Source organism: Pseudomonas sp. DrBHI1 (genome assembly GCF_002205115.1).
In the GTDB taxonomy this organism is placed as follows: domain Bacteria; phylum Pseudomonadota; class Gammaproteobacteria; order Pseudomonadales; family Pseudomonadaceae; genus Aquipseudomonas; species Aquipseudomonas mosselii.
This window is the reverse complement of record NZ_NIBE01000142.1, coordinates 1-43503: the sequence shown is the minus strand read 5'-3', so window position 1 is coordinate 43503 and position 43503 is coordinate 1. Positions and strand designations below refer to the sequence as shown.

The 43503-nt window shown below is 62.2% G+C and carries 59 protein-coding genes and 1 tRNA gene; 18 read left to right on the top strand and 42 right to left on the bottom strand.

The genetic code is table 11. The annotated features are described in order from the left end of the window. The 29 genes from CC207_RS25440 to CC207_RS25315 form a co-directional block, all read right to left on the bottom strand. Positions 1-757: DNA circularization protein (locus CC207_RS25440; protein ID WP_178080997.1), on the bottom strand; the 757-nt coding region annotated here is incomplete at its 3' end. Next, positions 754-2958 (bottom strand): phage tail tape measure protein, encoded by a 2205-nt coding sequence (locus tag CC207_RS25435; protein ID WP_088853007.1) that lies wholly within the window; start codon positions 2956-2958, stop codon positions 754-756. The genes CC207_RS25440 and CC207_RS25435, both read right to left, overlap by 4 nt. 129 nt (positions 2959-3087) lie before the next feature. Next, the gene (locus tag CC207_RS25430) at positions 3088-3387 is read right to left on the bottom strand and encodes a phage tail assembly protein (RefSeq protein ID WP_088852986.1); all 300 of its coding nucleotides are present in this window, start codon (positions 3385-3387) and stop codon (positions 3088-3090) included. Further along, on the bottom strand, positions 3387-3734 hold the full coding sequence (locus CC207_RS25425; protein ID WP_088852985.1) for a phage tail tube protein: 348 nt from the start codon (positions 3732-3734) through the stop codon (positions 3387-3389). Before CC207_RS25425 ends, CC207_RS25430 begins: the two co-directional genes overlap by 1 nt. 57 nt (positions 3735-3791) lie before the next feature. Continuing rightward, positions 3792-5288, bottom strand: a complete 1497-nt coding sequence (locus CC207_RS25420; RefSeq protein WP_088852984.1) for a phage tail sheath subtilisin-like domain-containing protein — start codon at positions 5286-5288, stop codon at positions 3792-3794. Continuing rightward, positions 5285-5464 carry a DUF2635 domain-containing protein gene (locus CC207_RS25415; RefSeq protein WP_088852983.1) on the bottom strand — a complete coding sequence of 60 codons (180 nt, stop codon included), beginning with the start codon at positions 5462-5464 and terminating at the stop codon, positions 5285-5287. Before CC207_RS25415 ends, CC207_RS25420 begins: the two co-directional genes overlap by 4 nt. Beyond that, on the bottom strand, positions 5461-6060 hold the full coding sequence (locus CC207_RS25410; RefSeq protein WP_088852982.1) for a hypothetical protein: 600 nt from the start codon (positions 6058-6060) through the stop codon (positions 5461-5463). Before CC207_RS25410 ends, CC207_RS25415 begins: the two co-directional genes overlap by 4 nt. Positions 6061-6069: 9 nt before the next feature. Continuing rightward, positions 6070-6504 carry a hypothetical protein gene (locus CC207_RS25405; RefSeq protein ID WP_178080996.1) on the bottom strand — a complete coding sequence of 145 codons (435 nt, stop codon included), beginning with the start codon at positions 6502-6504 and terminating at the stop codon, positions 6070-6072. Next, positions 6482-6853, bottom strand: coding sequence for a head-tail adaptor protein (locus tag CC207_RS25400; RefSeq protein ID WP_158216155.1), 372 nt, complete (start codon positions 6851-6853; stop codon positions 6482-6484). Before CC207_RS25400 ends, CC207_RS25405 begins: the two co-directional genes overlap by 23 nt. Then, the gene (locus CC207_RS25395) at positions 6850-7233 is read right to left on the bottom strand and encodes a head-tail connector protein (protein WP_088852979.1); all 384 of its coding nucleotides are present in this window, start codon (positions 7231-7233) and stop codon (positions 6850-6852) included. The genes CC207_RS25400 and CC207_RS25395 overlap by 4 nt, the downstream gene beginning before the upstream one ends. Positions 7234-7247: 14 nt before the next feature. After that, entirely contained in the window at positions 7248-8471 is a 1224-nt protein-coding gene (locus CC207_RS25390; protein ID WP_088852978.1) for a phage major capsid protein, read from the bottom strand. Between the two features lie 15 nt (positions 8472-8486). Beyond that, positions 8487-9104, bottom strand: coding sequence for an HK97 family phage prohead protease (locus CC207_RS25385; protein WP_088852977.1), 618 nt, complete (start codon positions 9102-9104; stop codon positions 8487-8489). A 3-nt stretch (positions 9105-9107) separates the two neighbouring features. Continuing rightward, the gene (locus CC207_RS25380; RefSeq protein ID WP_088852976.1) at positions 9108-10334 is read right to left on the bottom strand and encodes a phage portal protein; all 1227 of its coding nucleotides are present in this window, start codon (positions 10332-10334) and stop codon (positions 9108-9110) included. Next, entirely contained in the window at positions 10331-10474 is a 144-nt protein-coding gene (locus CC207_RS27200) for a hypothetical protein (RefSeq protein WP_052896001.1), read from the bottom strand. The genes CC207_RS25380 and CC207_RS27200 overlap by 4 nt, the downstream gene beginning before the upstream one ends. Positions 10475-10483: 9 nt before the next feature. Beyond that, positions 10484-12220, bottom strand: coding sequence for a terminase large subunit (locus CC207_RS25375; RefSeq protein ID WP_088852975.1), 1737 nt, complete (start codon positions 12218-12220; stop codon positions 10484-10486). Positions 12221-12228: 8 nt separating this feature from the next. Then, a complete protein-coding gene (locus CC207_RS25370; protein WP_088852974.1) occupies positions 12229-12705 on the bottom strand; it encodes a phage terminase small subunit P27 family in 477 nt (158 codons plus the stop codon). 115 nt (positions 12706-12820) lie between these two features. After that, positions 12821-13210 (bottom strand): hypothetical protein, encoded by a 390-nt coding sequence (locus CC207_RS27085; RefSeq protein WP_178080995.1) that lies wholly within the window; start codon positions 13208-13210, stop codon positions 12821-12823. Next, positions 13110-13454 carry an HNH endonuclease gene (locus tag CC207_RS28460; protein WP_088853006.1) on the bottom strand — a complete coding sequence of 115 codons (345 nt, stop codon included), beginning with the start codon at positions 13452-13454 and terminating at the stop codon, positions 13110-13112. The genes CC207_RS27085 and CC207_RS28460 overlap by 101 nt, the downstream gene beginning before the upstream one ends. Before the next feature lie 35 nt (positions 13455-13489). Then, the gene (locus CC207_RS25360) at positions 13490-13804 is read right to left on the bottom strand and encodes a phage holin, lambda family (RefSeq protein WP_371916515.1); all 315 of its coding nucleotides are present in this window, start codon (positions 13802-13804) and stop codon (positions 13490-13492) included. 96 nt (positions 13805-13900) lie between these two features. Next, on the bottom strand, positions 13901-14317 hold the full coding sequence (locus CC207_RS26910) for a hypothetical protein (RefSeq protein WP_143496178.1): 417 nt from the start codon (positions 14315-14317) through the stop codon (positions 13901-13903). 49 nt (positions 14318-14366) lie between these two features. Then, positions 14367-15197, bottom strand: coding sequence for a lipid II-degrading bacteriocin (locus CC207_RS25355; RefSeq protein ID WP_088852972.1), 831 nt, complete (start codon positions 15195-15197; stop codon positions 14367-14369). A 307-nt stretch (positions 15198-15504) separates the two neighbouring features. Beyond that, a complete protein-coding gene (locus CC207_RS25350; RefSeq protein ID WP_088852971.1) occupies positions 15505-15888 on the bottom strand; it encodes an antiterminator Q family protein in 384 nt (127 codons plus the stop codon). Positions 15889-15891: 3 nt separating this feature from the next. After that, positions 15892-16173 (bottom strand): hypothetical protein, encoded by a 282-nt coding sequence (locus CC207_RS25345; protein ID WP_256582356.1) that lies wholly within the window; start codon positions 16171-16173, stop codon positions 15892-15894. A gap of 35 nt (positions 16174-16208) precedes the next feature. After that, positions 16209-17507 carry a site-specific integrase gene (locus CC207_RS25340; RefSeq protein WP_088852969.1) on the bottom strand — a complete coding sequence of 433 codons (1299 nt, stop codon included), beginning with the start codon at positions 17505-17507 and terminating at the stop codon, positions 16209-16211. Next, positions 17504-17800: a DUF1364 domain-containing protein gene (locus CC207_RS25335; protein ID WP_088852968.1), complete on the bottom strand. Its 297-nt coding sequence runs from the start codon at positions 17798-17800 to the stop codon at positions 17504-17506. Before CC207_RS25335 ends, CC207_RS25340 begins: the two co-directional genes overlap by 4 nt. Next, positions 17782-17994 carry a hypothetical protein gene (locus tag CC207_RS25330; protein WP_088852967.1) on the bottom strand — a complete coding sequence of 71 codons (213 nt, stop codon included), beginning with the start codon at positions 17992-17994 and terminating at the stop codon, positions 17782-17784. The genes CC207_RS25335 and CC207_RS25330 overlap by 19 nt, the downstream gene beginning before the upstream one ends. Further along, entirely contained in the window at positions 17991-18674 is a 684-nt protein-coding gene (locus CC207_RS25325) for a replication protein P (protein ID WP_088852966.1), read from the bottom strand. Before CC207_RS25325 ends, CC207_RS25330 begins: the two co-directional genes overlap by 4 nt. Then, the gene (locus CC207_RS25320; RefSeq protein ID WP_371916514.1) at positions 18671-19414 is read right to left on the bottom strand and encodes a helix-turn-helix domain-containing protein; all 744 of its coding nucleotides are present in this window, start codon (positions 19412-19414) and stop codon (positions 18671-18673) included. Before CC207_RS25320 ends, CC207_RS25325 begins: the two co-directional genes overlap by 4 nt. Before the next feature lie 147 nt (positions 19415-19561). Next, positions 19562-19840, bottom strand: coding sequence for a helix-turn-helix transcriptional regulator (locus tag CC207_RS25315; protein ID WP_082337787.1), 279 nt, complete (start codon positions 19838-19840; stop codon positions 19562-19564). A gap of 103 nt (positions 19841-19943) precedes the next feature. On the opposite strand from CC207_RS25315, the gene CC207_RS25310 reads away from it, so the two are divergent. The 5 genes from CC207_RS25310 to CC207_RS25290 all read left to right on the top strand — a co-directional run bounded on the left by CC207_RS25310 (position 19944) and on the right by CC207_RS25290 (position 22667). Next, positions 19944-20672: a helix-turn-helix transcriptional regulator gene (locus CC207_RS25310; RefSeq protein WP_088853005.1), complete on the top strand. Its 729-nt coding sequence runs from the start codon at positions 19944-19946 to the stop codon at positions 20670-20672. 310 nt (positions 20673-20982) lie between these two features. Continuing rightward, positions 20983-21300, top strand: a complete 318-nt coding sequence (locus CC207_RS25305) for a hypothetical protein (RefSeq protein WP_088852964.1) — start codon at positions 20983-20985, stop codon at positions 21298-21300. Between the two features lie 155 nt (positions 21301-21455). Continuing rightward, positions 21456-21839, top strand: a complete 384-nt coding sequence (locus CC207_RS25300) for a helix-turn-helix transcriptional regulator (protein ID WP_050706333.1) — start codon at positions 21456-21458, stop codon at positions 21837-21839. A 21-nt stretch (positions 21840-21860) separates the two neighbouring features. After that, positions 21861-22133 (top strand): hypothetical protein, encoded by a 273-nt coding sequence (locus CC207_RS25295; RefSeq protein WP_088852963.1) that lies wholly within the window; start codon positions 21861-21863, stop codon positions 22131-22133. Between the two features lie 12 nt (positions 22134-22145). Further along, positions 22146-22667 (top strand): hypothetical protein, encoded by a 522-nt coding sequence (locus CC207_RS25290; protein ID WP_088852962.1) that lies wholly within the window; start codon positions 22146-22148, stop codon positions 22665-22667. Here CC207_RS25290 and CC207_RS25285 read toward each other — a convergent pair. The 4 genes from CC207_RS25285 to CC207_RS25270 all read right to left on the bottom strand — a co-directional run bounded on the left by CC207_RS25285 (position 22662) and on the right by CC207_RS25270 (position 24849). After that, complete coding sequence (locus tag CC207_RS25285) at positions 22662-23267, bottom strand: hypothetical protein (protein WP_088852961.1); 606 nt, start codon at positions 23265-23267, stop codon at positions 22662-22664. The genes CC207_RS25290 and CC207_RS25285 overlap by 6 nt on opposite strands. Positions 23268-23373: 106 nt before the next feature. Then, on the bottom strand, positions 23374-23745 hold the full coding sequence (locus tag CC207_RS25280; protein WP_088852960.1) for a hypothetical protein: 372 nt from the start codon (positions 23743-23745) through the stop codon (positions 23374-23376). A gap of 84 nt (positions 23746-23829) precedes the next feature. Further along, complete coding sequence (locus CC207_RS25275) at positions 23830-24126, bottom strand: hypothetical protein (RefSeq protein ID WP_088853004.1); 297 nt, start codon at positions 24124-24126, stop codon at positions 23830-23832. 438 nt (positions 24127-24564) lie between these two features. Then, on the bottom strand, positions 24565-24849 hold the full coding sequence (locus tag CC207_RS25270) for a hypothetical protein (RefSeq protein WP_028692333.1): 285 nt from the start codon (positions 24847-24849) through the stop codon (positions 24565-24567). A gap of 62 nt (positions 24850-24911) precedes the next feature. On the opposite strand from CC207_RS25270, the gene CC207_RS25265 reads away from it, so the two are divergent. Both CC207_RS25265 and CC207_RS25260 read left to right on the top strand, forming a co-directional pair. Beyond that, on the top strand, positions 24912-25835 hold the full coding sequence (locus CC207_RS25265; RefSeq protein WP_088852959.1) for a DNA cytosine methyltransferase: 924 nt from the start codon (positions 24912-24914) through the stop codon (positions 25833-25835). Between the two features lie 305 nt (positions 25836-26140). Further along, positions 26141-26599: a hypothetical protein gene (locus CC207_RS25260; protein WP_143496177.1), complete on the top strand. Its 459-nt coding sequence runs from the start codon at positions 26141-26143 to the stop codon at positions 26597-26599. A 69-nt stretch (positions 26600-26668) separates the two neighbouring features. On the opposite strand, the gene CC207_RS28095 is transcribed toward CC207_RS25260, so the two are convergent. Both CC207_RS28095 and CC207_RS27080 read right to left on the bottom strand, forming a co-directional pair. Beyond that, complete coding sequence (locus CC207_RS28095) at positions 26669-26950, bottom strand: hypothetical protein (protein WP_088852957.1); 282 nt, start codon at positions 26948-26950, stop codon at positions 26669-26671. A 274-nt stretch (positions 26951-27224) separates the two neighbouring features. Then, positions 27225-27398, bottom strand: a complete 174-nt coding sequence (locus CC207_RS27080; protein WP_158216153.1) for a hypothetical protein — start codon at positions 27396-27398, stop codon at positions 27225-27227. 222 nt (positions 27399-27620) lie between these two features. Here CC207_RS27080 and CC207_RS25245 point away from each other — a divergent pair, with 222 nt between their 5' ends. From CC207_RS25245 to CC207_RS25235, 3 genes are read left to right on the top strand one after another with little or no spacing between them, the layout of a single operon-like run. Beyond that, a complete protein-coding gene (locus CC207_RS25245) occupies positions 27621-27998 on the top strand; it encodes a hypothetical protein (RefSeq protein WP_088852955.1) in 378 nt (125 codons plus the stop codon). Positions 27999-28035: 37 nt separating this feature from the next. Continuing rightward, the gene (locus CC207_RS25240; RefSeq protein ID WP_088852954.1) at positions 28036-28278 is read left to right on the top strand and encodes a DUF4224 domain-containing protein; all 243 of its coding nucleotides are present in this window, start codon (positions 28036-28038) and stop codon (positions 28276-28278) included. Between the two features lies 1 nt (position 28279). Then, positions 28280-29341 (top strand): tyrosine-type recombinase/integrase, encoded by a 1062-nt coding sequence (locus CC207_RS25235; protein WP_088852953.1) that lies wholly within the window; start codon positions 28280-28282, stop codon positions 29339-29341. Between the two features lie 111 nt (positions 29342-29452). Here CC207_RS25235 and CC207_RS25230 read toward each other — a convergent pair. Beyond that, a tRNA-Ser gene (locus CC207_RS25230) sits at positions 29453-29540 on the bottom strand. A 147-nt stretch (positions 29541-29687) separates the two neighbouring features. On the opposite strand from CC207_RS25230, the gene CC207_RS25225 reads away from it, so the two are divergent. From CC207_RS25225 to CC207_RS25190, 8 genes are all read left to right on the top strand, one after another. Continuing rightward, the gene (locus CC207_RS25225; protein ID WP_028692373.1) at positions 29688-30359 is read left to right on the top strand and encodes a Bax inhibitor-1/YccA family protein; all 672 of its coding nucleotides are present in this window, start codon (positions 29688-29690) and stop codon (positions 30357-30359) included. 213 nt (positions 30360-30572) lie between these two features. Further along, positions 30573-31952, top strand: a complete 1380-nt coding sequence (locus CC207_RS25220) for a nucleobase:cation symporter-2 family protein (RefSeq protein WP_062573555.1) — start codon at positions 30573-30575, stop codon at positions 31950-31952. A gap of 85 nt (positions 31953-32037) precedes the next feature. Next, positions 32038-32430, top strand: a complete 393-nt coding sequence (gene tusD, locus CC207_RS25215; protein WP_088852952.1) for a sulfurtransferase complex subunit TusD — start codon at positions 32038-32040, stop codon at positions 32428-32430. A gap of 1 nt (position 32431) precedes the next feature. Beyond that, a complete protein-coding gene (gene tusC, locus CC207_RS25210) occupies positions 32432-32791 on the top strand; it encodes a sulfurtransferase complex subunit TusC (protein WP_088852951.1) in 360 nt (119 codons plus the stop codon). Then, positions 32791-33087 (top strand): sulfurtransferase complex subunit TusB, encoded by a 297-nt coding sequence (gene tusB, locus CC207_RS25205; protein WP_088852950.1) that lies wholly within the window; start codon positions 32791-32793, stop codon positions 33085-33087. Before tusC ends, tusB begins: the two co-directional genes overlap by 1 nt. Continuing rightward, positions 33084-33419 carry a TusE/DsrC/DsvC family sulfur relay protein gene (locus CC207_RS25200; protein WP_028692378.1) on the top strand — a complete coding sequence of 112 codons (336 nt, stop codon included), beginning with the start codon at positions 33084-33086 and terminating at the stop codon, positions 33417-33419. Before tusB ends, CC207_RS25200 begins: the two co-directional genes overlap by 4 nt. Positions 33420-33448: 29 nt before the next feature. Next, positions 33449-34432, top strand: a complete 984-nt coding sequence (locus tag CC207_RS25195; protein ID WP_175406192.1) for a glycosyl transferase family protein — start codon at positions 33449-33451, stop codon at positions 34430-34432. A gap of 97 nt (positions 34433-34529) precedes the next feature. After that, positions 34530-35492: a glutathione S-transferase family protein gene (locus CC207_RS25190; RefSeq protein ID WP_088852949.1), complete on the top strand. Its 963-nt coding sequence runs from the start codon at positions 34530-34532 to the stop codon at positions 35490-35492. 113 nt (positions 35493-35605) lie between these two features. Here the strand turns inward: CC207_RS25190 and cysG are convergent, their stop codons facing one another. The 6 genes from cysG to ftsK all read right to left on the bottom strand — a co-directional run bounded on the left by cysG (position 35606) and on the right by ftsK (position 43124). After that, complete coding sequence (gene cysG, locus CC207_RS25185; RefSeq protein ID WP_069017328.1) at positions 35606-36997, bottom strand: siroheme synthase CysG; 1392 nt, start codon at positions 36995-36997, stop codon at positions 35606-35608. Beyond that, positions 36998-38278, bottom strand: coding sequence for a serine--tRNA ligase (gene serS, locus CC207_RS25180; RefSeq protein ID WP_028692382.1), 1281 nt, complete (start codon positions 38276-38278; stop codon positions 36998-37000). It lies immediately after the preceding gene. A 30-nt stretch (positions 38279-38308) separates the two neighbouring features. Beyond that, positions 38309-38683: a fluoride efflux transporter CrcB gene (gene crcB, locus CC207_RS25175; protein WP_028692383.1), complete on the bottom strand. Its 375-nt coding sequence runs from the start codon at positions 38681-38683 to the stop codon at positions 38309-38311. Then, positions 38680-40005 (bottom strand): replication-associated recombination protein A, encoded by a 1326-nt coding sequence (locus CC207_RS25170; protein WP_028692384.1) that lies wholly within the window; start codon positions 40003-40005, stop codon positions 38680-38682. The genes crcB and CC207_RS25170 overlap by 4 nt, the downstream gene beginning before the upstream one ends. Positions 40006-40017: 12 nt before the next feature. After that, positions 40018-40641: an outer membrane lipoprotein chaperone LolA gene (gene lolA, locus CC207_RS25165; RefSeq protein WP_028692385.1), complete on the bottom strand. Its 624-nt coding sequence runs from the start codon at positions 40639-40641 to the stop codon at positions 40018-40020. 62 nt (positions 40642-40703) lie between these two features. Next, on the bottom strand, positions 40704-43124 hold the full coding sequence (gene ftsK / locus CC207_RS25160; protein ID WP_082750394.1) for a DNA translocase FtsK: 2421 nt from the start codon (positions 43122-43124) through the stop codon (positions 40704-40706). Positions 43125-43503 lie beyond the last annotated feature (379 nt).

Here is a 43503-nt window from a genome sequence, read left to right as displayed (position 1 = left end):
GCGCCGCGACGGTGCGGGCAAACTCCGGATCGGCTTCCAGGCCGGCCGAGTCGCCGCCGCTGGACGGCCCCCAGCGATAGCCCGACGACCGTGAACTGTCGCCGACACTGGCGAACTGGCCCCGGATCATCGCCGCGAAGTTGCCCGGGGCGTTAATCAGCATGTCGGCCAGCGCCTCCACCGAGCTGACCAGGCCCGTCAGTTGGCGAAGCTCCGAGGCAATGGCTATCTGCACCCCGGCCACACCGTTCTGCAGCGCGACCACGGCCAGGCGCGCCCGGTTGACCACCGCCATGGCGGCCTTGTACCGGGCAATCGCCGACTCAAGCAGGCTTTCCGATGAGTCCTCCAGCTGCCGCGCCGTGTTCGGCACGCCGGCAGGAAAGCCCTTCTCGCCGTCCTCCACAAACACCAGGTCAAAGCGGACCATGCCGCCTTCACGGCGCTCATGGCTGACGCTACAGACCGTCGCGGTGGCCGTCAGCCGGCCATACCAGGGGTGGACCAGCTCGCCCGCCCCGGGCTTGTCCAGGGCGTTGAGCAGGTTGTCACGTTGGAAATAGCAGTCCTCCCCGATTACGAAGGCGGCCAGCTTGATTTCCCGCGTGACGCGGCCCAGGTCTTCCACCAGCGGCTTGTCCCGCTGCGGATACTCATGCGTCTGTGTGCGCCGTCCCGCCGGCATGCTGTCGTTGTCGACGTGGAACGGCACGCCTCGGAATGAGGCCGGGTGCAGCTGATCCCGCCAGGTACTCATGACGCCCTCCCCAAGGATCGGTAGCCCACTTGTGGGCTGACCTGCAGCCCGGGTTGGTTGGTGTCGGCCTGCTCCACCCGCATGCCCGGCGGTGCGTTGTCGAAGCGCACGACCATTTGCCCTTCCAGCTGGGCTTTGCTGGCCTGGGCCGCCTGCTGCACCAGGGAACCCCGCGACGCGGCCAGGGCACCGGGTGCCGGCGCCGACAGACTGGTTTGCCCAGGACGCGACAGCAGGCCCATTTCAGCGCGTTTCGCCGCCTCCTGCGGGGTCAGCCCTTTGGCCAGGCTTTCCTGTGCATGCTCGGCCATCTGCGAGGCCGATAGCGGCATCGCCGCCCACGGTCCCGGCTGATTCGGCGCACGCATCAGGCTGGCCACGCTGGTGGCTTCGGGCATCAGTTGCACGGGCTGCGCCATCGGCTTGACCAGCGCCCCCGGTACCGGCTCGCCGGCAGCGTTGCGCGCCTTCTGCTGCTCGGCCCAGTCGTTGACCTTGGCCGTCGCCGCGCTGATCACGCCGTCGCCGCTCGACTCGCTGTCGAAGCCCAGGAATTTCATCATGGGCTCAATGATGGGTCGCAGCTTGTCCCAGATCCCCTTGAAAAAGCCGGTGATGGGTTCCCAGTGCTTGATGATCAAGCCCAGCGGTGACCAGTCAAAGACCGCCTTGAGGAAGTCGAAGAACGGCACCGATAAGGCTTTGACCAGTTCCCACAGCGCGCCGAAGAACGCCGTCAGCGGCTCCCAGTTGGCGACGATCTGGCCCAGCGGTGACCAGGCGAAAGCGGTTTTCATCCACTCCCACACGGCCATCGCCGGGGCCTTGATCTTGTCCCAGACAGCTTGGAAGTAAGGCGCCACGGTCGACCAGTTACCGATCAGGATGCCGGCCGCGATGGCGATGCCCCGGACGATCATGCCCACCGGACTCATGCTCGCCACAGCGTTGACCAACGTAAGCTTGGCCGCCGCCCCTGCAGCAGCCAAGCGCAGTACGGTGAAGCCCACCGCCGCACCCAGCAGCCCTTTGATCAGCCAGGGATGCGCCCCGGCCAAGCTGGTCACGCCGCTGATGATCGGCCCCACCGTCGCCATGAAGTCGTTGAGCGGGGGCAGCAGCATGCTACCGACCGTGATACCCAGGCGGGTTACCCGGTTCTGCAGCAGCTGCATGGCGTTGGCCGTTGTTTCCGACCGCGACTTGTACTCGGCTTCCATCGAGCCGGCATAGGCCGTAGCGTCGCCCACCTTCGTCAGGTTGCCACTCAGCAACTGCAGGTTGGTCACCAGTGGCGTAATGGCCGCCACCGACTCGCTGCCAAAAAGATTGGTCAGCAGCGCCGGACGCTTGGCCGCGTCCACCTGGGAAATCCGCTTGAGCAGGTCCAACATGGTCGCCTGGGAGTCTTTCTGCATCGCGTCCGCGACATGCTTGGAATCCAGGCGCAGCGACTTGAAGGCCTCGGCCTGCGCCTTAGTGGCCGCCGAGCCCTTGGTCATCGCCAACATGAAGTTCTTGATGCCGGTCGCCGCCACGTCCTGCTTGACGCCGACGCCGGCCATGGTCGCGCCGATGGCCGCCACCTGCGCCGATGACAGGCCCGCCACCTCGCCCAACGCGCCCACTTCGGTGATGATCGCGGAAATCTGCTTGGTGTTTGCCGGCCCGGTGTTGCCCAGGTAGTTGATCCGATCGGCCAGCGCGACCACTTCGGTCTGGTTCATGCGGAACGCCGTCCGCCACTTCGCCATCATTTCCCCGGACTCAGAGGCCGTCTGATCGAAGGCGACGCCCATTTTCACGGCGTCTTCGGCGAACTGGTTCAGCTCTTCCCGGGCAATGCCGGACTGGCCGCCGGCGGCGACAATCTGCGCGATGCCCTCGGCCGCCATGGGCAGCCGCTCAGACAGGTTCAGCACGTCGTCGCTCATGGCCTTGAACTGCGCCGGCGACTCGAAGTTGACCACCTTCTTGACGTCGGCCATGGCGCTTTCAAAGCCAATGGCCGCCTTCACACCCATCACGAACGGGGCCGCAATCGCACCGCCCTGCAGGGCCTCACCGAAGGTGATCTTGCCAAGGCCCGAGCTGTTCAACTGCTTGCGCAGCACCGCGGCGTTTTTGCGAACACCGTTAAGCACCGGTGACAGCTTGTCGACGCCGGTAATCAGCGCCTTGAGTTGGAATTTATCCGCCACCGCCTCCCCCATTCAGCGCGTTGATGCGCCACGCGTTTTCCTCACTCTCGAACAGCGTGTCGAGGGTCCAGTCCAGCACCTCGCCCGGGGTGGCTTTCCACCACCAGGCAAGGTCGTAGGCCAGCTCGGTCAGGCCGCCGACCGCTTCGAATCTTGGGGCATGAAAAAACCCACGATCAGCCAGCCGATGGTGTTCAGGTCAGCCAGGTCCAGCTGGTTCACCGAACTGGCCGGGATGGCAGCGCAGATCGCGATGTACTTACCGACCGCTTCGACCTCCATGATCGGGTGGCCGCTCTCACCAACGACGTAGGGCAACGCCTTGATTGCGCGGCACTCCTGTACGGTCGGGCGGCGCAAGGTCAGTTCGGTGAACTCTTCACCATGGGCCTGGATTGGGGTAGCGAGGGTGTGAGTTACAGTGGTCATTACTGCCAGTCTCCTTGGATGCCTTCGAATTTGAGCGAGACCTTGGCGTCATCGCCGGTCACTTTGGTTTCGTCCACCAGGTACGCACCGCTCAGCACGTATACCGAGCCGTCGGCCAGCTCGGCGGTGATGGTCATGCTGATTCCGTTGGCCAGCTTGGCCCGAGGGAAGTTGGGGGTTTTCACCGCGTCGACCACCACATAGGGGATCAGGTCTTCTTCCTTGAAGTAGCCCCGCGTGATGGTTTCGCGCTTTGTGTCCGACAGCGGGCATTCCACGCCGCCGGTGATCACCAGCTGATCGCCGTCGACCTTGATAAAACAGGTGCCCGCGACTTTCTGACCCATAAAGGGCACTCCCATAAAAAAGCCCGCACAGGGCGGGCTGGGGTTGAACGATGAGGGTTACGCCGCGTCCGGGTACTGCAGGCGGAATTGGTACAGCAGCGCGAACACACGCAGCTGGTTCACCAGGTCCGGCGGGAACAGCACACTCAGGCGGTTCGGGTTCTTCGGGTCGCGCTCAACAATCAGGTACTGATTGAACGCCTCGGCGTTCTCAACAATGCCCTCACGCTCCAGCGCGCCATAGGCCGCGACCAGCTCGCCGCGAATCTCTTTCGGCGTGACGATGGCCTGGCCGGGGCCGAAGCGCGTGCCGTCGTTGGCCAGCTTGTGACGGCCGTACTTGCTGGTGATGATGCTGCGCAGGTAGCGAATCACGTAGGCCGACTGGTGCAGCGTCTCGCTGTCCAGGTAGGAGTCATCCGGCTGGCCATAGGCGTTACGCTGGTAGGTCGTAACGGCACGCTCGATGCGGTAGCTGCCGCCGTTGTAGACGGCGGTGGCCACCCCGCTGGTCAGCAGCGATTGCCGCTCGGTCAGGGTAAAACGGTCACTCGCCTGCGCCGGGTCGATGCCCGTCAAAGCGCCGGTCTGCGTCGGTCGCGCCGGGTCGGCGCTGATGAACACGGCGGTGCGCGCCGCCCAGGCCGCCGCCACCTCCCATGCCGGCTGCGGCACACCGCGCTCGAAGCCATGCACGGAGACGTGCGGGTCGTTGCGTAGGCGCCCAGCGGCGACCAGCTGGCCCAACGTGCCGCGCTGCGCGCTGTACACATGGCCATAGAGCTGCTGCGCCCAGGACCAGCGGCCGGCGCTGTCGTCCATGGCGGTTTTCCAGGCGCCCAACGTGTCGGCATCGGTCCAGGGCTGGGCGATGAACTCGAATTCTTCGTCGCCCAGCGCGGCCAGGGCGGCCGACACCGCCGGGGTGCCGACGCCGTTGGTCATGGCCGTGGTCACCACCGTCAGGCCGGCCGGCGTAGTCTCGCCATTGGCGCGCCCCAGGCGGTTCAGCTGGACTTGGATATCGTTGCCCAACTCGCCCTTGAACTTGGCCTGCAGGGTGACCACGCCGGCGGCGGCCGTGGCCGTCACCGGCAGGTCAATGGCGGCATTGATGGCCGCCGCCAAGCTGGCCGCCACGGCCTCGGCCGAGGCCCCGACGACGGCATCGGCGCGCACACGCTGGCCAGCCACGTACAGATTGACCAGGCCGGCAGTGGCGACGCTGCCCGTTACGGTAACGGTGGCGGTCGCGGCCGCGCCGGTGGCCACCTTGAGCGGCAGACACCAGACCTCGCCGGCCACGTCGATGGCCCGCCAGCGTGCATGCATAGCGGCCAGCATCGAGCCGGTGCCGCCGATGTCCTTGGCGTCGCTGGTCTTCGACACCAGCACCAGGCGGCCGATTTCATCGCTGTCGGCGTCGTCATTGACCTGGCCGACGATCAGCCGGCGCAGGCTGGACCCGCCGCTGTTGGCCATGGAGTTGTCGACTTCGGCATAGAACAGCGGCACGCGAATGTCGCTGGGGATGTTGCTGAAACCGATGCTCATCGCGCTTTGCTCCCCCGGGTGGTGGTCTTCTGTTCCAGGGCGTCGCCGTCAAGTAGGCGGCGCTCCCAGTAGGCGTCTCGGGGCACGACGGCCCCCTCGGCGGGCAGGTACTTGCCCGGCTGATCCGGCAGCGGGCAATCGCGCCCCGGTGCCGGCTTGAGGTGAATCGTGGTCATGGGTTCAAGTCCTCACGGATGGTGAACTCGACCCGCCCGTCTGGCCCGGGGGCGTCGACGTTGGGGTCTTTCAGGGGGTTGAGGAAGTCCAAACGGGTGTCGATGCCTTCCAGGGCTGGCAGGCCGGCCAGCTGCCATTCCTGCCAGGTCTGCGGCTTGCCTTCGCCGGTCTGCTCCCAACGGCCGAGCTGGAAGTCGGCATAGAAGCGATAGCGGTAGACCATGCGGTCGCGGTCGAGTAGCAGCAGTTGACCGCCGTCGTACAGCAGCGGCCCCGATTCGTCGTCCGGCTCGAAGCCCACCAGGGCACGCCACAGCTGGGCGCGCACGTCGTGCAGCACGTCGGCTACCGACTGGCCGCGCTCATCATCGGTCGGCAGCACGACACACACGTCGATGACGTCGCGCACGGCCTGGGTATAAACGTTCTGCGCTTGCGGCTCGTCGGCCGAGTCGCCAACGGCGATCACATAGGCCGCCGGCGGGGGCATCTTGGCGCTGTCGGCGGTCGGGTCCCAATCCAGACCGCCGGCCACGCGCCCTTCGAAGCCAGGCGCATAGGCGCGCAGCTGCTCGATCACAGGCGTGATTTTCATGTCAGGTGCTCAGTTGAGCAGCGCGGCGGCAAAGGCCTGCTGCAGGATGCGCCGCACCTCGTCTCGGCTGTCGGCAAGGGCGTCGGTCATGTAGTTGTCGCGGGGTTTGATCCGCCACCCGTCCCCACTCTTGCGGCGCACGCCGTAGTGCAGGTAAGCGGGATAGAAGGCCCTCATGCTCGCGGTCTTGCTGGGTGCGACACGCACCAGAAAGCCCGAGCGCGACACCTTGTAGCCGATGGAGTCGGTGGTGGCCCCGCTACGGTTTACGGGGTAGCCGTCCTGGCCACCGCCGAGCGCTAGATTCATCTGTGCCCGGCCTGTGATCAGCTGGCCAACCTTGCGCATGCCAGCGCGGATCTTTCGCTTGTTGAAGGCCTCTTGGTCGAACTTGTCGAAGCCCTCGACATGCAGATAGCCGTCAATCGAAACGGAGTTGGCCACGGCCACCTCCCGCCGGCGCATTCGCCGCCTGCAGCTCCTCGACCTCGATCACCGACCACACCTGCCGCCCGCGCATACCGGTAGCCCGCTTGACGCGGAACACCCGGCCGCCGGCGACCAGTTCATGCCGCGTGTCCAGGTCCCGCACGAATCGACAGTAGATGCGATGCGTAATGGTCGTCCCGGTCTGCACCGACCCGGTGTAGGTGGCCGTGCCTAACGGCTCGATCTTGCACCACCGCTTGGCCACTACCTCGAAATGCGAGTCCAGGCCGGAACCGCTGGGCGTGTCGTTGCGGATGCGCACCACCGCCCGGGTGCGCAGTTCGCCCGCTTCCGGCTCCCTCACAGCGTAAACCAGCGGTAAGGCTGCACCAGGGCGTCATAGGCCAGCGGCAGCGCCTTGGTGCCGTTGCTGGTCGACTCGGTGACCGGCTCGCGGTTGCGATGCCAGTGGGCGACCAACAGCAGCATGGCCAGCGCCACGTCATCCGTTACGGGTAACGCGTTCTCCGGCGCATCGATCGGCAGCAGCCCACGCAGGTAGGCTTCATCGCCGGTCGCGTCTGCCGGCGCGTCGGCCGGCAGCGTGACCCAGTACAACCGCCGGCCGCTGTCCTTCTCGACCTGGCGACGCGCTGCGCGGGCGTAGGCCTGCAGCAGCGTGTCTTCCTCGGTTTCGTCCAGCTCCAGCTTGCAATGGCTCTTGATCTGCTCAAGCGTCAGCATGGGCAACCCTCCTGTCAGGCGGTCTTGCCCACCAGGTGCTTGATAGCGGCCGTGTCCTGCAGCACCAGGCCGAAGCGCACGAACGCCAGGAAGCCGACCTGGCCGTACTCGGCGTAACGCTCCACCAGACGCTTGAGGGTCAGGCTACGGACCGCGCGCAGCACCAGTTCGTTGAAGTCGCCGGCATACATGAATTTCTTGCCGGCGCCGATATCGGCGATGGCCTGATCGATCACGTACTGATGCTTGAGGATGGTGGCCGGACGGTCGCTGTCGATGCCGGGCAGCCACAGCGGACGATTGTTGGCGTCCACCATTTCTTCCATCGCCTGCAGCGTCTTGTCGTTGAACGCCAAGCGGAACTTGGCGGCCGCACGATACGCCGGGTCAACGGAGTGAATCAGGCTGTTGACCTCCTGCCAGGTAAAGGCGGTCGCCTTGGCGGTCATGGCACCTTGAGGGGTCGAGTATTCCAGGCCCTTCGGCTGCGCCGGCGCATCGGCGGTTTCGCCGGTACCGGTGCCCTGGACGATCAGCCGGTTACGGGTACGCGACACGCGCTTACCGATACGGCCGGCCAGGTAGCCTTCCATGTCAATGCCCGAGTCCTGCAGCAGCTGTTCAGAGACGCGGATGATCTTCGAGCTGATGGTGTGCGACCCCATGGTGCCCATCCCGAACTCGACATCCTTTTCGCCGGCGGGCTTGTTCTCGCCGATCAGCTCGCCTTCTTCCTCGCCGCCGTTGCTGGTGGCCCAGGCGATGGGCGCGCCGTTGTCGGTCTGCAGCAGTTGGCACACCGAAGCAATACCGCCATAGGTCACCAGCGATTCGATCACCTTGGCCTGCAGGGTGGTCGGCACGGTGAAACCACCCGCCTCGTTCGGATTGGTGCCTTGAGCACGCATTTCCAGAACCACGGAACGCTGCTCGGGGGTCAGATACTCCAGGCCGCGACGCACCCAGTTATCCCAGGCGCTGCGCTGCTCGGCCTCCGCCTCGTTCTCCGGGGCGCCGGCCGGACGCTCACGGTCCAGACCTTCGACAAAGCTCTGATCCTGGGCGCGCAGTTCTTCTTCACGCTCGATCTTCTCGCGCAGCCCCTTGAGGTCGGCTTTCATGCCTTCCCACTTGGCGCGGACTTCGCCGGTCCAACCGTCGTCCGGGGTGGTGTCATGCAGCGAGCGCATTTCGGCCGACAGCTTGTTATAGGCTTCTTTCATTTGTTGCAGGGTCATAGCTCCCCCTTGGGATCACAGTTCAGTTAGGTCAAGCAGGCGCTCGCGGGCCTCGCGCTCAAAATGTGCGCGGGCTTCGTCGCCTTCGGTTTGCGCCTGCTTCCAGGCAGTCAGGGAGCGCTGGGCAGCGCTGGAGTCGGGGTAAGCCGGGAACGCCACCGGCCCTACGTCGCGCAGCTCGGCAATCTTGAAGATCGTGCGCACGATCAGGCCGTCTTTCTCCTCGTGCCAGGTATCGCCGCCCTTGGCCACGCGCATGGCGAAGCTGCTGCCGCTCATGTCGCCACGGCGCAGCGGCTCGACCACCAGGTCGCGGATGGTCTGCGTATTGGGCGTATCGATTTCGTAGGCCAGGCCGCGCTCATCCACGGTCAGGCGCAACGTGCCGCTGGCCGTGCGGCCCAGCAGGTAGGTCGGGTCGTGGTTGAACAGCGCTCGGGTGTCCTGGTTCAGCACGTCATCGAACGCGCCCGGGGCGATGATTTCCACGAAGGTGCCGCCCAGCAGGTCGCTACGCTGGTTGAAGACAGCGGCATAGCCGGCGATCTTCGGCGCGCTGCCCTGCTCATCCGGCTGGACAGCACGAAGCTCGCAATGCTGCAGGCGCAGCATGCGTTGTTCGAATTCACTCATGGGTTATTCCTGCTTCGTTACGGGTAACGGCTTGCCGTCTGCGCCGAGCAACTGCGTGTTGACGTTGAGCAACATCGAGTCGAGGCCTTCCAGCTGGTTGAGGTCTTCCAGCACGCGCACTTCGTTGCGGCTCATCCAACCGTCTTGAATGGCGATGCGGTAGAACTCGGCGCGCTCTTTTGGGGTGCCGCGCAACAGGCCGGCCAGGTTGAACTTGACGTAGTAGCCGGCCATGCGCTCGGCGCGGGTGAAGACGCGGCGGTTTACTTCTTCCTCCCAGTTCTTCACCCACGGCATGACCGTATGGCGCACGAACTGGATGGCCTGTTCGCTGATGTTCGAGAACGTGGCCTTTTCCAGGTCGTTGATCATGTGCGCCGGCACGTTGAAGATGCTGGCAATCTCGCTGCGGGTCAGCTTGCGAGTCTCGAGAAATTGCGCATCCTCGGGCGCGATGGTCAGCGCCTTGTAATCGAGGTCGGCGGGCAACAGCAGCGTCTTGTTGTCCGAACGCTTGAGCCGTTCCACGGCGGCGCGCCAAACCGTTTTCAGGCGCTCCCAGCTGGTGTTATCCAGCTTCCCGTCCCTGACGGTGACCAGCCCAGTCGGCCGGCCGCCACCTTCGAAAAACTCCTTGCCATAGCGCACCGTGGCCATGCCCAGGCCAATGGTGTCGGCGTTCTGCCGGATGGGGCTGATCCCCATGCGCCGGTGCGAGCCGATGGCGCGCAGGTGAATCATGTCCTCGGGTGACACCGCCAGCGGCGCGCCGTCTTCATCCTGGGTCGAGTACACCCAGCGATTACCGTTCTTCACCAGCTCGGTGTGTTGCGGCTCATGCATTTCCAGCGACAGCAATTCACCGCGACGACTGCGCACTGCTCGGGTGTAGCCGTTGCCCCAGCCGAGCACATGGGCCTGCTTGGTTTCCCGCCAGCGGTAAGAGGTCTGCCAGGTGTTCGGCTCATCGTGAAGCAGGTAATGGGCCGGGTGGTCGGTGGCCACCTCGATCCGCCCGTTGACCTTGCGCAACACGCTCAGCGGCAACTGGGCCATGGAGCTGGACAGCACGTAGATGCAGGCATACACCGCCGTCAGACGCATGGCCGAAGCCGGGCTGACGCTGATGCCCTGCCCTTCGAACAGGTATTCGGTCAGCTCCTTGCTGTTCATCGGCGTGCTGGGCACTTCCAAGCTGCTGCGCTGCTCGAACATCGCGCCCAGGATCATCGCCACACCGCCTTGGCGGCGCCGGCCACCAGCAGGCCGCCACCGACCATCAGGGCCACACCCGCCCCAAACTGGACGTAGAGGCCCGCGACGAACAGGCAAAAGCCTGCCGTCCCGATAGATTCAGGAAGCCATTTCATCGTAGGGGCTCACATAGCTAATAGGTCGTCTTCGGTCAGGCTGGCCAACAGCCCTTCCGGCTCAAATTCGCTGACCATGGCGCGGTTCATCGCCATCAGCGCGGCGACAATGCCGTCGATTTTGCGCATGTCGGTCTTGCCTTCGTCGGCCTTCATCGGCGTGATGCAGCCCTTGAACGGACGCACCACGACGTTTCCGGCCTGCCAGGCCAATACCGGGTCGCTGGAGTGGCGCACGCGACCGGACAGCAGCGCCGCTTCCAGCTCGCGCATGGGCAGGTTCATGCTGGCCACGCCGCCGCCCATTTCGACTACCTCGGCGCCGTCCTTCTGCAACTGGTGGGCCAGCTGGGTGGCGCGCCATTTGTCGTAGGCCACTTCCTGCACATCGAACATGCCAGCGAATTCGCCCACCATGTCGCGCACCAGGTCGAAGTCCATTTCCTCGCCGTCGCACACCTCCAGCAAACCAGCGTTGGCCCAGGCCTCGTAAGCGGCCTTGTTGGGGCCGCCCCGCTCTATCGCGCCTTCGGGCAAGAACGACTTGCAGAAGATGGTCCAGCGGTTGACCCACTTGCCGCTCCCCGGGACCAGCTCCACCTTGTCCAGGAACACCAGCGACACCGCGCAGATATCCGACTTGCTGGCCAGGTCAATGCCGATCCAGCAGCGCCGGCCCAGGAACTGATCCAGGGTCAGCGTGGGGTCGCCGCACGCCTCCCAGTCGGCCATGTTCAGCCAGGCTTCCTTAGCGCTTACCCAGATGTTGAGGTGCTTGGTCTTGAACGCGTTTTGCCGTGACGGGTAACGCGTCGCATCAGCCTGGCGTTTCAGCAGGTACTCAGCCCCGACCGAGACGCCATAGTTGGGGTTGGCCTTGCGCAGGACCGCCGGGTCTTTCCAGTCGTCGTCCTCGTCAATCGTGTAGATGATCCCGAACAACTCATCGTTCGGCACCGTCCCTTCCAGCTTGTCGATCACCTGGGCGCGCTGCAGATAGCACGGCCCGGCGATGTTGTAGCCCGCCGTGGTGATGGCGAACATCATCGGCTGATCACGGGCGCCCATGCCGGTCAGCATGGTTTCATAGAGCGCGGCCGAGGTGTGTTCATGGAACTCGTCCACGATGGCACAGCTCGGTGACTGGCCGTCGCCGGGGTCGCCGATCAGGGGTTCGAACTTGCTTTCGTCGCCGATCACCGACAGGTTCTTTGCCGCAACCTGGATGCCGAAGGCCTCGACCAGTTCGGGGGTCCGTCGCACCATCTGCCGCGCCGGCTTGAACACCTCCCAGGCCTGCCGCTCGGTGGTCGCACCGCAGTACACCTCGGCGCCGAACTCCCCGTCCATGACCAGCATGTACAGGCCGACGCCGGCGGCCAGTACGCTCTTGCCGTTCTTGCGCGGCACCTCGATGTACACCTCGCGGTACCGCCGGCGGCGGGTCTTCTTGTCGACCCAACCGAAGATGCTGCAGAAAATGAACAGCTGCCACGGCTCAAGCTTGATCAGCTCGCGCAGCGCCGCCCATTTGCCCTTGGCGTGCGGCAGCAGCTGGATGAACACCGCCACCTGCTCGGCGGTGTCGCGGTCGAAGGTCCAGCGAAAATTGCGCTTCTTCGACTTGGCCAGGTCATCCAGGTGGAGCTGACAGGCCCGACGCACGTACTTGCATGCTGCGATCTTGCCGGCCACCACGTCGCGGGCGTACTTGTTCGCCGCGTTTACGTTCGGGTAGCTGGCCATGTCCTAACTCACTTCGAGGCCCGCCCTCCTTTGAGCACGATGAACGGGTTTTCTGGTTTTTCCGGCCCGCCGCTGCCCATCAGGCGCGCACGGCTGGCCGGGTCCAGCCCGAGGGCTGCCCCGAAGCTGGCCAGCTGACGCAGCGCCTCATTGATCACGGTGCAGGCGGGGTTCTTCTTGAGCACGCCTTTGGCGTCCACGACGGTGATGCCCTTGCTGGCCACTTCTTCCTCAGCCAGCCGCCACCGCTCATAGGCAGCGCAGAAGACCGCCAGGTTGTGCGTGTCGGTGCGGGTCATGATCCCGGTCTGGGTCAACCACGGCGCAATGGTGTCCCACATTTCAATGGCCCATTCCCCCAGCCACTCCGGGGCGTCAGGGGTTTCCGCCAGCGGCGCCGGCGCGGGGCCGTCCTTCTTGAGTTTTCGCTTGCCGGGGTTGCCCTGCAGCAGCTTGAGGGCGGTAGGTTTCGTGGGTCGCCCCATCGTTCAGGCCTCCCGATTTTCTGGAATGCGATTTTTTTTAATTTCGCGGGTGTGTGAAAAAGGCTGGGCGATCGGTGGAGAGAGACGAAAGCTGTAGAGATTTTGCCCCGCCCCCTTACTTGGCCGAATTTCGAGCACTTTTCGCTAATTTTGTCCGCAGATTTTCGCCATCGATCAAGGCAGCCAGATGTATGAACGGACGCTCTGGAACTCCGTCCGCGGCATGCATGTATGCGTCAATTGCTGCCACTAACTCATGCTGAACACGCGAAATCAGCTCTGGAATTCCAAGCTTATGAACGTTTTTCCAAGAGTACAGCGCTCGATCCAGATGCCAATCACCATGGCGGATTAACTCGGCACTTCGATTGCGCTTGATCGCTCGTGCGCGCAAACGCATAGCCTCACGCGCCAGGCGGACGGCCTGACCGCGCCCGTGCCGACTCTGCCGCCGTTTTGACTTTGTGGCAGTTTTCATTGATGGCAAACAGGTTAGATGGGTCATTCGTTCCCCCTTCAAACTTCGGTATGCGATGATCAACCTCTGTTGCCGGCAGTCGGCGACCATTGCAGTCATGGCACTGGCACAGATAGCGATCTCGTTTGAGTACTGCCTTGGCAAGCTTGCGCCATGCCCAGTCATAGCCACGCTGCTCAGCAGTGCCACGGCGCGGGTTGTTCCAACCGATCGCGAGCGAGGCATGAGCGCTGCAGTAGCCGTGGCTGTCACTGGTCTTGGCGGGGCACATAGGTACACGACAGGGGCGCTTGGCCTTGGGCGGCATTAGCCCTCCACCTTCTTTCCCATGAAACGGTCGGAGTACTCTCGTAGCTTATCCACCCCCATAAAACCAACCATGCAACCGGCGAAGACCGAAAGGTTTGCAGGTAGGGCGAAGTACTCCAGCACTGGCAGTAGACTCACAGCGATCAAGCCGCAGATCGCGCCTTCTAAAAGGACCTTGCGACCTCGACCACCGCCATAGATCACTCGGAACATGGCCACGGCAGCGGCGATGCCGCCGGTCGAAAGTTGCGGCTGGTGCGCTACCATCCAAGCCAGTGCAGCGGCCCAAAGGCCGGGATCTTTCTCAGGCATATGGACCATCTCGGTTCCTCCCATTGCGGGGAGTTCAAATAAAAAAGCCCCGGCAAATGCCAGGGCTCATAGTATCTCTGGTGTGTAAAACGTTAATTAGCTCTGCGGAGCCACAGCCCTTCCAAGGAAAAATTCAGCCCAGACAAACAGTGCTAGCGCCAAGAAATATAAAACTGCAGGAATGAGTGCCCAAAGCAAGCCATTAAATGCAACAGAAAAGCTTAACAGTCCAGCGATCAGCGAAAGCAGTGCAGATGGAAGCAACAGTAAAAAAGAAATCAATCTAACTGTGACACGATCTCCGAAGAGCGAACGCAAGCCAGCCGAGGCAAAGCAAAAAGCCGCCACAAATATACTAAAATAAAACGCATACATCACAAAATAGTGATAAACGGTTGAGCGCTGATCACCCTCAGGGCTCCCTCCCCCGCTGGCCAACAGCAGCCAGAGTAAAAGGTTCGATACAACCAGTACAGCCAGAGGAGACAGCCGCAGCAAAAACTTATTACTCACATTACACTCCTGTAATGCACCCTAGTTACCCAGGGTGCATCTTTACAAGCTACTTTTTAATCTCGATTGGGTAGGAACCCTTAATCGCGATTGGATATGGTTGAGCCTTGAGGTACTCTTGAATCTTCGAAAGCACATCAGTAGCACTCTCACCAAACGCACTGCGCCATGAGCCTGGATTCGCATCATAGGTGTCGTGATACGCCCTCGCCTCACCTTGGAAGGTAACGCTACCGTCGGCTGACTTGGTAATTGTACCTTCGATCTTCAAGGTAATGTTACCCAGCCACAGACCGGTCATCCAAGAGTCATTCGCAGTATTGTATGGGACCTTGTCGAGAGATACTACAGTGGACCCTTCCGGGGCGCTACTAATAGCATTGTCCAGCATCGGAATCGAGGCGGAATTGAGTTTAAGACCGAGCGAATTAATGTTTGTGCTAGCCTCAGTTCCTTTGCCGTACATGAAGTGACCCAAAGCGGCAACAGGCGTGAGGGAGCTTCCCGAAAACTCAACAGGTTGAGACGCCTCCGGCGGGGACAGCGGATCCTTAGATCCTACGTGCCAAAGCGCCTGCGCTAGCGTAGAGCCGGGGTTATGGGACAAATAGGTATCTGCCCACCGCAGACCAAAGCAATCCCTGGTGAACGAGGGGTGGATGCCCCCTGGGAATGTGCCGTTTCTCATGTTGGCTGCCTGCTCTTGGCAGAGCTTCATTATCATTTCGCGCCACATACCCTGCGCGTAATACCCATGGCGCTGGAGCATCTGATTACGGAGCATCACACCAGGATTTGGACCCGGGAAAGGAAGACCGCCGGAGGAGCTGTAGCCTGGAGCAGTTGCGCCGACGTAGATAGGAGGGAGTTCAATAGCCATTTTATGTCCTTTAAGTCGATTTAGTTCCGACCTAGCGGGCTGGTGTTGCTCAATGGCGATGGCTCGAGACTCACGGTCTTCACATGATCAAACGTTCCACAGAAGGGAAAAATTAATCGAGAGCTCAATAAGCCCGCCCGTTCGGGCGAGAAGTGCACCTGAGAATCAAAAGCCCCGAAGGTTGAGGTAGGGCTCTTGTTCGTGCTAGTCAACCGAGGCAATTGCCAGGGCCGCTTGTGTCGCGCTGTTTGCAAGCTGGACACGCTGCTATGAAAACAGAGTTATTCCATATGGACAACTACTTTTTTCATGCAGCGCCTCGAACCCCATCAAGTACACAGTCAATCCACGCGCCCCCCGCTTTAATCAACTCACGAGCCTTCATTTCGCTGACACCATAGTGGCGCCCCACTCGTACCGCCGGCCACTTGGCACCATAGTAAAGCCATATCATGTCGCCCATCTGTTGATCACGGCGACACAATCTAGCGACCGCGCCATCGACCATCATGGCTAGCTCATCCAGGATGGCGTAAGACTTTGTAATCGATGGCATGTGATCGCGCATTAGTGCAAAGGCTGGCGAGGTGTAGCCAGGCAATCCCATGCCATCCATACGCCACCACCCCCACTGCTCAAGCAAATACTCGGTATCGCCCAATGGCCGGTGTAGCGGCTTCCTAGTATTCATCGTTCAATCTCCTGTGTAGTTCGTGCCGCCGGCGCCGAGCCGGTTGCCTTCTTGGTAGTACGCCTCCGGCCCAGCGGGCCGGTTGCTTTTCAACTGTTCGATTTTGTTCAGTGCCGCTCGCAGATTCATGCCCAGTTGTACCGCCAACTCTTGCAGCGGAAGTGGCTGGCTCAGCCAGCGATCAATCCAACCAGAAGCGTTGCAAGCTTCGCAGCCGAGCTCATAGAAAACTCCCTGCACCACCCCGCGACCTTGGCAAGCGGGGCACTCGGCCAGCTTGATCATGTGTCTTTTCAAAGACGGCCCATGGCTCTTCCTTGTCATTTCGAATCCTCGCTAATTACAAATTCGGTAAGGTTGCTCGAAGCCACGGCAGTCGTGGCCTGTGGCGAATTCTGCGAAATTTCAAATAAGGCCTCGGTAAGGCCGTGGATGGCACCAAAGCCGATGCCATCTAACCAGGCGTGCCACTTCTCCAGGGCTGCACGGCGCTGCTGCATGGCTTGGGTGTGGATGTATGTGCTGGCGATCTTGCCCAGCGTGTGGTTCAGCAGCATCTCGCCGATGTGGCCGTCGATGCCGAGATCGGTCCAGGTGCTGCGCGACACCTTGCGCAGGTCGTGGCTGGTCCAGGCGCCCTGCCCCAACCGGGTGAACACCATGCTGGCCTGGGTCTCGCTCATCGACAGGCCGCGACGGTTCGGGAACAGGTACACACCCTCATAGCCTTGGGACTGCTGAATGGCCCGGTAGCGGACCAGCAGCGCCTTGAGCTGGGCGGTCAGTGGCAGGCGATGCTCGGTGCGGGTCTTGGTGTTCGCCGCCGGGATGAACCATTCGGCCGCCGCTAGGGAGATATCCGCCCAGCGCGCCATGCGGGTCTCGCCAATCCGCGTGCCGTGAGCCAGCATCATCACCGCCAACATGGCGTCACCCGGGGTCGCCTTGAAGGCCTGGGCCAGCTGCTGCACCAGCTCGGGCAACTGCACGTCACGCAAGCGCGCTGCCTTGGGCAGGATCTTGGCCTTGGTGAAGTCGTTGAAGCGCATCCCGGCCATGGGGTTATGGTCGATCAGGCCGAGCTGCCGGGCCTGGCGGAAGGCGGTCAGCAGCAGCACGAACATCTGCCGCAGATAGGACAGCGACACCTCGGCCTGGCATGGCCACATCAGCTGCTTGTCCACGGTGTCAGCGCTCACTTCGACCAGGGGCAGGTCATCCAGTCGTGGCTTTAGGTGCTGGGCGATGGCCGACCGGGCGCCGGCCTTGCGCTTGGCCGACAGCGAGCGGTCGCGAGCCATGCGGTCGCCGTACCAGTCGAGCAGTTGGCCCACGGTGACCATCCCCGAAGCAATCGGCGCAGTGGCCGGACTGCGCAGCAGGCGTCGACGTAGCGCAGGTAGCTCGGCCAGCACCGCCGACACGCCCAGTTCTGGCCAGCGTGCAAGGGGCATCCACTGCTTGCCGCGCACCAGATGCCATGTGCCCCGCTCGCGATTGCTCCAGAATCGCAGGTAAAGGCCAGGATGTCGTGGATCACGTAGATCGCGTACCGACTTGTCGGCGGCCTGGCGGCGCACCTCGGCTTCGCTGAACTTCACTTCCCGGGTCGCACTCATTGGAAGGGTACGCTTTCGCTCAGTATCACAGCCTGAGTACGCATGACGCCCTCAGCGTGATACCTGCGAACCGTATCGCGATCGAGCTCCCGGCTTCGTCCATCACAAACGTCATGGCAAGCGCTGCATGCCCAGGCGCCTTGCAGGTCGTGCGGCTTCTTGCCAACGCCGCAGGTGCCGGCCAGGCGGTAGTGGGCAAGCACAGTGGTTTCGGGACTGCCGTTGCAGATGCCCGGGATGCGCACCTGGCACTCCCGGCCGCGTGCAGCCTTGGTCAGTTTCGATTGCCGCATGGGCTGTCGTCTCCATGAAGGTCAATGACGGTGTAAGCGCTCGGCCACATGAGTTGGCCATGAGCGATGGCCGCGGCTTCGTCGCGGTAGAGCGCAATGGGTGGATGCGAGGTACTGGAGAGCCCGAACAGGTCGGAGCGGCAGTACAGCGCGTATCGGTATTCGGTGAGGTCAGGTGCGGGAAGCTCGATCATCGGCCGAGCATCCTGGACCGGATCGCCGCCAGAGCTTCATTTCCAACTTTCGGCGTGCGCTGGCCTGGCACCTCTGCAGGGAGTGCCAGCGGCATCTTCTGCAGCGGTTCACCTGCGACCAGGCGCCGAACGGCAATCGTGTAGTTGCGTTCGAACAGCTTGGCGCTCACATCGGCAGCCAGCTTGTTCAGGTTCTCGAAACCACTTTCCTTGGCCGCGTGCCAGACCGCGTCATGGGTCCACTTGCCCTTCCCTGCCATGGCGGGATGCGCATTACGGCAAGCCTCACGGAAGGCAGCAGCCAGCGGGGGAAGGCCCAGCATTTCCGGCGAAGGCTGGCACCACTCGATAAACTTCCCGGGCGCCGGGATGAACTCACGGCCGGATTGCCGGCAGCGCATCAAACCGAACTGCAGTTGCTCCGGCGTGTTGATGCCAGCCTCAAGAAACGCGGTTAGCCACTGCTGCTTGGCCGCCTTATACGTCGCTTCATCCGGCCATGCCTGCTTCCAGGCGCTGCAGATCGTGCGCAGATCGCGGAACAGATCGTTGATAACCCCAGCAGTTTTGCGATTGAGCTCGGCCTTCACGTCGGCAGGCAGCGAGTAATCCGAGGGCACGTATTGGCCAGCCTGGACCTTTGCCCACAAGCCATGGGCCACGGTTGCAACCTGATTCACTGGCTGCCCCCTTCCACGATCCACGACGTGTCATCGTCATCAAAACTGGAGCGCTGCGATGCGCCGGTGCGAACAATAGGCGAGCGGGCAGCACGGGCGAGATCGGATTTGACCCAGCTGACCAGAGCGGCCAACCACTGCTTTTCGGTTTGGGCCACGCCCTTTGCATCGTGGTGGAGCACGAAGCCGGATATGGCAACCGCGTTGAACTGATCCAGGGTCAGACCTGCACGACGGGCATAGGCTTTCAGCAGTTCCGGATTCGGTTCCCAGTCGAGGGACATTGCGAATGGCTCGCGCTGAGAGAGAGTAGATTGGTTCAATGACGGATTGGGTGCAGCTCCTGCACCCCGTTCGGTCGTGAGCTGCACCCCGTTCTGCTGTGAGCTGCACCCCGTGCGGTTTCCTGCACCCCGTTCAGGACGAGGTGCAGCAGATGCACCCCGCTTAAGCAGCAGGTCGTAAACGACGGGGCGACGGTCGCGGCGATCGATATGGGCGGCAGCAATTGCCTGGTTACCCTCAGCGATCCAACCGGCCTGGGCGAGCTCATCCAGCTTCAACCGCACGGTTCGCTCAGAAAGGCCAGTGTCGTCGGAGAGAGTCGCAGCAGAAGGGAATGCCCCTCTTCCATCGCTGCCTGCGTAGTTGGCCAGGCAGAGCAGGACATGGCGGGCTGCAGGATTCTCAAGTGCAGCTTTGGGAATGGCGAGTGCCCAGGTCATAGCTTGTACGCTCACGCTTGCCACCATTGCGATAGACATGGAGCGACAGGCGCAGCATTGCGCGCAGCATTGGAGAAATGCATAATTGATCCCGATTCAGAAGTTGAGAAAGCCGGGCTGCCACCCGGTTTTTTTATGCCCGCGATTTGGGTACTGGATGAATTAGCAGGTGTTTTGGCCATCTACTCGCACAAGGCTGGCTAGATCAGAATCTGCACCACTTGGCGTCAGACCTCCGGCTGAAACAGGGAAAACATCATCCAGGGCGCAAGTCGCTCCAAGTTGATTTAGGGCCGAGACGATCTGTCTTGCCTCTTCCAGCCCTGGGGCCCTCCGCCCCGCCTCATAATTGGCGAGCCGTGATTGGTTCCAATCGAGCTTTCGCCGGAGACTGGCCTGACTGATTCCCGCCCCCTTTCGGATCTGTCGAACGTGGTTCATAGGGGTTCCTCTTGACTGGACCCCAGGATAAACACGTAACGTGTTATTTTCAATCACGAAGAGTGAAAGCGAGGTATTTCGTAACGTGATTACAATCACGGCTATGAAAGAGACCCTCGGACAACGCATCAAACGCCACCGCAAGGCCGCCGGGCTCTCCCAGGCCGCGCTGGCGACTGCCTGCGGCTGGAAATCCCAATCACGGGTGGGCAACTACGAAACTGATACGCGGGAGCCATCTCTCGCGGATCTGCGCCTAATCGCACATGCGATTGGTGTGGATGAGTCGGAAATCATCTTGGATTACAAACCGAGCGCCCCGGAAGCGGGCACTGAGGCTGTCGAATCAAACGCGACGATGATTGGCCCATTTGATGTGTGGGATGACGAAACGCCATTGGATGGAGATGAGGTATACGTGCCCTACCTGAAAGAGGTCGAGCTTTCAGCAGGCCGAGGCCGCACGGTTGTTGAGCAATCACATACGCGCAAATTGCGGTTCGGCAAAATCACCCTTCGCCGACAGAACGTGCAACCAAGCGAAGCAGTTTGTGTGACCGTTGGCGGCAATAGCATGGAGCCCGTGCTACCCGATGGAAGTACAGTCGGCGTTGATCAGGGCGCCACTACCGTAATCGATGGCAAGATGTACGCAATCAACCATGGCGGGCAGCTGCGGGTGAAAACCCTATACCGCTTGCCTGGTGGTGGAATCAGGATGCGCAGCTTCAACCGTGATGAGCATCCTGACGAGGAATACAGCGCAGAAGAGATGGTCGCTAAAGAGATCGTCATTCTAGGGAAAGTCTTCTGGTCCTCGGTCCTCTGGTAGCGCTCCTTTCGCCAACCAAGCCCGGCTAAATGCCGGGCTTTTTGTTGCTCACCTGAAAAATAATCACGTTTCGTGTTGACACCAAATATCACAATACGTGATATTTGCCTTCGCCGGATCGACACCGGCCAGCAACGAAGGCAGCGATGGACAGGCCTCAACTGTTCAGAGGGGTGGCAACTGCCCTGGGCGTGCAGCGTAAAGCGCCAATGCAGTTTTCCAGCGGGTAAGCACCGCGGCTGGAGAGAAGATTTCACTGGCTGGTCTTCGAGTCTGAGGGCCAGACGGGAAATCAACCGGAGCAGTGTCGATGAACAAAGAACAGATCTATGACAGCCAAGTCAGCCCGCTGATGCAGCAGGTGATTCAGATTGCCAGGGATAACGGCATCGCCATGATCGCTAGCTTTGCGATTGGTCACGAAGACGGCGGGCCGAATGGCGAAGATGCGACCGAGCTTACCGTGACAACCCACCTGCCAGATGGTGACGAGAAGTTTGATGAACGTTTTCGCAGGTCTGCGAACACCATCCGCAATGGCACTACTTCCCTTGGAGGCGTTGCCGCAGTCATGCAAATGACAACGATCAAGCCTGATGGCAGCAAGACTCTGACAGCAATCATTTAGATCGCTAGCCCCCCCGTCAGCCTGACGTTAACTGCCCGATTACCTGGTCTACCCCAGCACCAGGCTGAATCGGAGAGCCCTTCCCGACCCTACATCAGCATGTTCAGGGAGACAGGCGGGATTGGCTCTCCAATGCAGCCCACCAAGGACCACTCATGGAAACGATCACCTGCGGCACATGGACAGGCCACCTTGGCAAAGGGCTGGCTCCCCGTGAGCTTGAGGCGCTGCTCGGCGTCGCCCAGGGCATGACCGCCAAACAGATTGCTCAGCAGATGCAAATCACACCAGGCACGGTGGCCAACCGCATCGAGAACGCCATGTTCAAACTCGGCGTAGCCCGTCGTGCCGCTGCGGTGGCAGAAGCCATGCGCCGGCAGATCATCAGCCCGCTGTGCATCGCCCTCGCCGGCCTGATCGCGATGCACGCGGTCATCGACGACAGCGACCCACTGCGTCGCGACCGCAGAGCGCCCGAGCGGCGCACTGCCCAGATTCGAATCGTTCGCAAGGCCGAGGCCTTCGAGCACCACGCCTGAATCCCAACAGAGGATCATCCCATGCACCACTCCATGCAACAGCGCGTGGACGGCCTGGCCGCCCTGCGTGCACGCTCCCTCATGGCGACTACCGAGTTCTACGAACTGATTGGCCGACTTCCTCCTGCCCCTGGCCCTCTATTCCAGGCAGTCGCCAAGGGCAAGGCTTGGCACATAATCGAGATTGCCACCGGCAAGACCAAGAGATTCTGCTTTAGCCACCGTGCGGCCATGCGTTTTATTGAAGCAATGGAAGCAGGCAAGCGAACCAGCATTTCTTGTCCCACTGATTAAAGGAGGCGCCGTATGGCGATGGACCAGGCAGAGCGCGACCGACGCCGGCGCAAGAAGGCCGAGCGGCTGCAGCAAGAAGACCTGCGTTTGAAGGTTCGACCAGGGACTAAGCAGGCCCTACTGGAACTGATGGAGTGGGCCGGGATCGAGGAACAGGGCGAGGCGATGACACTCATGATTCATCACATCGAAGCGCTCGGGCATCATGCCCTGTTCAGGATCGCGCGCCACGAAATCGAAGCTCACCGGCCTGTGGTGCGGACTGAGCTGCTGCGACTGTCAGCCCGGAAGCGAACCGGGCAACACCTGCGTGCAATCTGCGGATGGGCTGACGCCACTTACAGCCAGATGATCGAGGCTTTGATACACGGCATCCACGCCCTTGACAGGCTGCACGCGGCGAAGTTTCTCACCCCGCCGCGGCACAAGGTTAGCATATCGCCGCGCCTGGCTCTGGCCTTCGACCGCAAAAGCATGCTAATGATTCAGCAGGATCCAGGGGATGAGGTTATAGGACCAGCAGTCACCCTATGACCTAAGCGCTACAACGCTGAAGCGGCTGATTGCTTTCATGTCCAAACGGCCAATATCAAAACGCCCCCAGTATCGATTAGCAGCTCGATAGAGCTCATAAACGTATTTGTGGTAATTGGCGTAGAAGTCAGAGAGATCTATCTCGCCAGAAGTCCGCTCTGTAATTGCGTGAGCAGTGCTATTTCGGACCTCTCGGAAGACTTTGCCGAAATCAGTCGGAATTTCAACATCGTAGTAAGAGACATCGTTCTCCCAGCCTTCTCCGAACCCTGCGTTCAACCGAGAAGCTATACCTCGGAAGACTAGAGATACTTCCGCTTGAAAGAGACCGTCTTTCTTCAGTGCTCCAGCTCGACCAGAAAAGCCTTTATCACTGCCCTGCTCTCTCATGAAACAAGCGACGAAAAATTCGTAGAGGTGGTGCAGGAAAGAGCTGTAGCTGCTGAATAGCTGAACCTGCTCCGTAGGCGTAAGAGTTGAGAGAATCTGCTTTTCGCCTAACCGGATAAACTCATCATGACTCGCCTTCATCAAAAAACATTCGTGGTGGATGGTTGCAATTAACGCGCTATCCAATTCGCGGTCTGAGTAATCTTGCATTCATTACCCCTTGATCGGCCCCATGTAAGCAACCCGTAATACCCCATCCCAAACCAAATTGCCACCATGCCGTCCATCATTTATCGCTGTGTCAGTCAACGAGTCTTCAGCGCACGTTGAAAGGGATGTCGCCGTATCCCCAGATCAACGTGCCGATGACTGTCAGCGTAAAAATCAGCCATTCCGGCGCGTTGAATTTCGGTATGAACTCGTCCCGCAGTTCTTGCAGACCTACCCAACCGAAACCAGCGGGAGTAATGGATAATTTCGCTCGAATCAATACTCCTTCGGCCAAAATGGCAAAAACCGTAGTCAGTGCACCGCTCCTAGAAAACCAACCAGCGCGGTCTAGTCCGGCTGCTTGAGGGAACGGAAGTATCAAAGCCAGTAGGGGAATCGCAATTGCCAAAAAAATTAGCAACCACGACAACGACAAACTGTGCCAAAGGTCTCGATCAGTCGGTTCTTTAAGAGCCATGCCTGAAAGCCTCATGCCTTTTTAGGGCGCTACCAATAACTCACCTCAGCGAATCACGCCACCACGGCGCTGCCCGCCAGCGCCTCAGGAGTCTTCGCTTTTCACTTGGCAAACCCCATTGGCCCGCTTTTTCCCGGTATAGGAAACGCTCGGAGAGCCATCCGGATTGATTGACAGCGAGATAGTCACGTCGCCGCCCTTGGCTTCGAAGTAGTTGTCGTTGAACTTCTTCAGCTTTGCTTCCTTGCCATTGATGTAGATCGGGCCGCCCTTGTCGGCGTGAACCTCGATGTTTCCTGGGCATGTGGCGTTCACCAGCGGAATACCGGCCTGGGCCGCGCCAGACACCACCAACAATGTCCCCAACACTAATCTCTTCATCTCACACTCCTTGGTGGATTGATCGAAAGGGAAGAAATAGCCCATCTCGGCGCCGCCCGCCAGCGCCTCAAGCCTGGTCTGAAGACTCAGGCCTATGGCAGTACTTCTCATGCTCCTGCTGAGAATGGCAGCCCTGGTCACAGTTCAGATAGTTATCCCAGCTCGATCCCCAAATTCTGACTCCGGCAACCCCAGTAAGCATAAAGCCCCAAGCCCAGGGCTTAGGGATCCACGCGGCCATAACCAAGCTTGCAGCGGCAATGGCGATACCACCCCACCATCGCTGCCTCTTCGAGAATTTCGAAACCACTGCCCGCTCTCCATGCAAGTAAGCGGCGAAGCATACCACTCGCTTAACTGAGCCACATACGGCGCTGCCCGCCAGCGCCTTCCCCTATTGAAAGATAACCCCTCAAAAGCGGGCGAGCGTTTTTTTCGTTATTGATACTGCTGGTTAGAAGACATCCGCCAGTAAAGCTCCCACAGTCTCTTAAGGCAACGAGAAGCCATTTGCGGATTTTTTTTGCCCGTACTCAAAGATTGTGCGCTATCGAGAATATCGACAAATAAATTTCCATCATTCATTTCAGGGAAATCGGCTTGAGTCAAAGGCATCAATTGCTCATAGATTCCCTGGAAACGGTATTTCTGTTCTACCTCAGTTGCTGCCAACTCAAGCGCGTCGGTTATCCGCTTCACAGTTCCATTTGGATCCTTCGACATCAGCACTCTCCTTAAAAACGTTTTTGTCTTCCAAGCTGCCAATATAGCCGCGAGGTATTTTCATGACTACAGCAATCGACCTGTTCGCCGGCCTCGGCGGATGGAGCACCGGCGCGCGCGCCGCAGGCGTCCAGGTTCTCTGGGCGGCAAACCACTGGCCTGAGGCCGTGAAATGGCATGCAGCCAATCACCAAGAAACCAACCACGTTTGCCAGGACCTGCACCAGGCCAACTGGGCAGCAGTTCCGCGCACTGATATCGGCATTGCCTCCCCATGCTGCCAGGGTCATGCAAAGGCCCGCGGCAAGAAGAGCGGAAACCCGGAACATGATGCGTCGAGATCCACAGCCTGGGCTGTGCCTTCAGCGGCCGAGGTGCTCCAGCAGGACGCATGGGTGATCGAGAACGTGCCCGAGTTCGTGAACTGGGTGCTCTACCCCAGCTGGGTGGATGCGATGCAGCGCCTTGGCTATCAGGTCGCGCCGCACATTGTCGATTGCGCCGATCTCGGCGTGCCGCAGCACCGGGTGCGCCTGTTCCTGATCTGCACAAAGAGCAAGGCGCCGATCCAGCTGCAGTTGCAGCAATGCGAGCACGTGCCGGCCAGCAGCTTCCTCGACTTCGACGCCGGGCGCTGGTCGCAGATCGAGAAACCGGGCCGAGCCCAGGCCACGCTCGACCGAGTGCGCAATGGCCGCCAGCGCTTCGGTGATCGGTTCATCATGCCCTACTACGGCAAAGGCTCCGGCACCACCGGCCGCGACATCAACCGGCCGATCGGCACCATCACTACCCTGGACCGCTGGGCACTGGTCGACGGCGACCGCATGCGAATGCTCAGCGCCAGCGAGGCCCTGGCCGCGATGTCGTTCCCGGCCGACACCCTGCGGCCAGATAACCACAGGCTGACCATGCACATGGCGGGCAACGCAGTGCCTCCGCTGGCGGGCCAGCGTGTTATAGAGGCGCTGATGAAGGCCGCGTAGGCAGTCAGACCGCTTTCACCGTTCGCCCGTCTGCGAATGAAATCAGGTCCTCGTTGCTAACCGAGACTATTGCTCCCACCGCAATGCTGGCGGCGGCATGAGCATCAGAAAGACTGGTATGAGCCGGCTCTCGAATCACTGCATATCGGGCAGGGGCGCCCCCTCTTTGAAGCCCAACAGTAGCGAAGTACCCCCCTTCTAGCTGGGCACCACCTGACCATACCACCACCCCATCAACTTGTTTTTCAGCTGCCATGACAACCACTCCTTTTTTGGTGGCTACAGAGTAGCCGCGAGGTATCCCCATGCCCACAGAAAACCGATCCAGCAACACAAAGATGATCAGCTTGCCGCGCGACATCATCGAATTCGCCGTAGGCTTCAAGACCCACGGCTACAAGAACCTGACCGAGCAACACACCGACCAGCGACATGCGCAGGACAAACTGCGCGCCATCCTGGCTCAGCCAACCCAGCAGCACCAGGAAGAGCCGGGTGTATCGATACCGCACGGCTACTGCCTAATGCCCAGGCGTCTCACAGCCGAGAACGGCGCCAAAGCCCTGTTGCTTGGTGAGTTCAAGCTGGAAGTGACCCGCGAATGTCCCGAATGCCTCGAGCTGGACGAGCCAGCAGAAGGCTGCGAGATCTGCGATGGCCAAGGCGAATATGCGCAACACCACACCATCCCTTGGGACCAGATCAAATTCATCTACAGCGAGGCCGTGAAGGGGCTCGCTCTGCAGCTGAATACCGCCAGGTAGCGGAACTCCGCCTGGAGCACATTTGTACTCCACAGACTAGAGGGCCGACACTAGCCGGCCCTTTGAGCTCTATGCAACCGCGGATGAGCCCTTCGAAGCGATACGCCTAGCTCTCTCTACGCCCCAGGCAAGAGCGCGAGTAATGCTCTCTCCCGGACGCTTGGCATAGGCCTCTTCTTTTATTGCGTTGCCTGAGGCGTCGTAGACGCCGATGAACATCTGGGTGGCTCCGCATCTCGATAGCCGGGCTTGGATATCAAGGATGGTGCCATCAGACAGCACCTCCTCATGCGTTCTGCAGTGAAGTTGGGCGTCTGCCCACTCCCAGTATTTCGGTCCTCTAGTTCGCATAGCCGTCTCCATATCAGCCCACAAGTAGCATATGGACCTATAGAAAGCCCCGCTGAACGGCCAGTCTGACCAGCGGGTCAAAAGCTATACAACAATGGCGATATCCAGCCGGCTGTACAGGTTTTGCGGATATCGAATCCTGATGTAACGCCTCTCCCCTCTATTTCGAGGCAACGAGGCCTTCAGCAAGAGCAGTCCAGCGGCACACTAGAGGTGATGTAATACATCACCTAAGTTATCGATATTTCCAAGTGACGACTTGCCCCAGCATGGCTTAAACCTCGCTTTGGTCTTTGTGATCACCGGATGGCTGAGCACTGCAGGCCAGGATCTCAAACGTGGCCAGCGTCTTCGCATAATCCGCCCACTCGTCAAACGCCTTCTGCTGGACCCGTAAGGCCTCTCCCCACAGGGGACCGCCGATCTGGCCGTAGGCAACTTGATTCATGATTGAAGACGTTGCGGTGTCCAGCTGTCGGAGCAGTTGGTACGCCCGGTATTTCTGATCTGAATTAGGCATTTTTAGCCCCTAAACGCGTAACGCAAAAAGTGACCACCCCATCAAGGATGAGTGGCACTACGCCATGTTGACAACGAAGCATCACGCTTTTCTCCCTCCCCCTCAACAATTCAAGCCTGCCGATATGCGCGGGCATGGAGAGCTATTGCCATGACGAAACACAAGCACACCCCAGGCCCCTGGGAAGCCCTGAACGAGACCGAGGTTTTCACCGGCCTGGGTGCCGACAGCGGCGACGGCGTGAAAGCACTCCCAACTGACGGCTGGATGATTGCCGACTGTGGCGATGCAATGACATTCACCGAGGTTGGGCTTGTTGAGCTCGCCTTGGATGTGCGCAGAGCGAATGCCCGGCTGATCGCCCAGGCACCGAACCTCCTGGCCGACTTGGTTGAGGCGGCCGCCCAGCTGCGCAAGTACGAAACCCTGCACCGCGCCAAGGCCACCACCGACAGCCTGGCCAAGGCCGAGGTAAACGCCGAACTGGCATCGCGCTTCGAGCAGACCATCGCCCAGGCTACGGCCTGACACAACCTGCCGCCACCGGCGGCGTGGAGACCATCACATGCAAACCGAGATTCTTTCGGACGAAGAGCTAGCCGAGCTGACTGGCTATAAGGCCAGGGGATATCAGCGTCGCTGGCTAGAGGAACGTGGCTGGGTATTCGTTGAAACCCGCAGCGGGCGCCCACTGGTTGGCCGCCATTATGTTCGTATGAAACTGGGCATGAGCCTTGGAGTAATGCCAACGGCGTCACCTCCACCTGTAGTCCCTGCGTGGACACCTGACATTTCGAAGGTGAGGTGAAATGCGTCCTAGGAAGAGCGAAAACAGGGACTTGCCTCCGGGTGTGTACCGACGGAAGCGGACCAGTAAGAGCAAGAAAAAACCCGACAAGGAATGGATTAGCTACTACTACCGGGACAAGTCGGGCAAAGAGGTAGCGCTGGGCACCGACTTGAGCCTTGCCAGACTGAAGTGGGCAGAACTTGAAGCGAAGGAGAAGCCCAAGGATCTGGTCACCATGGGCGCCATCTTCGACCGCTACGAGCGCGATATCATTCCGAAGAAGGCGCCGCGCACACAGAAGGACAACCTGGCCGAGATACGCCAGTTGCGAAACTACTTCGAGAACGCCCCAATCGACGGCATCACCCCTGCGCATGTGGCGAAGTATCGCGATGCCAGAACCGCCCCAGTCAGGGCGAATCGCGAGATCGCCACCCTATCGCACATCTTCAACATAGCCCGGGAGTGGGGGCTCACAACCAACGAGAATCCGTGCCAGGGCGTGCGCAAGAACAAGGAGGTGCCGCGAGACTTCTACGCTAACGATGCGATCTGGAACGCGGTTTACGCGAAAGCGGTGGGCGAACTGAAGGATGCCATGGACTTGGCGTATTTGACGGGCCAGCGTCCGGCGGACGTGCTGGTGATGAGGAGGGACGACATTGAGGGCAAGGCCCTCGGGGTAAAGCAGAAGAAGACCCAAAAGAAGCTGCGGATCATGCTTGAGGTGGACGGTGTAGAGAGCAGCTTGGGCGTGCTGATCAGAAAGATCCAGGAGCGCAACGCTCCGCACGGCTCGCCATACCTACTGCTGACTGATAACGGCAAACGTGTCACGGCACCGATGTTGCGCCATCGATGGGACGATGCTCGGGAGGAAGCTGTGAAGGAAGCAGCTGCCGCTGGTGACCAGGTGCTGGCCGGCCGTATCAGCCAATTCCAGTTCCGTGACATTCGCCCGAAAGCAGCCTCGGAAATCACCGACGTTGATCACGCCAGTCTGCTGCTCGGCCATACCAAGGGCGACATCACAGAGCGGGTGTATCGCCGAGTTGGAGCCCTGACGAAACCCACCAAATAGGAAAAGTTTCGGAAGCGCTTCCACAACAAACCATTCCCAAGGGTGTTCCCATGGGTGGTTTTGCTATGCCCCAAAAACGCAAAAAGCCCTGAAAAATCAGGGCTTTGAATGTGGCGGAAGCGTAGAGATTCGAACTCTAGGATAGTTGCCCATCGACGGTTTTCAAGACCGTTGCCTTAAACCACTCGGCCACGCTTCCAGCTTGTTTTGCGGCGGCAATCATACCGTAATGTAACAAGCTGTCAAACTCTCTGTGTCGCGCCCTGCGACAGCTCTGATATGCTCTGCCTCATACGTTCCACTACCGTCGGTCCCGGACCGCGGTCTCACCCCAAAGGAGTGCGCCATGCGCGAACAGGATTACGCCGTCCAACACGGCCAGCAGGTCGAGCAGCAGGAGGTCAGCAAGGTCCTGCGCAACACGTACAGCCTGCTGGCCCTTACCCTCGCCTTCAGCGGCATCATGGCCTTCGTCGCACAGCAGATGCGTGTCGGCTACCCGAACATCTTCGTGGTGCTGATCGGCTTCTACGGCCTGTTCTTCCTCACCAACAAACTGCGTGACTCGGCCTGGGGCCTGGTGTCTACATTCGCCCTCACCGGCTTCATGGGCTTCATCCTCGGCCCGATCCTCAACCGCTACCTGGGCATGGCCGGTGGCGCCGAAGTGGTCAGCTCGGCCTTCGCCATGACCGCCCTGGTGTTCGGCGGCCTGTCGGCCTACGTGCTGATCACCCGCAAGGACATGAGCTTCCTCAGCGGCTTCATCACCGCCGGCTTCTTCGTCCTGCTGGGTGCCGTGGTGGCCAGCTTCTTCTTCCAGATCAGCGGCCTGCAACTGGCGATCAGCGCTGGCTTCGTACTGTTCTCGTCGGTCTGCATCCTGTTCCAGACCAGCGCCATCATCCATGGCGGCGAGCGCAACTACATCATGGCCACCATCAGCCTGTATGTGTCGATCTACAACCTGTTCGTCAGCCTGCTGCAGCTGTTCGGCATCATGGGCCGCGACGACTGATCGAATCGGTTGACAGCGCCTCACAAAAAGCCCGCTTCGGCGGGCTTTTTCGTGCCTGCTGAACAGCGGTAGCAAAGCCAGCGAAGATTGACTTAAAAGTCAGCTTATTGCCCCATTCCCCTTCGATTGTGCGGCCATCGTGCTTGCCTCTACCCCTATGGGCTTTCTGCCCGTAGAATGCGCTCCTTTTTTCTTCCGGGGCGGCATTTTCCCATGAGTTCACACGAACACGGCCCAGGCGCGGCGGCGCCTGCCAATGAACTGGTCCTTGGCCTCGAGGACAAGCCTCGCCTACTGATCGGCCTGCTGGCGGCCTTGCAGCACCTGCTGGCGATCATCGTGCCGATCGTTACGCCGGGCCTGCTGATCTGCCAGGCGCTGGGCGTGTCGGCGCGTGACACCAACCTGATCGTGTCGATGTCGCTGGTGATCTCGGGTATTGCCACCTTCGTCCAGTGCAAGCGCTTCGGGCCGTTCGGCGCCGGGCTGCTGATCGTCCAGGGCACCAGCTTCAACTTCGTCGGCCCGCTGATTGCCGGCGGTGCGCTGATGGTCAAGCAGGGCACGCCGGTAGAAAGCGTGATGGCGGCGATCTTCGGCGTGGTCATCGCCGGCTCGTTCGTGGAAATGGGCGTGTCGCGCATCCTGCCCTTCGTCAAGCGCCTGATCACCCCGCTGGTGACCGGCATCGTCGTGCTGATGATCGGCCTGACCCTGATCAAGGTCGGCCTGATCAGCATGGGCGGCGGCTTCGGCGCCATGGCCAATGGCACCTTCGCCGATGGCGAGAACCTGCTGCTGTCGGGCGTGGTACTGGCGATCATCGTCATCCTCAACCGTATTCCGGTGGTGTGGATGCGCAGCTGCGCCATCGTCATCGCCCTGGCCGTGGGCTATGCCCTGGCCGGCTACCTGGGCCGCCTGGACTTCACCGGCATGCACCAGGCCGCGCTGTTCCAGGTGCCGACGCCGCTGCACTTCGGCCTGGGCTTTTCCTGGTCGCTGTTCATCCCGATGCTGGTGATCTACCTAGTCACCTCGCTGGAAGCCATCGGTGACGTGACCGCCACCAGCAAGGTCTCGCGCCAGCCGGTGGAAGGCCCGGTGTGGATGCAACGGATCAAGGGCGGAGTGCTGGTCAACGGCGCCAACTCGCTGCTGGCCGGGCTGTTCAACACCTTTCCCAGCTCGATCTTCGCCCAGAACAACGGCGTGATTCAGCTGACCGGCATCGCCAGCCGCCATATCGGTATCTGGATCGCCGCCATGCTGATCCTGCTGGGCCTGTTCCCCAGCGTCGCCGGGGTAATCCAGGCAGTGCCGGAGCCGGTGCTCGGTGGCGCGGCCATGGTGATGTTCGGCGCCGTGGCGGCCTCGGGCATCAACATTCTTGCCAGCACCCGTCTCGACCGCCGCGCCCTGCTGATTATCGCCGTGTCGCTGTCGCTGGGCCTGGGCGTGGCCCAGGTGCCGGAGTTCCTCGCGCACATGCCGGCGGCGCTGCGCAACGTGCTGGAGTCGGGCGTCGCCACCGGCGGCATCTGTGCCCTGCTGCTCAACTGGTTCCTGCCCGAGGGCAAGGAGCAGGCCTGAGCCGTGCCCGCCTGAGCAAAAGCCCGCGCCCACCAGCGCGGGCTTTTTGCTTTATCATGGCCGCATTCATTTGCACGAGCCTTCCATGAAATTCGCCATCGCGGTCTTTTCCCCGGCCCATGCGCCCTCCTCGCGCCGCGCCTTGCGCTTTGCCGAGGCGGTGCTGGCCGGCGGGCATGAAATAGCCCGATTGTTCTTCTACCAGGATGGGGTGCACAGCGCCTCGGCCAATATCGTCACGCCCCAGGACGAGCTGGACGTGGCTGCGCAGTGGCGCGCCTTCGTCAGCGACCACCGCCTGGACGCCGTGGTGTGCATCGCCGCAGCCCTGCGCCGGGGCGTACTCGATGACACCGAGGCCAGTCGCTACCAGCGCCCGGCGGTGAACCTGCCGATGCCGTGGGAGCTGTCCGGCCTGGGCCAACTGCACGAAGCCGCGCAACTGGCCGACCGTCTGGTCTGCTTCGGAGGTGATTGAGATGGCCAAGTCCTTGTTGATCATTAGCCGCCAGGCGCCGTGGAGCGGCCCGTCCGCCCGCGAGGCGCTGGACATCGCCCTGGCCGGTGGCGCCTTCGACCTGCCGCTGGGCATGCTGTTCCTCGACGACGGCGTGTTCCAGCTCGCCGCCGCGCAGCAACCCGACGCCCTGCAGCAGAAGAACCTGACCGCCAACCTCCAGGCCCTGCCGATGTTCGGGGTCGAGGAGCTGTTCGCCTGCGGCCACAGCCTGGCCCGCCGGGGGCTGGACGGTTATGCCCTGGCGCTGCCGGTCGAGGTGCTCGACGACAGTGCGCTGACCGCGCTGATTGCCCGTTTCGACCAGGTGGTGACGCTCTGATGACGACCCTGCATGTAATCGCCCACTCGCCCTTCGGCGACGAGCGCCTGGCCAGCTGCCTGCGCCTGCTGGGCCCGCAAGACGGGCTGCTGCTGTGCGGCGACGCCACCTACGCGCTCAAGGCCGGCAGCGAGCCGTTCGCCATCCTGCAGGCCGCCAACCTCGGCGGGCGGCTGTTCGCCCTTGCCGAAGACCTGCAGGCCCGTGCCCTCGACAGCCACCTGGCCAAGGCCGTGGACTACGCCGCCTTCGTCGAACTCACCCTGCACCACGACAAGGTCAACAGCTGGTTATGAGTACCCTGACTGTCGGCGATCGCCACATCGCCCTGGACAAGGACGGCTTCCTGGTCGAGCTGCAGGACTGGTCCCACGAAGTCGCCGAGGCCCTCGCCACGCGCGAAAGCATCGCCCTGACCGCGGACCACTGGGAAATCCTCGAGCTGCTGCGCCAGTTCTACCAGGAGTACCAGCTGTCGCCAGCCACCCGCCCGCTGATCAAGTACACCGCGCTCAAGCTCGGTGCGGAAAAAGGCAACAGCCCGCACCTGAACCGCCTGTTCAATGGCACCCCCGCCAAACTCGCCGCCAAGCTGGCGGGCCTGCCCAAGCCGACCAACTGCATATGACCGAGCCACAGCTGAACGACACACGCCCGCTGACCCTGGAAACCCCGGCCGAACACCCGTTCGCCGAGTTCGTGCGCATCCTCGGCAAGGGCAAACGCGGCGCCCGCGGCCTGACCCGCGAGGAAGCCCGCGCCGCCATGACCCTGCTGCTCGAAGGCAAGGTCGAGGACACCCAGCTGGGCGCCTTCCTGATGCTGCTGCGGCACAAGGAAGAAAGCGCCGAGGAGTTGGCCGGCTTCACCGAGGCCCTGCGCGCCCACCTGCAGGCGCCGCGCATCGCCGTTGACCTGGACTGGCCGAGCTACGCCGGCAAGAAGCGCCACCTGCCCTGGTACCTGCTGGCGGCCAAATGCCTGGCAGGCAATGGCGTGCGCATCCTGATGCACGGTGGTGGCGCCCATACGGCCGGGCGACTGTACACCGAGCAATTGCTCGACCTGCTGGAGATTCCGCTCAGCCGTGACTGGACGGCCGTGGAGCAGACCCTGGACCGCCACCGACTGGCCTTCTTTCCCTTGCAGGACTGGGCGCCGCAGCTGCAACGCATGATCGACCTGCGCAACACCCTGGGCCTGCGCTCGCCCATCCACTCGCTGGCCAGGGTGCTCAACCCGCTTGCCGCCCGCTGCGGCCTGCAGAGCATCTTCCACCCCGGTTACCAGGCGGTGCACCGCGAAGCCAGCCGCCTGCTCGGCGATCATGCCGTGGTCATCAAGGGCGACGGTGGCGAGATCGAGGTCAACCCGGATGTCATCAGCCACCTGTACGGCACCTCGGCCGGCGAGGCCTGGGACGAAGAGTGGCCGGCGCTCAGCGCCCAGCGCCATGTGAAGCCGGCCAGCCTGCAGCCCGAGCACCTGCTGGCGGTGTGGCGCGGCGAGGCGCAGGACAGCTACGGCGAACTGGCCGTGGTCGCAACCATGGCCCTGGCCCTGCGCGGGCTCGGCCAGGAGCGCGAGCAGGCGTTCAACAATGCCCGCGCCTACTGGGCCGCCCGCATAGACATCGAATAAGTCGATAGGAATAGGGCAGTCTTTGCGCTATTTCTTCGAACGCTTTGCCCTAGACTGAGCTCCAACGACCAACGATTGTGTTTCGAGGAGCTCCGAGATGGGCCTTTTGATCGATGGCCACTGGCATGACCAGTGGTACCAGAGCAGCAAGGACGGCGCCTTCCAGCGCGAGAACGCCCAGCGGCGCAACCCGCTGCCCGCCGCCGAGGCCGGCCGCTATCACCTGTACGTTTCGCTGGCCTGCCCGTGGGCGCACCGCACCCTGATCTTCCGTGCCCTCAAGGGCCTGGAGCCGTTGATCGATGTCTCGGTGGTCAGTTGGCTGATGGGCGAGCATGGCTGGACCTTCGACCAGCAGCAAGGCTCCAGCGGCGATCAACTGGATGCGCTGCAGTACCTGCACCAGCGCTACACCCAGGACGATCCGCACTACACCGGGCGCGTGACCGTACCGGTGCTGTGGGACAAACAGGAGAAGCGCATCGTCAACAACGAGTCGGCCGAGATCATCCGCATCTTCAACAGCGCCTTCGACGGGTTGACCGGTAATACCCTGGACCTCTACCCCGAGCCGCTGCGGGCGACCATCGATGCGCTCAACGAGCGTATCTACCCGGCCGTGAACAACGGTGTGTACCGCGCCGGCTTCGCTACCTCACAGGATGCTTACGAGACTGCATTCGACGAGGTGTTCAATGAGCTGGATCATCTGGAAGGGCTGCTGGACCGCCAGCGCTACCTGGCCGGCGAGTACCTGACCGAGGCCGATGTGCGCCTGTTCACCACGCTGGTGCGTTTCGATGCGGTGTACCACGGGCACTTCAAGTGCAACCTGCGTCGCCTGAGCGACTACCCGAACCTGTCCAACTGGCTGCGCGAGCTGTACCAGTGGCCGGGGGTGGCGGGCACGGTGAACATGGAGCATATCCAGAAGCACTATTACATGAGCCACAAGACCATCAACCCGAACGGGATCGTGCCCAAGGGGCCGTTGCAGGACTTTGGCTTGCCGCATGACCGGGAGCGGTTGTCGGGCAGAGGGATCTGGCAGAGAAGATGAAGACCCCACGTGGCAGCGGGCTTGCCCCGCGATGGCGCCGGATCAGGCAACAATGTTGCCGCCTCTGACGCTATCGCGGGGCAAGCCCGCTCCCACGTGGATCTACAACGTGCTCAGGCGTCCTGCGCCCCTTCAAACCACGCGAGCTTCTCGCGCAACTGCACCACCTCCCCGACGATCACCAGGGTTGGCGCATGCACTTCATGCCGCGCCACCAGCTCCGGCAGGTCAGCCAGGGTGCCGGTGAACACCCGCTGGTTGCGCGTGGTCCCCTGCTGCACCAAAGCCGCCGGCGTGCTCGCCGCGCGCCCATGACGGATCAGCTCGGCACAGATGGTCGGCAACCCGACCAGCCCCATGTAGAACACCAGGGTCTGGGACGGCGCCACCAGGTCATCCCACGGCAGGTTGCTGGTGCCATCCTTCAGGTGGCCGGTGACGAAACGCACCGACTGGGCATAGTCGCGATGAGTCAGCGGAATCCCGCCATAGGCGGAACAGCCGCTGGCCGCCGTGATACCCGGCACCACCTGAAACGGAATCCCCTCGTCGGCCAGCTCCTCGATCTCCTCGCCACCACGGCCAAAGATGAACGGATCGCCACCCTTGAGCCGCAGCACGCGCTTGCCCTGGCGGGCCAGGTCGACCAGCAGACGGTTGATCTTGTCCTGGGGCACGGCATGGTCGGCGCGGCGCTTGCCAACATAGATGCGCTCGGCATCACGCCGGCACATCTCGATGATGGCCGGGGCCACCAGGCGGTCATACAGCACCACGTCGGCCTGCTGCATCAGGCGCAGGGCACGGAAGGTCAGCAGGTCCGGATCGCCCGGCCCCGCGCCCACCAGGTACACCTCGCCACCCTGCTGCACCGGCGCGCCGTCGACCATCGCCTGCAACAGCCGCTCGGCCTCGGCGCCCTGCCCGGCCAGCTGGCGCTCGGCAACCGGGCCCTGGAACACGCTCTCCCAGAAGCCACGCCGCTGGTTGACGTCCGGGTACAAGGCCTTGACCTTGTGCCGGAAACGCGCCGCCAGCCCGGCCAGTTCGCCGTAGGCGGACGGGATCCAGGCTTCCAGCTTGGCGCGGATCAAGCGCGCCAGCACCGGGGCGTCGCCACCGCTGGAGACCGCCACCACCAGGGGAGAACGGTCGACGATGGCCGGGAAGATCACCGTGCACAGGGCCGGGGCATCCACCACGTTGACCGGCAGGCTGCGCGCCTGGGCCTCGGCCGAGACCTGGGCGTTGAGCGCGGAGTCGTCGGTGGCCGCGATCACCAGGCGGCAGCCCTCCAGGTCGCTCGCCTGGTAGCCACGCACCAGCACCTCGCCACCGCCCTCGCGGGCCAGCGCGGCCAACTGGCCGTCGACCTCCGGCGCCACCACCCGCAGCGCGGCGCCGGCATCGGCCAGCAGGCGCGCCTTGCGCAAGGCGATCTCGCCGCCGCCGACGACCAGCACACGGCCGCCCTGCAGCTTATGGAAAAGCGGCAGGTAGTCCATTCAGCGAATGACCTCGACGCCACCCATGTACGGCTTGAGCACCTCCGGCACACGGATCGAGCCGTCGGCCTGCTGGTAGTTCTCCAGCACCGCCACCAGGGTACGCCCGACGGCCAGGCCCGAACCGTTGAGGGTGTGCACCAGCTCCGGCTTGCCGGTTTCCGGGTTGCGCCAGCGGGCCTGCATGCGGCGCGCCTGGAAATCACCGCAGTTCGAGCACGAGCTGATCTCGCGGTACTTGTCCTGGCTCGGCACCCACACTTCCAGGTCGTAGGTCTTCACCGCGCCGAAGCCCATGTCGCCGGTGCACAGCGCCAGCACGCGGTACGGCAGTTCCAGCAGTTGCAGCACGCGCTCGGCGTTGGCGGTCAGGCCTTCAAGCGCTTCCATCGACTTGGACGGTTCGACCACCTGCACCATCTCGACCTTGTCGAACTGGTGCTGACGGATCATGCCGCGGGTGTCACGGCCCGAGGCACCGGCCTCGCTGCGGAAGCACGGGGTGTGGGCGACCAATTTCAGCGGCAGCTGCTTGGCGTCGAGGATCTCGCCGGCCACCAGGTTGGTCAGCGACACTTCGGCAGTCGGGATCAGGTAGAAGTCGGCCTCGCCTTCGCGGCTGATCTTGAACAGGTCTTCCTCGAACTTCGGCAGCTGGCCGGTGCCTTGCAGGGCCGGAGCCTGCACCAGGTACGGGGTGTAGTGTTCCTCGTAGCCGTGCTCGCCGGTGTGCAGGTTGATCATGAACTGCGCCAGGGCGCGGTGCAGGCGGGCGATCGGGCCGCGCAGCACGGCGAAGCGGGCGCCGGAGAGCTTGGCCGCGGCCTCGAAGTCCAGGCCACCGCTGACTTCGCCCAGGGCGACGTGGTCCTTGATCTCGAAGTCGAAGGTGGTCGGGGTCCCCCAGCGGCGCACTTCGACGTTGTCGTCTTCGCTGGCGCCGACCGGCACGCTGGCGTCCGGCAGGTTGGGGATGGTCAGCAGGATGCCGTCCAGCTCGGCCTGGATACCGTCCAGTTCAGTCTTGCCGGCGGCCAGCTCATTGGCCATGCGCTCGACGTCAGCCATCAGCGGTGCGATGTCCTCGCCCTTGGCCTTGGCCTGGCCGATCGATTTGGAACGGGCGTTACGCTCGGCCTGCAGTTGCTCGGTGCGGGTCTGCACCGACTTGCGGCGCTCTTCCAGCGATTCGATGCGCGCGACATCCAGGCTGAAGCCACGGGTGGCCAGGCGGTCCGCCACTGCCTGAAGTTCAGTGCGTAACTGTTTGGAATCGAGCATGTCGTTCTCTCGTTATGTGTAGATGTTGGTTCAGAATCGGGTCAGGGACAGGCCGGCCCAGGTCGCGAGCAGGCCGCCCACCACGCTGATAATGGTATAGCCCAAGGCCAACGGGACCTGCCCGCTTTCCATCAGGCGCACGGTATCGAGCGAGAAGGAGGAAAAAGTGGTCAAACCGCCGAGAAAGCCGACGATCAGCCCGGCGCGCAGTTCGACCGGCGCCAGCGGCTTGTGCAGGAACAGCCCGTAGAGCAGGCCGATCAGCAGGCAGCCGACCAGGTTGACCGCCAGCGTACCGGCATAGAAGTGCCGTGGCCAGTGGGCCGCGACCCAGTTGGCGGTGGCGAAGCGCAGCAGCGTGCCGGCAATCCCGCCAGCGCTGACGGCAGCGATGAGTGCGATCACGGTTTTCTCCGCTGACGAGGGCTGTTGCGGTCCAGCTCGGCCAGGTGCTTGAGCTTCTCGCCGATCTTCAGCTCAAGCCCCCTCGGCACCGGTTGATAGTACTGGCGCGGCTCGAGCTGTTCAGGGAAATAGTCCTCGCCGGCGGCGTAGGCGTCCGGCTCGTCGTGGGCATAGCGGTACTCCTCGCCATAGCCCAGTTGCTTCATCAGCTTGGTCGGCGCGTTGCGCAGGTGCAGCGGTACTTCCAGCGAACCGTGCTCGGCGGCCTCGCGCATGGCCGCCTTGAAGCCCACGTACACCGCGTTGCTCTTCGGCGCGCAGGCGATGTAGGTGATGGCCTGGGCCACCGCCAGCTCGCCTTCGGGGCTGCCCAGGCGCTCCTGCACGTCCCACGCCGCCAAGCACAGGCTCAGGGCGCGGGGGTCGGCATTGCCGATGTCCTCGCTGGCCATGCGCACCACGCGGCGGGCGATGTACAGCGGGTCGCAGCCGCCGTCGAGCATGCGCGCGTACCAGTACAACGCACCGTCCGGATTGGAGCCGCGCACCGATTTGTGCAGCGCGGAAATCTGGTCGTAGAACGCTTCACCGCCCTTGTCGAAACGCCGACGGCTGTCGCCGAGCAGGCTCTGCAGCAGCTCGACGCCGATCTCGCCGCCGTCTTCGGCCAGGTCCGAGGCATTCTCGAGGAAATTGAGCATGCGCCGGCCATCGCCGTCGGCGGCGGCCATGAGCATCTTGAACGCCTCATCACCCACCCGCAGGTTGCGCTTGCCCAGGCCGCGCTCCTCGCTCAGGGCGCGATCGACCAGCTTGCGCAGCGCCGCCTCGTCCAGGCTCTTGAGCACGTAGACCCGCGCCCGCGACAGCAGCGCGTTGTTCAGCTCGAACGACGGGTTCTCGGTGGTGGCGCCGATGAAGATCAGCGTGCCGTCCTCCACGTAGGGCAGGAAGGCATCCTGTTGCGACTTGTTGAAGCGGTGCACCTCGTCGACGAACAGGATGGTGCGCCGGCCATACTGGCCGGCCTGCTGCTTCGCCACCTCGACCGCCTGGCGGATCTCCTTGACACCGGCCAGCACCGCCGACACCGTTTCGAAGTGGGCGTCGCAGAACTGCGCCAGCAGCCGCGCCAGGGTGGTCTTGCCCACCCCCGGCGGCCCCCAGAAGATCATCGAGTGCAACGCACCCTGCTCCAGCGCCTCGCGCAGCGGCTTGCCGCGCGCCAGCAAGTGCTCCTGGCCGACGTACTCGTCCAGGTTGGACGGACGCAGGCGGGCGGCCAAGGGCTGGGCGACGGGTTCGCTTCGAAACAGGTCCATCACAGGCTCCGCTTACTCCTTGATGACGTCAGCGCCCTTGGGGATGTCGAACTGGAACTTGCTGTCCGGCACCGCCTGGTTGGCCTTGACGCCATTGAACAGGATATTGGTGCGCTGGCCGACGCTGTCGATCAGCTGCATGTCATTGATCAGGCCCCTGCGGAACGACACGCGCAGCGAGTCGAACAGGGTGTCCTTGGTCTTGGGTTTCAAGGTGAAGTCCATCACTTCGCCCTGCTCCTTGGAGGTGATGTCGAAGCTCTGGCTGATCTTCGACACATCGCCGGACAGCAGCAGCGCCGGGGTCTGGTTCAGGCGCACGTCGAGCTTCTTGATAGTCGCCTGCTCGAGGTCCGGGTCCCACAGGGTGACGTTCTTGCCGTCAGACACCACTACCTGCTCCTGCGGCGCATCGGTGTGCCAGTAGAACAGGCCCGGGCGCTTGACGGTCATCTTGCCGTTGGTCTCCTGCAGGCTGGTGCCACCGGCATCCAGGGTCAGCTGGGAGAAATTGGCTTCGATGGTCTGCGACTTTTCCAGCAATTGCGTCAGGCGCTGGACGTCCTGTTCGCCGGCCTGGGCCGACAGGCTGGCCGTAGCCAGGGCAGAAACCAACAGCATGCGAATCGCGCGCATGGAAATCCTCATTGCACAGTGGAGGGGCCGGGCGTCATCAATGGCGCCCGGCAGGTTGTTCATCAGTCGCGCGGGCCGCCCGGGGCAATCACTTCCCGCGAGCCGTTGCTGTTCATCGGCGTGACCACGCCGGCCATCTCCATCGACTCGATCATCCGCGCGGCGCGGTTGTAACCGATCTTGAGCTTGCGCTGCACCGCCGAGATCGACGCCCGGCGGCTTTCCAGCACGAACTGCACGGCTTCGTCGTAGAGCGCGTCGGCTTCCGGGTCGTCGCCATCGCCGCCACCGCCACCGCCGCCGTCGAAGCCGCTGCCGGCCTCCTCGACGCCGTTGAGGATGTCATCGTTGTAGTCCGGCGCGCCGCGCAGCTTCCAGGCCTCGACCGTGCGATGCACCTCGTCGTCGGAAACGAACGCGCCATGCACGCGAATCGGCAGGCTGGTGCCCGGCGGCATGTAGAGCATGTCACCGTGGCCGAGCAGCTGTTCGGCGCCACCCTGGTCGATGATGGTCCGCGAGTCGATCTTGCTCGATACCTGAAATGCCATGCGGGTCGGGATATTGGCCTTGATCAGGCCGGTGATCACGTCCACCGACGGGCGCTGGGTGGCCAGGATCAAGTGGATACCGGCTGCACGGGCCTTTTGGGCGATACGTGCGATCAGCTCTTCGACCTTCTTGCCGACGATCATCATCATGTCGGCGAATTCGTCGACCACCACCACGATGGTCGGCAGGGTTTTCAGCGCCGGCGGCTCGTCATCCATGCTTTCGCGACGGTACAGCGGGTCGTGGATGATCTCGCCGGCCTCCTGGGCATCCTTGATCTTGCGGTTGAAGCCGGCCAGGTTACGCACGCCCATGGCCGCCATCAGCTTGTAGCGGCGCTCCATCTCGGCGACGCTCCAGCGCAGGGCGTTGGCGGCGTCCTTCATGTCGGTGACCACTGGGCACAACAGGTGCGGAATGCCTTCGTAGATCGACAGCTCGAGCATTTTCGGGTCGATCATGATCAGCCGCGCGTCTTCCGGGCCCGACTTGAACAGGATCGACAGGATCATCGCGTTCACGCCCACCGACTTACCAGAACCGGTAGTACCGGCCACCAGCAGGTGCGGCATCTTGGCAAGGTCGGTGATCACCGGCTTGCCGCCAATATCGTGGCCCAGGGCCAGGGTGACCGGCGACTTGTTCTCGTCGAATTGCGCCGACGACAGCACCTCGGAGAAGCGCACCATCTGGCGGTTTTCGTTGGGAATCTCGATACCCACGGTGGTCTTGCCGGGAATAACCTCGACCACGCGCACGCTGGTCACCGCCAGGGAACGCGCCAGGTCCTTGGCCAGGTTGGCGATACGGCTGACCTTGACGCCCGCGGCCGGCTGGATCTCATAGCGGGTGATCACGGGGCCCGGGTGGATCGAGTCGACCGAGACCTCCACGCCGAATTCCTTCAGCTTGATTTCCAGCAGGTGGCCGACAGCGGCCAGGGATTCGGGCGAGTACTCGACCTTCTTCTGTTCGGCCGGGTCGAGGATGGAGATCGACGGCAGCGTGCCTTCGATGGCGCTGTCGACGAACAACGGCGCCTGCTTCTCCTTCATCACCCGCTTGCTCGGCTCCGGCGCCTTGACCGACGGAGTCGGCAGGTTGATCACCGGGGCTGGTTGCTGTTCACGCTGGGCGATGTGCTTGGTCAGCGCCTCGTCGCGCTCGATGATGCGTTCGCGGGCCTTGACCTGCTCGCGCTTGTCGGCGACCACCGGGGCGACCACTTCATCGACCTGCTCGTCCACCTCGCGCAGCTGCGCCACCAGGCGCTTGCGCTCGTTGCGCGCCTCCCACCAGCGGTTGGCGGCGCCCTGCACCAGCTCGAACAGGTCGAGGGTGATCTTGCCGGTGATGTCCATCACCTTGAACCAGGAAAGGTCGGTAAACACGGTCAGGCCGAACAGGAACAGGGCGATGAACATCAGCGTGCTGCCCTGCACGTTGAGCAGGTTGCGCGCCAGATCGCCGAGGCTCTCGCCCAGGGCACCACCGGCGGAGAACGGCATGCTCGCCGGTGGGTGGAAGTGGATATGCGCCAATGCCGCGCCCGACAACACCAGGAACACCAGGCCGATCAGGCGCCAGGAGAACAGCCAGCCGCTCCACTGCCAGGGCTGGTGACGCTCGCGAAAGATCTGCCAGGTCTTGATCGCCAGCAGCAGCGGGAAGATATAGGCGAAGTAGCCGAGCACCATGAACAGGATATCGGCGAAGTAGGCCCCGGCGCGGCCGGCGGCGTTCTGCACTTGCTCGGCGTTGCTGGTGTGGCTGAAGCCCGGATCGGCGGTGTCGTAGGTGACCAGTGCCATCCACAGGTACAGGCACAGGGCGCCGACGGCGATCAGCGCACCTTCCTTCAGGCGATAGTGCAGCTGTTGCCGCCACAGGGGCACTGGCAAGGGGGCTGGAGTTGCGGTGGATTTCTTCAAAACGCGTCTATTCCTGCGCGTGCTGCGCGTCCAATAGTGATTGGCCGGTCACTGGCCAATGAACCACTACTTTTAACATTACTGCCCGCCAGCCGCCATGGCGGCACGCCGTGTGGGGCGCGAACGGGGGCTACTTTCATATAGATGCAATTTGAGCATGCATTTTCTTTTGTGACAAAGGCTTATGCTGTGTTTTTGCACAGGTATGACAGCAAAAGCGCCAGATGGTGCCTGGCGCTGCCGAAGCCGAAGGCAATTTGTCGATCTGGCAAGGCGTTGACCTCATTCTTAACCCACGCCATGCTGCCCTCTCCCCTCCCCCGCCGCTCAAGAACCCCATGCTCACCTGGCTGACCCGCGACTCGCTGACCTTCCCCCC

Excerpts from the sequence above, each read along its gene's own strand:
- CC207_RS25430 (WP_088852986.1), bottom strand. The coding sequence starts at position 3,387 with ATGACCACTGTAACTCACACCCTCGCTACCCCAATCCAGGCCCATGGT.
- CC207_RS25425 (WP_088852985.1), bottom strand. The coding sequence starts at position 3,734 with ATGGGTCAGAAAGTCGCGGGCACCTGTTTTATCAAGGTCGACGGCGAT.
- CC207_RS25420 (WP_088852984.1), bottom strand. The coding sequence starts at position 5,288 with ATGAGCATCGGTTTCAGCAACATCCCCAGCGACATTCGCGTGCCGCTG.
- CC207_RS25415 (WP_088852983.1), bottom strand. The coding sequence starts at position 5,464 with ATGACCACGATTCACCTCAAGCCGGCACCGGGGCGCGATTGCCCGCTG.
- CC207_RS25410 (WP_088852982.1), bottom strand. The coding sequence starts at position 6,060 with ATGAAAATCACGCCTGTGATCGAGCAGCTGCGCGCCTATGCGCCTGGC.
- CC207_RS25395 (WP_088852979.1), bottom strand. The coding sequence starts at position 7,233 with ATGCTGACGCTTGAGCAGATCAAGAGCCATTGCAAGCTGGAGCTGGAC.
- CC207_RS25390 (WP_088852978.1), bottom strand. The coding sequence starts at position 8,471 with ATGACCCTGCAACAAATGAAAGAAGCCTATAACAAGCTGTCGGCCGAA.
- CC207_RS25385 (WP_088852977.1), bottom strand. The coding sequence starts at position 9,104 with ATGAGTGAATTCGAACAACGCATGCTGCGCCTGCAGCATTGCGAGCTT.
- CC207_RS25380 (WP_088852976.1), bottom strand. The coding sequence starts at position 10,334 with ATGATCCTGGGCGCGATGTTCGAGCAGCGCAGCAGCTTGGAAGTGCCC.
- CC207_RS27200 (WP_052896001.1), bottom strand. The coding sequence starts at position 10,474 with ATGAAATGGCTTCCTGAATCTATCGGGACGGCAGGCTTTTGCCTGTTC.
- CC207_RS25375 (WP_088852975.1), bottom strand. The coding sequence starts at position 12,220 with ATGGCCAGCTACCCGAACGTAAACGCGGCGAACAAGTACGCCCGCGAC.
- CC207_RS25370 (WP_088852974.1), bottom strand. The coding sequence starts at position 12,705 with ATGGGGCGACCCACGAAACCTACCGCCCTCAAGCTGCTGCAGGGCAAC.
- CC207_RS27085 (WP_178080995.1), bottom strand. The coding sequence starts at position 13,210 with ATGACCCATCTAACCTGTTTGCCATCAATGAAAACTGCCACAAAGTCA.
- CC207_RS28460 (WP_088853006.1), bottom strand. The coding sequence starts at position 13,454 with ATGTGCCCCGCCAAGACCAGTGACAGCCACGGCTACTGCAGCGCTCAT.
- CC207_RS25360 (WP_371916515.1), bottom strand. The coding sequence starts at position 13,804 with ATGCCTGAGAAAGATCCCGGCCTTTGGGCCGCTGCACTGGCTTGGATG.
- CC207_RS25355 (WP_088852972.1), bottom strand. The coding sequence starts at position 15,197 with ATGGCTATTGAACTCCCTCCTATCTACGTCGGCGCAACTGCTCCAGGC.
- CC207_RS25350 (WP_088852971.1), bottom strand. The coding sequence starts at position 15,888 with ATGAATACTAGGAAGCCGCTACACCGGCCATTGGGCGATACCGAGTAT.
- CC207_RS25345 (WP_256582356.1), bottom strand. The coding sequence starts at position 16,173 with ATGATCAAGCTGGCCGAGTGCCCCGCTTGCCAAGGTCGCGGGGTGGTG.
- CC207_RS25340 (WP_088852969.1), bottom strand. The coding sequence starts at position 17,507 with ATGAGTGCGACCCGGGAAGTGAAGTTCAGCGAAGCCGAGGTGCGCCGC.
- CC207_RS25335 (WP_088852968.1), bottom strand. The coding sequence starts at position 17,800 with ATGCGGCAATCGAAACTGACCAAGGCTGCACGCGGCCGGGAGTGCCAG.
- CC207_RS25330 (WP_088852967.1), bottom strand. The coding sequence starts at position 17,994 with ATGATCGAGCTTCCCGCACCTGACCTCACCGAATACCGATACGCGCTG.
- CC207_RS25315 (WP_082337787.1), bottom strand. The coding sequence starts at position 19,840 with ATGAACCACGTTCGACAGATCCGAAAGGGGGCGGGAATCAGTCAGGCC.
- CC207_RS25310 (WP_088853005.1), top strand. The coding sequence starts at position 19,944 with ATGAAAGAGACCCTCGGACAACGCATCAAACGCCACCGCAAGGCCGCC.
- CC207_RS25305 (WP_088852964.1), top strand. The coding sequence starts at position 20,983 with ATGAACAAAGAACAGATCTATGACAGCCAAGTCAGCCCGCTGATGCAG.
- CC207_RS25300 (WP_050706333.1), top strand. The coding sequence starts at position 21,456 with ATGGAAACGATCACCTGCGGCACATGGACAGGCCACCTTGGCAAAGGG.
- CC207_RS25295 (WP_088852963.1), top strand. The coding sequence starts at position 21,861 with ATGCACCACTCCATGCAACAGCGCGTGGACGGCCTGGCCGCCCTGCGT.
- CC207_RS25290 (WP_088852962.1), top strand. The coding sequence starts at position 22,146 with ATGGCGATGGACCAGGCAGAGCGCGACCGACGCCGGCGCAAGAAGGCC.
- CC207_RS25285 (WP_088852961.1), bottom strand. The coding sequence starts at position 23,267 with ATGCAAGATTACTCAGACCGCGAATTGGATAGCGCGTTAATTGCAACC.
- CC207_RS25280 (WP_088852960.1), bottom strand. The coding sequence starts at position 23,745 with ATGGCTCTTAAAGAACCGACTGATCGAGACCTTTGGCACAGTTTGTCG.
- CC207_RS25275 (WP_088853004.1), bottom strand. The coding sequence starts at position 24,126 with ATGAAGAGATTAGTGTTGGGGACATTGTTGGTGGTGTCTGGCGCGGCC.
- CC207_RS25270 (WP_028692333.1), bottom strand. The coding sequence starts at position 24,849 with ATGTCGAAGGATCCAAATGGAACTGTGAAGCGGATAACCGACGCGCTT.
- CC207_RS25265 (WP_088852959.1), top strand. The coding sequence starts at position 24,912 with ATGACTACAGCAATCGACCTGTTCGCCGGCCTCGGCGGATGGAGCACC.
- CC207_RS25260 (WP_143496177.1), top strand. The coding sequence starts at position 26,141 with ATGCCCACAGAAAACCGATCCAGCAACACAAAGATGATCAGCTTGCCG.
- CC207_RS28095 (WP_088852957.1), bottom strand. The coding sequence starts at position 26,950 with ATGCGAACTAGAGGACCGAAATACTGGGAGTGGGCAGACGCCCAACTT.
- CC207_RS27080 (WP_158216153.1), bottom strand. The coding sequence starts at position 27,398 with ATGAATCAAGTTGCCTACGGCCAGATCGGCGGTCCCCTGTGGGGAGAG.
- CC207_RS25245 (WP_088852955.1), top strand. The coding sequence starts at position 27,621 with ATGACGAAACACAAGCACACCCCAGGCCCCTGGGAAGCCCTGAACGAG.
- CC207_RS25240 (WP_088852954.1), top strand. The coding sequence starts at position 28,036 with ATGCAAACCGAGATTCTTTCGGACGAAGAGCTAGCCGAGCTGACTGGC.
- CC207_RS25235 (WP_088852953.1), top strand. The coding sequence starts at position 28,280 with ATGCGTCCTAGGAAGAGCGAAAACAGGGACTTGCCTCCGGGTGTGTAC.
- CC207_RS25225 (WP_028692373.1), top strand. The coding sequence starts at position 29,688 with ATGCGCGAACAGGATTACGCCGTCCAACACGGCCAGCAGGTCGAGCAG.
- CC207_RS25220 (WP_062573555.1), top strand. The coding sequence starts at position 30,573 with ATGAGTTCACACGAACACGGCCCAGGCGCGGCGGCGCCTGCCAATGAA.
- tusD (WP_088852952.1), top strand. The coding sequence starts at position 32,038 with ATGAAATTCGCCATCGCGGTCTTTTCCCCGGCCCATGCGCCCTCCTCG.
- tusC (WP_088852951.1), top strand. The coding sequence starts at position 32,432 with ATGGCCAAGTCCTTGTTGATCATTAGCCGCCAGGCGCCGTGGAGCGGC.
- tusB (WP_088852950.1), top strand. The coding sequence starts at position 32,791 with ATGACGACCCTGCATGTAATCGCCCACTCGCCCTTCGGCGACGAGCGC.
- CC207_RS25200 (WP_028692378.1), top strand. The coding sequence starts at position 33,084 with ATGAGTACCCTGACTGTCGGCGATCGCCACATCGCCCTGGACAAGGAC.
- CC207_RS25190 (WP_088852949.1), top strand. The coding sequence starts at position 34,530 with ATGGGCCTTTTGATCGATGGCCACTGGCATGACCAGTGGTACCAGAGC.
- cysG (WP_069017328.1), bottom strand. The coding sequence starts at position 36,997 with ATGGACTACCTGCCGCTTTTCCATAAGCTGCAGGGCGGCCGTGTGCTG.
- serS (WP_028692382.1), bottom strand. The coding sequence starts at position 38,278 with ATGCTCGATTCCAAACAGTTACGCACTGAACTTCAGGCAGTGGCGGAC.
- CC207_RS25170 (WP_028692384.1), bottom strand. The coding sequence starts at position 40,005 with ATGGACCTGTTTCGAAGCGAACCCGTCGCCCAGCCCTTGGCCGCCCGC.
- lolA (WP_028692385.1), bottom strand. The coding sequence starts at position 40,641 with ATGCGCGCGATTCGCATGCTGTTGGTTTCTGCCCTGGCTACGGCCAGC.